The 55,924-nt window shown below is 58.6% G+C and carries 51 protein-coding genes and 1 pseudogene; 17 read left to right on the top strand and 35 right to left on the bottom strand.

All coding sequences use genetic code 11. The features are described 5' to 3' along the window. Together L9059_RS25175 and L9059_RS25170 are read left to right on the top strand one after the other, a co-directional pair. The coding region (locus tag L9059_RS25175; RefSeq protein ID WP_247293550.1) for a transposase at positions 1-448 on the top strand (448 nt) is incomplete at its 5' end. A gap of 146 nt (positions 449-594) precedes the next feature. Next, positions 595-1,626 (top strand): RHS repeat-associated core domain-containing protein, encoded by a 1,032-nt coding sequence (locus L9059_RS25170; protein ID WP_247293549.1) that lies wholly within the window; start codon positions 595-597, stop codon positions 1,624-1,626. Between the two features lie 119 nt (positions 1,627-1,745). On the opposite strand, the gene L9059_RS25165 is transcribed toward L9059_RS25170, so the two are convergent. Further along, a complete protein-coding gene (locus L9059_RS25165; protein WP_247293548.1) occupies positions 1,746-2,687 on the bottom strand; it encodes a LysR family transcriptional regulator in 942 nt (313 codons plus the stop codon). Positions 2,688-2,862: 175 nt separating this feature from the next. Between L9059_RS25165 and amaB the strand changes: the two genes are divergently transcribed. The 8 genes from amaB (at position 2,863) to L9059_RS25125 (ending at position 12,869) form a co-directional block, all read left to right on the top strand. Continuing rightward, positions 2,863-4,353, top strand: a complete 1,491-nt coding sequence (gene amaB / locus L9059_RS25160; protein WP_247293547.1) for an L-piperidine-6-carboxylate dehydrogenase — start codon at positions 2,863-2,865, stop codon at positions 4,351-4,353. Positions 4,354-4,448: 95 nt separating this feature from the next. Further along, complete coding sequence (gene amaA / locus L9059_RS25155) at positions 4,449-5,732, top strand: L-pipecolate oxidase (protein WP_247293546.1); 1,284 nt, start codon at positions 4,449-4,451, stop codon at positions 5,730-5,732. Positions 5,733-6,096: 364 nt separating this feature from the next. Continuing rightward, complete coding sequence (locus L9059_RS25150; RefSeq protein ID WP_247293545.1) at positions 6,097-7,230, top strand: branched-chain amino acid ABC transporter substrate-binding protein; 1,134 nt, start codon at positions 6,097-6,099, stop codon at positions 7,228-7,230. 243 nt (positions 7,231-7,473) lie between these two features. After that, the gene (locus L9059_RS25145; RefSeq protein ID WP_150771737.1) at positions 7,474-8,388 is read left to right on the top strand and encodes an ABC transporter permease subunit; all 915 of its coding nucleotides are present in this window, start codon (positions 7,474-7,476) and stop codon (positions 8,386-8,388) included. Between the two features lie 3 nt (positions 8,389-8,391). Continuing rightward, complete coding sequence (gene livM, locus L9059_RS25140) at positions 8,392-9,675, top strand: high-affinity branched-chain amino acid ABC transporter permease LivM (RefSeq protein ID WP_247293544.1); 1,284 nt, start codon at positions 8,392-8,394, stop codon at positions 9,673-9,675. Then, the gene (locus L9059_RS25135; protein WP_247293543.1) at positions 9,672-10,544 is read left to right on the top strand and encodes an ATP-binding cassette domain-containing protein; all 873 of its coding nucleotides are present in this window, start codon (positions 9,672-9,674) and stop codon (positions 10,542-10,544) included. Before livM ends, L9059_RS25135 begins: the two co-directional genes overlap by 4 nt. Next, on the top strand, positions 10,541-11,257 hold the full coding sequence (locus tag L9059_RS25130; RefSeq protein WP_247293542.1) for an ABC transporter ATP-binding protein: 717 nt from the start codon (positions 10,541-10,543) through the stop codon (positions 11,255-11,257). The genes L9059_RS25135 and L9059_RS25130 overlap by 4 nt, the downstream gene beginning before the upstream one ends. A gap of 841 nt (positions 11,258-12,098) precedes the next feature. Continuing rightward, on the top strand, positions 12,099-12,869 hold the full coding sequence (locus L9059_RS25125) for an SDR family oxidoreductase (protein ID WP_247293540.1): 771 nt from the start codon (positions 12,099-12,101) through the stop codon (positions 12,867-12,869). Between the two features lie 126 nt (positions 12,870-12,995). Here the strand turns inward: L9059_RS25125 and L9059_RS25120 are convergent, their stop codons facing one another. From L9059_RS25120 to L9059_RS25090, 7 genes are all read right to left on the bottom strand, one after another. Beyond that, a complete protein-coding gene (locus L9059_RS25120; protein WP_247293538.1) occupies positions 12,996-14,123 on the bottom strand; it encodes an AGE family epimerase/isomerase in 1,128 nt (375 codons plus the stop codon). A 192-nt stretch (positions 14,124-14,315) separates the two neighbouring features. After that, positions 14,316-14,888 (bottom strand): HupE/UreJ family protein, encoded by a 573-nt coding sequence (locus L9059_RS25115; RefSeq protein ID WP_247293536.1) that lies wholly within the window; start codon positions 14,886-14,888, stop codon positions 14,316-14,318. A gap of 31 nt (positions 14,889-14,919) precedes the next feature. Then, positions 14,920-15,534 carry an urease accessory protein UreG gene (ureG, locus tag L9059_RS25110; RefSeq protein WP_247293535.1) on the bottom strand — a complete coding sequence of 205 codons (615 nt, stop codon included), beginning with the start codon at positions 15,532-15,534 and terminating at the stop codon, positions 14,920-14,922. Positions 15,535-15,543: 9 nt separating this feature from the next. Further along, entirely contained in the window at positions 15,544-16,218 is a 675-nt protein-coding gene (locus L9059_RS25105; RefSeq protein ID WP_247293534.1) for an urease accessory protein UreF, read from the bottom strand. Continuing rightward, positions 16,215-16,715 carry an urease accessory protein UreE gene (gene ureE / locus L9059_RS25100; RefSeq protein WP_247293532.1) on the bottom strand — a complete coding sequence of 167 codons (501 nt, stop codon included), beginning with the start codon at positions 16,713-16,715 and terminating at the stop codon, positions 16,215-16,217. Before ureE ends, L9059_RS25105 begins: the two co-directional genes overlap by 4 nt. A 179-nt stretch (positions 16,716-16,894) precedes the next feature. Further along, entirely contained in the window at positions 16,895-17,527 is a 633-nt protein-coding gene (locus tag L9059_RS25095; protein WP_247293530.1) for a TetR family transcriptional regulator, read from the bottom strand. A 158-nt stretch (positions 17,528-17,685) separates the two neighbouring features. Then, the gene (locus L9059_RS25090) at positions 17,686-18,240 is read right to left on the bottom strand and encodes a hypothetical protein (RefSeq protein ID WP_247293528.1); all 555 of its coding nucleotides are present in this window, start codon (positions 18,238-18,240) and stop codon (positions 17,686-17,688) included. 389 nt (positions 18,241-18,629) lie between these two features. Between L9059_RS25090 and L9059_RS25085 the strand changes: the two genes are divergently transcribed. Continuing rightward, on the top strand, positions 18,630-20,699 hold the full coding sequence (locus tag L9059_RS25085; protein WP_247293526.1) for an AsmA family protein: 2,070 nt from the start codon (positions 18,630-18,632) through the stop codon (positions 20,697-20,699). A gap of 74 nt (positions 20,700-20,773) precedes the next feature. Here L9059_RS25085 and L9059_RS25080 read toward each other — a convergent pair whose 3' ends face one another. The 3 genes from L9059_RS25080 to L9059_RS25070 all read right to left on the bottom strand — a co-directional run bounded on the left by L9059_RS25080 (position 20,774) and on the right by L9059_RS25070 (position 23,022). Next, positions 20,774-21,463, bottom strand: a complete 690-nt coding sequence (locus L9059_RS25080) for a hypothetical protein (protein WP_247293525.1) — start codon at positions 21,461-21,463, stop codon at positions 20,774-20,776. A gap of 87 nt (positions 21,464-21,550) precedes the next feature. Beyond that, entirely contained in the window at positions 21,551-22,330 is a 780-nt protein-coding gene (locus tag L9059_RS25075; protein ID WP_247293523.1) for a hypothetical protein, read from the bottom strand. A 161-nt stretch (positions 22,331-22,491) separates the two neighbouring features. Next, positions 22,492-23,022 carry a ferritin-like domain-containing protein gene (locus L9059_RS25070; RefSeq protein ID WP_247293521.1) on the bottom strand — a complete coding sequence of 177 codons (531 nt, stop codon included), beginning with the start codon at positions 23,020-23,022 and terminating at the stop codon, positions 22,492-22,494. A gap of 387 nt (positions 23,023-23,409) precedes the next feature. Between L9059_RS25070 and L9059_RS25065 the strand changes: the two genes are divergently transcribed. Continuing rightward, positions 23,410-24,300 (top strand): esterase/lipase family protein, encoded by an 891-nt coding sequence (locus L9059_RS25065; protein WP_247293519.1) that lies wholly within the window; start codon positions 23,410-23,412, stop codon positions 24,298-24,300. Positions 24,301-24,362: 62 nt separating this feature from the next. Here the strand turns inward: L9059_RS25065 and L9059_RS25060 are convergent, their stop codons facing one another. Further along, positions 24,363-25,250: a DMT family transporter gene (locus tag L9059_RS25060; protein WP_247293518.1), complete on the bottom strand. Its 888-nt coding sequence runs from the start codon at positions 25,248-25,250 to the stop codon at positions 24,363-24,365. Between the two features lie 180 nt (positions 25,251-25,430). Between L9059_RS25060 and L9059_RS25055 the strand changes: the two genes are divergently transcribed. Together L9059_RS25055 and L9059_RS25050 are read left to right on the top strand one after the other, a co-directional pair. After that, entirely contained in the window at positions 25,431-25,739 is a 309-nt protein-coding gene (locus tag L9059_RS25055; protein ID WP_247293517.1) for a PsiF family protein, read from the top strand. 196 nt (positions 25,740-25,935) lie between these two features. After that, positions 25,936-26,949 carry an AI-2E family transporter gene (locus L9059_RS25050; RefSeq protein WP_247293516.1) on the top strand — a complete coding sequence of 338 codons (1,014 nt, stop codon included), beginning with the start codon at positions 25,936-25,938 and terminating at the stop codon, positions 26,947-26,949. Positions 26,950-27,083: 134 nt separating this feature from the next. Here the strand turns inward: L9059_RS25050 and L9059_RS25045 are convergent, their stop codons facing one another. Next, positions 27,084-28,358, bottom strand: a complete 1,275-nt coding sequence (locus tag L9059_RS25045; RefSeq protein ID WP_247293515.1) for an Hsp70 family protein — start codon at positions 28,356-28,358, stop codon at positions 27,084-27,086. 195 nt (positions 28,359-28,553) lie between these two features. Here L9059_RS25045 and L9059_RS25040 point away from each other — a divergent pair, with 195 nt between their 5' ends. After that, a complete protein-coding gene (locus L9059_RS25040; protein ID WP_247293514.1) occupies positions 28,554-29,501 on the top strand; it encodes a DnaJ C-terminal domain-containing protein in 948 nt (315 codons plus the stop codon). Positions 29,502-29,524: 23 nt separating this feature from the next. Next, entirely contained in the window at positions 29,525-29,830 is a 306-nt protein-coding gene (locus L9059_RS25035; RefSeq protein ID WP_247293513.1) for a chaperone modulator CbpM, read from the top strand. 75 nt (positions 29,831-29,905) lie between these two features. Here L9059_RS25035 and L9059_RS25030 read toward each other — a convergent pair whose 3' ends face one another. Together L9059_RS25030 and L9059_RS25025 are read right to left on the bottom strand one after the other, a co-directional pair. Continuing rightward, on the bottom strand, positions 29,906-30,826 hold the full coding sequence (locus L9059_RS25030; RefSeq protein ID WP_247293512.1) for an RHS repeat-associated core domain-containing protein: 921 nt from the start codon (positions 30,824-30,826) through the stop codon (positions 29,906-29,908). Positions 30,827-30,905: 79 nt separating this feature from the next. Next, complete coding sequence (locus L9059_RS25025) at positions 30,906-32,057, bottom strand: sensor histidine kinase (protein ID WP_247293511.1); 1,152 nt, start codon at positions 32,055-32,057, stop codon at positions 30,906-30,908. 254 nt (positions 32,058-32,311) lie between these two features. Between L9059_RS25025 and L9059_RS25020 the strand changes: the two genes are divergently transcribed. Further along, the gene (locus L9059_RS25020; protein ID WP_247293510.1) at positions 32,312-37,513 is read left to right on the top strand and encodes an NEL-type E3 ubiquitin ligase domain-containing protein; all 5,202 of its coding nucleotides are present in this window, start codon (positions 32,312-32,314) and stop codon (positions 37,511-37,513) included. A gap of 62 nt (positions 37,514-37,575) precedes the next feature. On the opposite strand, the gene ureC is transcribed toward L9059_RS25020, so the two are convergent. The 20 genes and pseudogenes from ureC to cbiT all read right to left on the bottom strand — a co-directional run. Next, the gene (gene ureC / locus L9059_RS25015) at positions 37,576-39,276 is read right to left on the bottom strand and encodes an urease subunit alpha (RefSeq protein ID WP_247293509.1); all 1,701 of its coding nucleotides are present in this window, start codon (positions 39,274-39,276) and stop codon (positions 37,576-37,578) included. Between the two features lie 185 nt (positions 39,277-39,461). Next, the gene (locus L9059_RS25010; protein WP_247293508.1) at positions 39,462-39,770 is read right to left on the bottom strand and encodes an urease subunit beta; all 309 of its coding nucleotides are present in this window, start codon (positions 39,768-39,770) and stop codon (positions 39,462-39,464) included. Further along, on the bottom strand, positions 39,770-40,303 hold the full coding sequence (locus L9059_RS25005) for a GNAT family N-acetyltransferase (RefSeq protein WP_247293507.1): 534 nt from the start codon (positions 40,301-40,303) through the stop codon (positions 39,770-39,772). The genes L9059_RS25010 and L9059_RS25005 overlap by 1 nt, the downstream gene beginning before the upstream one ends. Positions 40,304-40,310: 7 nt before the next feature. Continuing rightward, complete coding sequence (locus L9059_RS25000) at positions 40,311-40,844, bottom strand: GNAT family N-acetyltransferase (protein WP_247293506.1); 534 nt, start codon at positions 40,842-40,844, stop codon at positions 40,311-40,313. Positions 40,845-40,853: 9 nt separating this feature from the next. Next, on the bottom strand, positions 40,854-41,156 hold the full coding sequence (locus L9059_RS24995; RefSeq protein WP_045060358.1) for an urease subunit gamma: 303 nt from the start codon (positions 41,154-41,156) through the stop codon (positions 40,854-40,856). Positions 41,157-41,307: 151 nt separating this feature from the next. Then, complete coding sequence (locus L9059_RS24990; protein ID WP_247293505.1) at positions 41,308-42,147, bottom strand: urease accessory protein UreD; 840 nt, start codon at positions 42,145-42,147, stop codon at positions 41,308-41,310. 30 nt (positions 42,148-42,177) lie between these two features. Continuing rightward, positions 42,178-42,876, bottom strand: a complete 699-nt coding sequence (gene urtE / locus L9059_RS24985) for an urea ABC transporter ATP-binding subunit UrtE (RefSeq protein WP_247293504.1) — start codon at positions 42,874-42,876, stop codon at positions 42,178-42,180. Between the two features lie 131 nt (positions 42,877-43,007). Next, entirely contained in the window at positions 43,008-43,877 is an 870-nt protein-coding gene (urtD, locus tag L9059_RS24980; RefSeq protein ID WP_247293503.1) for an urea ABC transporter ATP-binding protein UrtD, read from the bottom strand. After that, a complete protein-coding gene (gene urtC / locus L9059_RS24975; protein ID WP_247293502.1) occupies positions 43,874-44,953 on the bottom strand; it encodes an urea ABC transporter permease subunit UrtC in 1,080 nt (359 codons plus the stop codon). Before urtC ends, urtD begins: the two co-directional genes overlap by 4 nt. Beyond that, the gene (urtB, locus tag L9059_RS24970; RefSeq protein WP_247293501.1) at positions 44,953-46,452 is read right to left on the bottom strand and encodes an urea ABC transporter permease subunit UrtB; all 1,500 of its coding nucleotides are present in this window, start codon (positions 46,450-46,452) and stop codon (positions 44,953-44,955) included. Before urtB ends, urtC begins: the two co-directional genes overlap by 1 nt. 127 nt (positions 46,453-46,579) lie before the next feature. Next, on the bottom strand, positions 46,580-47,845 hold the full coding sequence (gene urtA / locus L9059_RS24965; RefSeq protein ID WP_247293500.1) for an urea ABC transporter substrate-binding protein: 1,266 nt from the start codon (positions 47,843-47,845) through the stop codon (positions 46,580-46,582). A gap of 308 nt (positions 47,846-48,153) precedes the next feature. Further along, on the bottom strand, positions 48,154-49,530 hold the full coding sequence (locus L9059_RS24960; RefSeq protein WP_247293499.1) for a PepSY-associated TM helix domain-containing protein: 1,377 nt from the start codon (positions 49,528-49,530) through the stop codon (positions 48,154-48,156). 129 nt (positions 49,531-49,659) lie between these two features. Then, positions 49,660-51,777, bottom strand: a complete 2,118-nt coding sequence (locus L9059_RS24955) for a TonB-dependent copper receptor (RefSeq protein ID WP_247293498.1) — start codon at positions 51,775-51,777, stop codon at positions 49,660-49,662. Between the two features lie 191 nt (positions 51,778-51,968). Further along, positions 51,969-52,406: a DUF2946 domain-containing protein gene (locus L9059_RS24950; protein ID WP_247293497.1), complete on the bottom strand. Its 438-nt coding sequence runs from the start codon at positions 52,404-52,406 to the stop codon at positions 51,969-51,971. 21 nt (positions 52,407-52,427) lie between these two features. After that, positions 52,428-52,907, bottom strand: a complete 480-nt coding sequence (locus tag L9059_RS24945; RefSeq protein WP_247293496.1) for a copper chaperone PCu(A)C — start codon at positions 52,905-52,907, stop codon at positions 52,428-52,430. Between the two features lie 48 nt (positions 52,908-52,955). Beyond that, positions 52,956-53,354, bottom strand: a complete 399-nt coding sequence (locus L9059_RS24940; RefSeq protein WP_247293495.1) for a DUF2946 domain-containing protein — start codon at positions 53,352-53,354, stop codon at positions 52,956-52,958. Positions 53,355-53,448: 94 nt separating this feature from the next. After that, a pseudogene (locus L9059_RS24935) lies at positions 53,449-53,541 on the bottom strand (helix-turn-helix domain-containing transcriptional regulator); the annotation flags it as partial. A 117-nt stretch (positions 53,542-53,658) separates the two neighbouring features. Then, the gene (locus tag L9059_RS24930) at positions 53,659-54,375 is read right to left on the bottom strand and encodes a cobalt-precorrin-6A reductase (RefSeq protein WP_247293494.1); all 717 of its coding nucleotides are present in this window, start codon (positions 54,373-54,375) and stop codon (positions 53,659-53,661) included. Continuing rightward, positions 54,372-55,469: a cobalt-precorrin-5B (C(1))-methyltransferase gene (locus L9059_RS24925; protein ID WP_247293493.1), complete on the bottom strand. Its 1,098-nt coding sequence runs from the start codon at positions 55,467-55,469 to the stop codon at positions 54,372-54,374. The genes L9059_RS24930 and L9059_RS24925 overlap by 4 nt, the downstream gene beginning before the upstream one ends. Then, the coding region (cbiT, locus tag L9059_RS24920) for a precorrin-6Y C5,15-methyltransferase (decarboxylating) subunit CbiT (RefSeq protein ID WP_247293492.1) at positions 55,462-55,924 on the bottom strand (463 nt) is incomplete at its 5' end. The genes cbiT and L9059_RS24925, both read right to left, overlap by 8 nt.

Below are 55,924 nucleotides of genomic sequence, written 5' to 3'. Positions count from 1 at the left end.
CGATGCTGAATCCGGTCTGGTGCATAGCGTAGTGGGTACGGCAGCGAATGTGGCGGACGTGACTCAGGTCGATCAGTTGCTGCATGGCGAGGAAACTTACGTCTCTGGCGATGCCGGTTACACCGGCATGGAGAAGCGTGCGGAGCATCAAAATCGCCAGATGATCTGGTCGATCGCAGCGCGACCCAGCAGCTATAAGAAGCATGCAAAAAAGAGCCTGATCGGTCGCATGCGCCGCAAAATCGAATACGCGAAAGCTCAAGTCCGGGCCAAGGTTGAGCATCCCTTCCGGGTGATCAAGCGCCAGTTTGGTTATACGAAAGTCCGCTTCCGAGGCTTGGTGAAAAACACCGCGCAGCAGACCACACTGTTTGCCTTATCGAACCTTTGGATGATACGAAAACGACTATTGAATGCAGGCGAGGTGCGCCTGAGATGTGGACAATGAGCCCTGAAAAAGTGCTCTTCCGCAAAAATAGTGAACTGACAGGAGGAAAGGTCTGATTTTCGATTAAGTCGGTGTTTTTTGAACCTCAGACAGCGAGGCCGTTAAAAACGGCTGCTTACTTCAGACCTTCCCTAAGGACAATTACCATGAAAAATCGAACCATTTTATGTAGGTACTCTTACGATGCGTTAGATCGTTTGGTAGCAAGTACAGCATGGAGCGACAAAGCCCCGCGAAACTGTTTCTACCTGAAAAATCGTTTAACCTCGGTCATTCAGGACGCGGTTCAGTATTCAGTCATGCAGCATCAAGATTACCTGTTAGCACAAAAGGAACATCTGACCGGCGCCTTTAAAACCCATCTGCTGTTCACTGATCGTCAACGGTCCGTGTTGACCTTGTGCGGAATGACGCCCGCTAGATCATGTACCTATACACCTTATGGGTATCGTGAACCGAGTGACAGTGAGCTTGGTGGGCTGCAGTTTAATGGCGAGAGCAGGGATCCAGTGACTGGGTGTTATATGTTGGGCAATGGATACCGAGTGTTCAATCCGGTACTGATGCGTTTTACAACCCCAGACAGCTGGAGTCCACTCGGAACAGGGGGGCGGAATGCATATCAGTATTGCCTCGGAGATCCGGTGAATAATATTGATCCTTCAGGGCATGCCGCATTAAGTCTCTCGCAATTTATCTCCAGGCTATTAAAAAATAATCCCAGGCCGCGGATTAGGCAGGTTTCAAGTGCACTACCTCTAAATAGTGGTGCCGGGCCGCTCCCCAAACTGGATCCGTTGACGACTCTGGGTCCAAAAAACAATGTGCCGGAGATGACACTGAAAAGACTAGCTGCAGACAGGGTGCATTATGATGACTTTTTAAAGGTGGGGAAAACTTCGCGTGCTGTAAATAAGCTTGATGCTCATAATATTAAGGCAGTTGGTATGTACTCCGATGACCCCTTGAAAGTTAACATTCCAGATCCCAAGAGTTGGGTTCCGCTTGAGGCGCAGCAGCAAAGAATAGTCGAAGGTTATCAATTATTCAGGTCGAATATAAACAACGTCGTAAATCAGATGGATGAAGTTTTTAAGGCTTATCCGTCAGGCGATCGAATACTTCCAAGCGCTGTAAGATCAGCAGCCGAGTATGCACAGAGATTAAGGCAGGGGTAGTTTTACTATCAGTGATGAAATACTCGATTCAGGATAACTGGCGAGTTCAGTTCGAACGCTACATAGATTAGTCGGCTCAATCCAATAGCGACGTCAGGTTCGGCTGTCCTCTCTGCGAGTCAGCCGATCGTGATCAATACGCTTCGCGCAATAGTTAAGCGTTCCGCTGAATTATCTACCTGCTCCAGCATCCACTTCACAAAATCGCGCACCTTCGGCACATCCGCCGAATGTTCGGGGTAGGCCAGGTAATACGCGTCAGAGCTGGGCATCGCATGTTGCCAGGGTATGACCAGTTTGCCGTCAGCCAATTCCTCTTCCACCAGAAATCTGGGCAGCAACGCCACGCCACAACCGACCTGGGCGGCGCGGATGCACATGTAGAACGTTTCGAAGCGCGGCCCGTGGTAGCTGTGTTCGGTGTGGAAGCCCTGGCTGTCGAACCAGTCGTGCCAGGCCTGGGGGCGGGAAGCGTTTTGCAGCAGGACCAGGTCGGCGAGCTGGGTTGGGTCGGTGAAAGGCGTGGCCGGAAGGCTGCCCGGGGCACAGACCGGAACCAGCTCCTCGCTGAACAGCTTCAGGCATTCGGTGCCTGGGCGTGACCCTTGGCCAAAGTAGAACGCCAGGTCGCTGCGGCCTTGCAGCAAATCATCGGCTTCCTGTTCGCTGCACAGGTCCAGATGGATCGAGGGGTGCCGCAGGCGCCAGCCTTTCAGGCGCGGCACCAACCAGCGCGCGCCAAAGGTCGGCGGCGTCGAGACCCGCAGGACTTCGGTTTCTCCACCGTAGGAACGCAGGTAATGGGTCGACATCTCGACCTGGGTGAGGATTTTTCGTACTTCCACCAGGTACAGATCGCCTGCCGGCGTCATCTGCAGGCGGCGGCGCACCCGGCGAAACAGCAGGTGCTGCAGCAATTCTTCAAGCTGCGCCACCTGTTTGCTGACGGCGCTTTGGGTCAGATTCAGCTCTTCGGCGGCCCGGGTGAAGCTCAAATGCCGGGTGACGGCCTCGAAACACTGCAAGGCGGTGATCGACGGCAGGTAGCGTTTGTTCAGCATGGGCGATCCTTTCTTCTTGTCTCTTTATTGCCAGCAATGCACAGCATGAATAAACGGAATGATATCTCTCTTAAAGGTCGTTTGTTGAGTAACCTCCGGAAAGCTAAAACTACAGGCCTTATCAGCCGTGATCGTGCGGCTGCACGCGTTCTGTCTTTTGCTTGAGGAGTGACCCATGGTTGCCGCATTGCTTGATCGTCTAGGTGTAAACCCGGCCCTGTACCAGAACGGCAAAGTGCCGGTGCATTCACCGATCGATGGCAGCCAGATCGCTGCCGTCACCTGGGAAGGGGCTGCCGAAGTCGAGCAGCACATCAGTCGTGCAGATCATGCGTTCGAATTGTGGCGCAAGGTGCCGGCGCCGCGCCGTGGCGAACTGGTGCGTCAACTGGGGGATATCCTTCGCGAATACAAGGCCGACCTCGGCGAGCTGGTGTCGTGGGAAGCGGGCAAGATCACCCAGGAAGGCCTGGGTGAAGTCCAGGAAATGATTGATATCTGCGACTTCGCCGTCGGTTTGTCCCGCCAGCTGTACGGCCTCACCATCGCTTCCGAGCGCCCAGGCCACCACATGCGTGAAACCTGGCACCCGCTGGGCGTGGTCGGTGTGATCAGCGCCTTCAACTTCCCGGTTGCCGTCTGGGCCTGGAATACCACCCTGGCGCTGGTATGCGGTAACCCGGTGATCTGGAAGCCGTCGGAGAAAACCCCGTTGACCGCCCTGGCATGCCAGGCACTGTTTGATCGGGTGCTGAAAAACTTCAGCGACGCACCGCCGCATTTGAGTCAGGTCATCATTGGTGGCCGCGATGCCGGTGAAGCTTTGGTGGATGACCCGCGCGTGGCTTTGGTCAGCGCTACCGGCAGCACCCGTATGGGCCGTGAAGTGGCGCCGAAAATCGCTGCTCGCTTTGCCCGCAGCATTCTTGAACTGGGCGGCAACAATGCGATGATCCTCGGCCCTAGTGCCGACCTGGACATGGCTGTGCGCGCGATCCTCTTCAGTGCTGTTGGCACCGCCGGGCAGCGTTGCACCACGCTGCGTCGTCTTATTGCCCATGAGTCGGTGAAAGAAGAGATCGTGACCCGCCTGAAAGCTGCTTACTCAAAAGTGCGTATCGGCAATCCGCTAGAAGGCAACCTCATTGGTCCGCTGATCGACAAGCACAGCTTCGAAAACATGCAGGACGCGCTTGAGCAGGCCTTGAGCGAAGGTGGTCGGGTGTTCGGCGGCAAGCGCCAGCTGGAAGACCAATACCCGAACGCCTACTACGTTCAGCCTGCGATTGTTGAGATGCCGGAGCAAAGCGATGTGGTGTGCAGCGAAACCTTCGCACCGATTCTCTACGTGGTCGGCTACAAGGATTTCGATGAGGCCTTGCGCCTGAATAATGCCGTGCCCCAGGGCCTGTCTTCGTGCATCTTCACCACTGACGTGCGCGAAGCCGAGCAGTTCATGTCGGCGGTGGGCAGCGATTGTGGTATCGCCAACGTCAACATCGGCCCGAGCGGCGCGGAAATCGGTGGCGCGTTTGGTGGTGAGAAAGAGACCGGTGGCGGACGCGAGTCGGGTTCAGATGCGTGGCGCGGTTACATGCGCCGCCAGACCAATACTGTGAACTATTCGCTGGAGTTGCCTTTGGCTCAGGGCATTACCTTCGACTGAACCTTGGTCATGCTTTGATCCCTTGTGGGAGCGAGCCTGCTCGCTCCCACAATTGAATATTGGTGTGTTGGTTAGGTTTCTGTTGGAGTCTGGCAATGCCGCTACGCGAAGAATGTCTGTGGGAAAAACTGACGCCGCAACGGCCCGATAATGCATCGCTCAAAGGCGAGGTCAAGGTCGATGTCTGTGTCATCGGCGCGGGCTTCACCGGCCTGTCGGCGGCGGTGCATTTGCTGGAACAGGGCAAGACGGTCTGTGTGCTGGAAGCGCACCGGGCCGGGCATGGCGGTTCCGGGCGTAACGTTGGCCTGGTCAACGCCGGCATGTGGATCCCTCCTGACGAGATCGAAGCCGGTTTTGGCGAGGCGGTTGGCAGTCAGCTCAATCGCATGCTCGGTGCCGCACCGTCCCTGGTATTCAGCCTGGTTGACAAGTACCACATCGATTGCCAATTGCGCCGCGAAGGCACGCTGCACATGGCGCATAACGCCCGTGGCGAAGCGGATCTGCGCAGTCGTGAAGAACAATGGAAGCGTCGTGGCGCGCCGGTCGAGCTGTTGACCGGCCAGGCCTGCGAGCAAGCCACGGGCACCAAAAAAATTGCTGCGGCGCTGCTGGACCGGCGTGCGGGCACCCTCAACCCGATGGCCTACACCAGCGGCCTGGCCAAGGCGGCCCTTGGCCTGGGCGGTCAGCTGTTCGATCACTCTGCGGTCACTCGGCTGGAACGTCAGGGCCAGAAGTGGTCGGTGCAAACTGCGCAGGGTTCGGTGTTGGCCGAGCAGGTGGTTATCGCCTCCAACGCCTACACCGAGGGCGACTGGACCGAACTGCGGCGTAATTTTTTCCCCGGTTATTACTACCAGGTGGCGTCAGTCCCACTGACTGAAGAAGCCGCGCAACAAATCCTGCCCGGTGGCCAGGGGTCCTGGGATACTCGCCAGGTACTCAGCAGCATTCGTCGGGACAAAGACGGGCGCCTGTTGCTCGGCAGTCTCGGCAACGGCAATCAAAAGCCGGTGTGGTTTCTCAAGGCATGGGCCGATCGGGTTCAGCAGCACTATTTTCCCTACCTCAAACCGGTGGAGTGGGAGTGCACCTGGACCGGCTGTATCGCCTTCACCCCTGATCATCTGATGCGCCTGTTCGAACCGGCGCCCGGAATAGTGGCAGTCACCGGTTACAACGGGCGTGGCGTTACGACCGGAACAGTGGTCGGCAAAGCGTTTGCAGATTATCTATGTAGCGGAAATCCTCTGGCTCTGCCGATTCCTTTCGCACCCATGCAACCCTTGGCGGGTGTGGGGTTGCGCAGTTGTCTGTATGAGGCAGGCTTCTCGCTGTATCACGCAGGCCAGTGCCTGCGCATCGTCATTTGATTGTTGAAAGATGTTACTGAAAAGCGACGCTTTTTCGAGCAGCGACTAGCCTGTAATGGTGCGGGTTGTAGCAGTCTCGCACCAGCGGTGTGCACTTCGGTGACGCACGATGTTACAGGCGGGTTGCACTTCGTTTGGTGTGGCGGTTGCAATGATGGCGCGTGCGGGTTGCGCCTTCAGGAATATATGGTTCTACCTATCGCGGTTTAGACGGTTGCACGCCCAATGAAAACGGGATCAAAACAGTCGGAATAACAATAACTCAGCGACTTTTTCAAGAATAAAAAACCGATGGCACGGCCCTTGCTCTGAGCATTCAGTGAAGTCGCAGTGCTAACTAAAAAAAACCTTGGAGCACCACCTCATGTCCCAGACGTTTTACAAGAAAGGCTTTCTGGCCCTCGCAGTGGCAGCTGCGTTGGGTGTTTCTACGTTTGCACAGGCTGATGTGAAAATCGGTGTGGCGGGTCCGATGACTGGCGCTAACGCTGCATTTGGTGAGCAGTACATGAAGGGTGCACAGGCTGCAGCCGATGCGGTCAACGCAGCGGGCGGCGTCAACGGGGAAAAAATCGTACTGGTGAAGGGCGATGACGCCTGCGAACCGAAACAGGCTGTGACGGTCGCCAAGGACCTGACCAACCAGAAAGTGGCCGGCGTGGTTGGTCACTTCTGCTCTTCCTCGACTATCCCAGCCTCCGAGATCTACGACGAAGCGGGCATCATCGCAATCACCCCGGGTTCCACCAATCCACAAGTGACCGAGCGCGGCCTGAGCGCCATGTTCCGTATGTGCGGGCGTGACGACCAGCAGGGCATCGTCGCTGGCGATTACATCGTCGACGTGCTCAAGGGCAAGAAGGTTGTCGTGCTGCACGACAAGGACACCTACGGCCAAGGCCTGGCTGACGCCACCAAGGCTCAGTTGGTCAAGCGCGGCGTGACGCCTGTGCTGTATGAAGGCCTGACCCGTGGCGAAAAAGACTTCAGCACCATCGTAACCAAAATCCGCGGCGCTGGCGCCGATGTCGTTTACTTCGGTGGTCTCCACCCTGAAGCCGGCCCTCTGGTACGTCAACTGCGTGAGCAAGGCCTGAAAGATGTCAAGTTCATGTCCGATGACGGCATCGTTACTGACGAGTTGGTGACCACCGCTGGCGGTCCGCAATTCGTTGATGGCGTACTGATGACTTTCGGTGCTGACCCGCGTCTGCTGCCAGACAGCAAGGCAGTCGTGGATGCCTTCCGCAAGGCCGGCACCGAGCCTGAAGGCTACACCCTGTACGCCTACGCTTCGGTTCAGGCCCTGGCGGCAGCCTTCAACGGCGCCAAGTCCAACAGTGGTGAAAAAGCCGCTGAATGGCTGAAGAAGAACCCGGTCAAGACTGTCATGGGTGAGAAGACCTGGGACAGCAAGGGCGACCTGAAAGTCTCCGACTACGTGGTTTACCAGTGGGACAAGGATGGCAAATACCACCAGCTGGAAAAACAGAAGTAAGGGCTGACTCGATCGGCTGAATCCACAGCTCCCCTGTAGGAGCGAGCTTGCTCGCGATGACGGACTGACAGGCAACACAGTCGTTGAATGTTAAACCGCCATCGCGAGCAAGCTCGCTCCTACAGGGGGGGCTGTGTTTGTTCTGCCTGATCCTGACTGACATTGCTCCGACGTATATCTGTATTTTCCTTAGAAGAGCCGCGCACCGCCGGTGTGCAGGTTCTCACTGCGTGAGATTGCGTTATGGATGGTATTTTCCTGCAGCAACTGGTCAATGGCCTGACCCTCGGGTCGGTCTATGGCCTGATCGCCATCGGCTACACAATGGTCTATGGCATCATTGGCATGATCAACTTCGCCCACGGCGAGGTTTACATGATTTCCGCTTACCTCGCGGCGATCAGTCTGGCTCTGCTGGCATACTTCGGTATTGAATCCTTCCCGCTGCTGATGCTCGGCACGCTGATCTTCACCATCATCGTCACGGCGGTGTATGGCTGGGTCATCGAGCGCGTCGCCTATAAACCCCTGCGAAACTCCACCCGGCTGGCACCGCTGATCAGCGCCATCGGTATTTCGCTGATCCTGCAAAACTATGCACAGATCGCTCAAGGCGCGAAGCAGCAAGGGGTTCCTACTCTGCTGACCGGAGCCTGGCGCGTCGACATCGGTACAGGTTTCGTGCAACTGACCTACACCAAGGTCTTCATTCTGGTGGCAGCATTTGCGGGCATGGCGTTACTGACCTACATCATCAAGTACACCAAGCTTGGCCGGATGTGCCGTGCGACCCAGCAAGATCGCAAAATGGCGTCGATCCTTGGGATCAACACCGATCGGGTGATTTCCTACGTGTTCATCATCGGTGCGGCCATGGCGGCTCTCGCCGGCGTGCTGATCACCATGAATTACGGCACCTTCGATTTCTACGCCGGCTTCATCATCGGCATCAAGGCGTTCACCGCAGCGGTACTCGGCGGCATTGGCTCGTTACCAGGAGCGATGCTCGGCGGGATCATTCTCGGGATCTCCGAGTCGCTGTTCTCGGGCCTGGTCAACTCGGACTACAAAGACGTCTTCAGCTTCTCGCTGCTCGTTCTCGTTCTGGTCTTTCGGCCCCAAGGCCTGCTCGGCCGTCCTCTTGTGTCGAAGGTGTAAGCGATGTCCTCAACCACTAAAAAAACCATTGATCTCAAAAGAAGCCTGGTTGACGCGATTCTTGCCGGTCTTGTTGCCCTGATTGTGTTCGGTCCGATTGTCGGCGTGGTCCTCGACGGGTACGACTTCAATCTGGAAACGACACGCGTGGCATGGATCATCGGGATCGTCATGGCGGGGCGCTTTGCCCTGAGCCTGTTCCTGCAGACCCCAAAAGGCCTGAAAATCCTCGAGGGTTTTGAAAGTACCAGTTCCGGCGTGCATGTGCTGCCACCGGATTACAAGTCACGGTTGCGTTGGATTATCCCGCTGTTGATTGTCATCGCCGTGGTCTTCCCTTTCTTCTCCAACTCTTATCTGCTGGGTGTGGTCATCCTTGGCCTGATCTACGTGCTGCTCGGCCTTGGATTGAATATTGTGGTCGGCCTGGCCGGCCTGCTCGACTTGGGCTACGTGGCGTTCTACGCCATTGGCGCCTACGGCCTGGCACTCGGTTACCAATACCTCGGCCTGGGTTTCTGGACGGTGCTGCCGCTCGCGGCGATCATGGCGGGACTGGCCGGTTGCATCCTCGGCTTCCCGGTACTGCGTCTGCATGGCGATTACCTGGCGATCGTGACCCTGGGTTTTGGTGAAATCATCCGGTTGGTCCTCAACAACTGGCTGTCGTTGACCGGCGGACCGAACGGCATGGCGGCACCTCTGCCGACGTTTTTCGGCCTGGAATTCGGCAAGCGCGCAAAAGATGGTGGGGTGCCTTTCCACGAGTTCTTCGGGATTGCCTACAACCCGGACGTGAAGTACTACTTCATCTATGCGGTGTTGTTTTTGGTGGTTTTGGCCGTGTTGTACGTCAAGCATCGTCTGGTCAAAATGCCAGTCGGCCGTGCCTGGGAAGCCTTGCGCGAAGATGAAATCGCCTGTCGCTCCATGGGCTTGAATCACGTACTGGTCAAGCTTTCGGCGTTCACCATTGGCGCGTCTACCGCAGGTCTGGCCGGGGTGTTCTTTGCCACCTATCAAGGCTTCGTCAACCCGACCTCGTTCACCTTCTTCGAATCGGCGCTGATTCTCGCCATTGTGGTCCTGGGTGGCATGGGGTCGACCATCGGCGTGGTGATTGCAGCCTTCGTGCTGACTGTCGCGCCGGAGTTGCTGCGTGGTTTCGCAGAGTACCGGGTGCTGCTGTTCGGCATCCTGATGGTGTTGATGATGATCTGGCGACCGCGCGGCCTGATCCGGATCAGCCGTACCGGTGTGACCCCCCGCAAAGGAGTAGCGCCATGAGTGAAGTCGTCCTCTCGGTCGAAAAACTGATGATGCACTTTGGCGGCATCAAGGCGTTGAGCGATGTCAGCCTAAAAGTGCACCGCAACTCGATCTTCGCCCTGATCGGCCCCAACGGCGCGGGCAAGACTACGGTGTTCAACTGCCTTACCGGCTTCTACAAAGCGTCTGGCGGTAAAATCGAGCTCAACGTGCGTGGCGAGCACACCAACGTCATCCAGTTGCTTGGGGAGTCCTTCAAGCCCACCGATTTCGTTTCGCCGAAATCTTTCTTCAGCCGTATGTACTACAAGATGTTCGGCGGCACCCACTTGGTAAACCGTGCTGGCCTGGCGCGCACTTTCCAGAACATTCGCCTGTTCAAGGAAATGTCGGTGCTGGAAAATCTACTGGTGGCCCAGCACATGTGGGTGAACCGCAACATGCTGGCAGGCATCCTTAATACCAAGGGTTATCGCAAGGCTGAAAGTGATGCCCTGGATCATGCTTTCTATTGGTTGGAGGTTGTGGACCTGGTGGACTGCGCCAACCGACTGGCCGGCGAGTTGTCCTATGGTCAGCAACGCCGTCTGGAAATTGCCCGGGCCATGTGCACGCGGCCGCAGATCATCTGCCTTGACGAACCGGCCGCCGGCCTCAACCCTCAGGAAACCGAAGCGCTGAGCGCGATGATCCGGCTGCTGCGCGACGAGCATGATCTGACCGTGGTGCTGATCGAACACGACATGGGCATGGTTATGAGCATTTCCGACCACATTGTGGTGCTGGACCACGGCATCGTCATCGCCGAAGGCGGGCCGGATGCGATCCGCAACGATCCGAAAGTGATTGCGGCCTACCTGGGCGCTGATGAAGAGGAGTTGGTATGAGTCAACCGATCCTCGAATTGAAGGAGCTGGACGTGTTCTACGGGCCGATCCAGGCCCTGAAAAAAGTCTCGCTGCATATTAACGAAGGTGAAACCGTCAGCCTTATCGGCTCCAACGGCGCCGGAAAATCGACGCTACTGATGTCAATCTTCGGCCAGCCCCGTGCGGCTGACGGGCAGATCATCTATCAGGGAGTCGACATCACCCATAAGTCGTCCCATTACATTGCGTCCCATGGCATTGCGCAGTCGCCGGAAGGTCGGCGGGTGTTCCCCGACATGACGGTCGAGGAAAACCTGCTGATGGGGACTATCCCCATCGGTGACAAGTACGCCACCGAAGACATGCAGCGCATGTTCGAGCTGTTTCCACGGCTCAAGGAGCGTCGCACCCAGCGGGCCATGACCATGTCTGGTGGTGAACAGCAGATGTTGGCCATTGCCCGTGCGCTGATGAGCCGGCCAAAACTCCTGCTGCTCGATGAACCGAGCCTGGGGCTGGCGCCGATCGTGGTGAAGCAGATCTTCTCGACCTTGCGAGAGCTGGCAAGTACTGGCATGACGATTTTCCTGGTCGAGCAGAACGCCAATCATGCATTGAAACTGTCGGATCGGGCGTATGTGATGGTCAACGGCGAGATCCGCCTCACGGGCACTGGTAAGGAACTGCTGGTGAATGAGGAGGTGCGTAACGCTTATCTGGGCGGACATTGATTCCCAGCCATGATATCGACAGCCCCGACGAGCGATCGCCGGGGCTTTTTTACATCTCCACCGCACCCTCGACCCTGTGGGAGCGAGCTTGCTCGCGATAGGGGCAATGTCAGTCAAAAAATGTCCCTGAGCACGACCGCTATCGCGAGCAGGCTCGCTCCCACAGGTGCAAGGTCTCGCGCTTTTTCGAAATTGTGGAAAACAATATTAGCGAGCTCTGAAACCGCGACATAAAGCCGCTGCAAATAGTTGTTTTGTCACGGTTTTGACTTGTCCCCGTTTGCTGTGGAACTGGCTGTGAATAACGTGGGAGTAGCTGGCTGAAAGCCCCTGTATTCAAGGCCTCCGGGAGTGTGGTTGTTTTTTGATCAGGCATTTTCTACGGTTGGCCGGGCGGCTTTGTCAACCACTTTATTGGGCATTAAATAGGCTGTTAGCTCACCTTGACAGCCTGTGGATAAGTCTGTGGTTAAACTCTGGAAAGACTCGGCTGAAGGCCGTAGTTACTGGCTTGGAGCCATCGTGTATTGCAGGGTGCAATCGTGCAAAATGCCATGAGCTACAACGCCAGCTGGCAAGGGTCAAGCAAAAAACTTTCAAGCCTGCCCGCAAAGCCTTGTACACAGCGGCTTGCAGCTTTTTTACTTGCCCCCGGAAACTGTGGGCCCACCTGTGGATAACCTGCGCGTACATGGCTGCGGCCCACAGCCCGTATGCCTTTGCAAAGGTTGATCGTTTTTTGCACAATTTGTGGCAGTTGCCGCTGTGAGCCAAGCGGGGCATGCTGCCTGCTGATTTTTTATTCCAATGGCTGCTCATCAGCTGAAGCAAGGAGAACACGATGTCCAACACCCTGTTTATTACCGGCGCTACGTCCGGTTTTGGCGAAGCCTGTGCCCGTCGTTTTGCCGAGGCTGGCTGGAAGCTGGTGCTGACAGGTCGTCGTGAAGAGCGCCTCAATGCCCTGTGCGCCGAGCTGTCCAAGCAAACTGAAGTGCATGGCCTGGTACTGGATGTGCGAGACCGCAAAGCCATGGAGGAGGCAATCGCCAATCTGCCCCCGGCGTTCGCCAAGCTGCGCGGCCTGATCAACAACGCCGGCCTGGCCCTGGGCGTCGATCCTGCGCCCAAGTGTGATCTTGATGACTGGGACACCATGGTCGACACCAATATCAAGGGCCTGATGTACAGCACTCGGCTGCTGCTGCCGCGCCTGATTGCCCATGGTCGAGGCGCCGGGATCATCAACGTCGGTTCCGTTGCCGGTAGCTACCCTTATCCGGGCAGCCACGTGTATGGCGCGACCAAGGCCTTCGTTAAACAGTTCTCCCTGAACCTGCGATGCGACCTGCAGGGCACCGGGGTGCGCGTGAGCAACATCGAGCCGGGAATGTGCGAAAGCGAATTCTCGCTGGTGCGATTCTCAGGTGATCAGGCGCGCTACGACGCGACCTATGCCGGAGCCGAGGCGATTCAACCGCAGGACATTGCTGAAACCATTTTCTGGGTGCTGAATGCGCCGGCGCATATCAACATCAATACCCTGGAGTTGATGCCGGTGAGCCAGACCTGGGCAGGGTTTGCGATTCATCGCGAGGGTGGCAAGGCTTAAGACCGGGTAATGGCCATCGCGAGCAAGCTTTGCTCCCACAGTATTTTGGGTATGGGAGCAGAGCTTGCTAGCAGTGAAGGTTGCCGGCTGTGGGAGCAAAGCTTGCTCGCGATGGCGGCTGCAGGGTCAGCGCAAGTATTCTGCCAACCCGTGATAACAGGTCGCCAGATGGTAGGGCGTGGTCGAAGGCATGTCCTTGCGGCTCACCTCGCCCTGTTCATCACGACACTCATGCCATCCTGCGGCATGCAGAAAGTTCTGCTGCAACGCCAGGAGTTGCCGCTGCACCGAGGCCTCGGCGTTCGGTCGCAAGGTCAACGCGCGCAGGTATTCCGCCTGGGCCCAGATGCGCTGGGTGGCGTCCCTGTCCTGGCCATCCAGGTCGAGCATGGCTTTCACTGCACGGGAAGATTGCTCAACCCCCGATTGCTCGGTGAAGGCAAATGCCTGTTCTATGGAGGCGTGCAGTTCAGATCCGCGTAGCAGTGGCGACGACTCCAGCAGGAAATACCACTCGAACTGATGCCCTGGTTCATACCAGTTATCCACAGCACCCAGCGGTTTCTCCATCAGCATGCCGTGCTGCGGATCGATGAAGTGCTGCTGCATGGCTGTGCATAACTTGACGAGCTGATCCTGGACGCGAGGGGCCGCGCGAAACGACAGGGTGGCGAGGAACGCTTCGGCGAGATGCATCAGCGGGTTCTGCAAGGCCCCGCTGTCCAGCGATGACCAGTCGCGGCCGAGGCTGGCTTCGTACAGGCCGTCGCCTGTGGCGAAGCGCTGGGTGATCACCTCCAATACAGAGTTGAGCACTGATTCCACTGACGTTTGACGGACCTTTTCCCAGTAGTGCGCGCAGGCGAACAGGATGAAGGCGTGGGTATAGAGGTCCTTGCGCTGGTCCAGAGGCGCGCCTTGCGGGTCGATGCTATAGAACCAGCCGCCATGTTCGGCGTCGTGGAAGTGCCGCTGCAGGGAGTTGAACAGCTGCGCGCTGCGCTCTTCGGCGCCCTGTACATGGCCCATCAGGCTCGAGAAGAGATACAACTGCCGTGCACATGCCATGGCCCGGTAACGTTGGGGCGGCAGCGGCGCGTGTGCGCCATCCAGGGCCTCGTAGGGCAGTGCCAGTTCGGCGTTCCAGCCTGGGCCTTGCCACATTGGCACGATCACTTCCTGGAAATGCTGTTGCACCGAGGCGAACAGGGTGGTCAATTCTGGCTGGGAGGCGGAACGGGATACAGGCTGCATTGGCTGGCGTCGTCACGGCAGGGGCGATTGCGCGACATGTTAGCAGGCCTGAGGGATGCGGTGTCTGCCGGGCCGCCATCGCGGGCAAGCCCGGCGCCCACAGGATCCGGCCTGGAACCCGATTATGGGTGTCACAAATCCCTGTGGGAGCCGGGCTTGCTCGCGATGAGGCCCGGCCAGGCAATACTGAACTCAGCCCGCCAACAACCAGACCCCGGTCGCCGCCGAAGCCGCACCTGCCAGCCTGACCAGCGGCGCCGCTGCCCGGGGCAGGGCGCGAACCACCGCATAACCCGCTGCATGCAATGCCGCCGTCGCCAGGACAAAACCGGCCGCGTAGGTCCATGGGCTGGACATGTCGGGCAATTCCAGACCATGCGCCACACCATGGAGCAGTGCAAACAATGCCGTTGCCCCGACCGCCAGGCTCAAAGGCGGACGTACCGCCAAGGCCACTGCCAGACCCAAGGCCAGCACCGACGCCGCGATCCCGCTTTCCAGCGCTGGCACATTCATTCCTTCAAACCCCAGCACCCCGCCAAGCAACAGGGTGCCGACAAAGGTGCAAGGCAGCGCCCAGCGCGCGGCACCTTTTTGCTGCGCGGCCCACAAACCCACCGCAATCATCGCCAGCAAGTGATCGAGACCACCAATCGGGTGACTGATGCCAGCGATCCATCCATTGTCGCCATGTCCCGGATGGGCAAAGGCGACAGCCGGTGTCAGCAGCAGCGCGATGGCGCCGAGAATGCGTTTAAGTGTCATGAAGAGCTTCCTTGTTGAAAATTTGAGGTGATCAGGACGCAGTCAGCAGGCCCTGGCGCTCGATGAACGCGATGATCTCTTCCAGGCCCTGGCCGGTTTTCTGGTTGCTGAAGACGAACGGCTTGCCGTTGCGCATTTGTGTGGTATCGCTGTCCATCAACGTCAACGACGCCCCCACCAGTGGCGCGAGATCGATTTTGTTGATCACCAGCAAGTCGGATTTGCAGATGCCAGGACCGCCCTTGCGTGGCAGCTTGTCGCCAGCTGATACGTCGATCACATAGATAGTCAGGTCGGAAAGCTCTGGGCTGAACGTCGCCGAAAGGTTGTCGCCACCGGATTCCACCAGGATCAGATCCAGCCCAGGGAAGCGCCGGTTCAACTGCTCCACGGCTTCGAGGTTGATCGATGCGTCCTCGCGGATTGCAGTGTGTGGGCAGCCGCCGGTCTCCACGCCGATGATGCGCTCCGGTGCCAGTGCTTCGTTACGCACCAGGAAGTCGGCGTCTTCGCGGGTGTAGATATCGTTGGTCACAACCGCGAGGTTGTAGCGATCGCGCAAGGCCAGGCACAGCGCCAGGGTCAGGGCCGTTTTGCCGGAGCCGACCGGGCCGCCGATACCGACGCGCAGGGGTTGTGCATTCATGTGAGTCTCCTAGGAACGGAATAGACGGCTGTACTGGCGCTCGTGGGCCATGCACGCCAGGGACAGCCCGAAAGCGGCGCTGCCGTAGTGTTCAGGGGTAATGCGTGTAGCGTTTTGCTGGGCCCGCTGCAGCAGCGGCAGCAATTGGCTGGTGAGGCGCTGGGCGGCCTGCTGGCCAAGGGGCAGGGTTTTCATCAGCACCGCCAATTGGTTTTCCAGCCAGCTCCAGAGCCAGGCGGCCAAGGCGTCCTGCGGGGTGATTTGCCAGGCGCGTGCCGCCAGGGCCCAGCCAAGGGCCAGATGGGGTTCCGGGCGCTGCGCAAGAAAAGCGCGTGCAGGGGGATCAAGCTCAGGCAGGCCATTGAGCAACTGTTGCAGGGAATATCCCATCTGCCGACTTTCCTGATGCAGCTCGCGGGTTTCCCGGCTGGCGCGGTGTTCTTCGCAGCGTTGCAGCAGTTCGCCCCAGTTCTCTGTTGCTGCCGCCTCGCAGTGGGCCAATAACAGCGGCGCTTCGAAACGCGCGAGGTTGAGCAGCAATTGGTCGCTGATCCATTCTCGGGCGCTGTCCGGATCATTGACCCGACCATTATCAACCGCCATTTCCAGGCCTTGTGAATAGCTGTAGCCGCCAATCGGCAACTGCGGACTGGCCAGGCGCAGCAGCGCCCAGGCCGGGTTCATAAACGCACGCCGAACTGGTGCAGTTTCGGTGGGTAGTTGAAATCCTCGTCGCCATGTCGCGAGTGGTGGTGGCCTCCACCGTAGGCCCCGTGCTCCGGCTGGAAGGGTGCTTCGATGGCCTCGACCGTGGCTTCGAGCTGTTCGAGCATGGCTTTGAGCACGTAGTCGTCAAGCAGGCGCAACCAGCCGTCGCCTATTTGCAGGGCCACGTGCCGATTGCCCAGGTGATAGGCCGCGCGGGTCAATTCGAAGGCGTTGGCGCACGTGACATGCAGCAGCTGTTCGGGGCGGGCGCACACTCGAACGATGCGCCCGTCCTCGGCTTGCAGGTATTCGCCGTCATGCAGCGGCGGCTGGCCGCGTTCCAGGAACAGCCCGACATCTTCTCCTGCGGCACTAAAACAGCGCAGGCGGCTTTTACTCCGGGCCTCGAAGTTCAGATGCAATTCGGCGGCCCAGAGGGGTTGAGTGTCGATTCTGCGATGAATCACCAGCATCGAAAAGCTTCCAGCAATGAACGATAGTCATGCTAGAGCAAGGGGCTTGCCAGATCGGCGTTGTGTAGGAAATAGCTGTTGGAGGTGTAGGAAAATTCCTAGAGGCTCGACTGTTTTGATTGGTATTGGTGCACTGCATTTTAGTGTTGCACCATTTTGTAGCGTATTGCAGGGCCGCCTTACTCGGTGCTGCCAAGCCCTTGCCAGTGCTTGAGCCCGATAAAGATGAAACGTAGTTGCTGGGTGATCTTTGCCTGCGGCGTCAGGTGATCGGGCAGAGCGTGGGCCGGCGGATCGATGATGTCCGGCAAAGTGGCAAACACGCTTTTGACGATCAGGTCGGCCATGACGTTGAGGCCGGCGAGGTCCAGATGCTGCAGTTTCGGCATCAGCGACAAATCCGACGCCAGGTCGGAGCTGATGTCTTCACGCAAGCGCGCAATGGCCAGGCGCACTGGCAGCGAACCGCCGTACTGCTCGCGAGCGAGAAACAGGAATTGCGAGCGATTGGCTGACACTACGTCGAGAAATATCCGTACCGACGCATCGATAATGCCGCCCATGACAAACTCATTGTGGCGCACCAGGCGAATGGTTTCGCGGAAGGTCTGCCCGACTTCGCTGACGAGTACCAGGCCCAGTTCATCCATATCGGCAAAATGCCGATAGAAGCCGGTTGGCACAATGCCGGCGGTCTTCGCCACTTCGCGCAGGCTCAGGCTGCCGAATCCGCGGCCGCATTCCATCAGGTGGCGGGCTGCGTCCATCAGGGCATTACGGGTCTGTTGTTTCTGTTCGGCGCGGGGCAGCATCGGCAGGGGTTATTTCTGGACAAGGACAGCGACGCACTCTAGCAAATCGGCTTTGCCTGCGTCGAACGACTATCGAGGGATGATGCGGGGATTTGCTGCGTTCAAAAAGTCAAAAGCCCAATCCGCGGACTGGGCTTTTTTTCAGGACCGCCATGGGCTTAGCTCAGGGCACTGTTGCGTTCGATTACACGGTCACCACCACCTTCGGCAAGAGTCTGGCCTTGTGGGGTACGGTCGGAACCGTCAGCGGCCAGGGTTTGACCTTGTGGGGTGCGATCGGAGCCGTCAGCGGCCAGGGTTTGACCTTGTGGGGTGCGATCGGAACCGTCAGCGGCCAGGGTTTGACCTTGTGGGGTGCGATCGGAGCCGTCAGCGGCCAGGGTTTGACCTTGTGGGGTGCGATCGGAGCCGTCAGCGGCCAGGGTTTGACCTTGTGGGGTGCGATCGGAGCCGTCAGCCGCCAGGATTTGACCTTGTGGGGTACGATCCGAGCCGTCTTGAGTGATCAGACCTTTCTCTTTCAGGCGATCGTTACCGCCTTCAGCCAGGGTCTGGCCCTGTGGAGTACGGTCGGAACCGTCGGCAGCGATGGTTTGGCTGAACACCGAGCGGCTGTCTTTGACTTGCGGAGTCGCCTGGTCAGCAGCTGGCAGCGCGAAAGCGGTGCTGGCCAGCATGGAAAGGGTAAGGCTAAGCAGTAATTGGCGTTTCATGATGGGTTGCTCCTTGGGAGGGCGATAAAGTGGGTACGAGGTCAATGCTACTCTCGATAAGTCGATATAAAAGTTCATAAACGCAATGGTAATAATCAACGGAATTGATTGTTCTGCGGAATGGCTCTAAACCGGGCGTTTCCGGCAGGTGTTTTTGCACCGAGGTGGGTATTTTCGACTCACATGTGCCACCTAAAAGTGCGGTGTCGGTAACGCCTTATCGAGGGGGCAGTCTGTTCCGGGCCGATTATTTGAGGATTAATTGCCTTTTCGGTTAAACCTGCGGGCCATTTTTCAGTCGTAGATCTCATGACAGTCCGGTTCTGGCCTGCATTTTCCAAACGTGCGTCGCGGTCGGGGCGCTCAGTCGTATCAAGGAGCCCTGTGCAATGACGCGCACTCGAAAAGTAGTTGCCTGGACCCTCGCCAGCTTGTCAGTCCTGCTGGCGGTACTGGTTCTGATCATCGCGTTCTTCGATTGGAACCGGATCAAGTCCCCACTCAATGCCAAGGTCTCCGAGGAGCTACACCGGCCGTTCGCCATTAACGGCAACCTGGCGGTGGTCTGGCAGCGCGAACCTGAGGAGGGGGGCTGGCGCGCCTGGGTACCATGGCCGCATGTGGTGGCCGAGGACCTGAGCCTGGGCAACCCCGAGTGGTCGAAACAGCCACAGATGGTCACGCTCAAGCGCGTCGAGTTGCGCATTTCGCCCCTTCCACTGCTGGCGCAGCGTGTGGTCATCCCGCGAATTGACCTGACCGAACCCAACGCCGAGCTGCAACGCCTGGCCGATGGTCGGGCGAACTGGACGTTCAAGTTTGATCCCAAGGATCCAGACGCCGAACCGTCCAGTTGGGTGGTGGACATTGGGGCAATCGGTTTCGACAAGGGCCACGTCACCCTCGACGACCAGAGCCTGAAAACTCGACTCGATGTACTGATCGACCCACTGGGCAAGCCGATCCCGTTCAGCGATATCGTTGGCGACAAGGCAGCGAAGACGGCGCAGGATAAGGGCGCCGCGCCTCAGGATTACGCGTTCGGCATCAAGGTCAAAGGTCAATACCACCAGCAGAAGCTCGACGGCGAAGGCAAGATCGGCGGCTTGCTGGCGTTGCAGGATGCCAACCGGCCGTTTCCTGTGCAGGCCAAAGTCAGTATCGCCGACACCCGGGTGGAACTCGCCGGCACCCTCACCGATCCGCTGAACCTTGGTGCGCTGGATTTGCGCCTGAAGCTGGCGGGCGCCAGCCTTGGTAACCTGTATCCACTGACGGGAGTCACGCTGCCGGACACCCCGCCTTATGCCACCGATGGTCATCTGGTCGCCAAGCTGCACGAGCCGGGCGGCGCGGTGTTCCGTTATGAAGAGTTCAACGGCAAGATTGGCCAAAGTGATATTCACGGCAGCCTGGCCTATGTCGCCGGTGAACCCCGGCCCAAGCTCAGTGGCGCACTGCTCTCCAACCAGTTGCTGTTTGCCGACCTCGCGCCGCTGATCGGTGCGGATTCCAACGCCAAACAGAAAGCACGCGGCGGCGAAAGCAAGCAGCCGACCGACAAGGTGCTGCCGGTCGAGGAGTTCAAGACCGAACGCTGGCGCGACATGGACGCCGATGTCGAATTCACCGGTAAGCGCATCGTCCACAGCGAACAACTGCCATTCAACGACCTGTATACCCATCTGGTTCTGACCAATGGGGTGCTCAGCCTGGAGCCCCTACGTTTCGGTGTGGCGGGTGGCAAGCTGGACGCGCAGATTCGCCTGAATGGTCGTACCGAGCCGCTGGAGGGCCAGGCCAGGCTGAGCGCGCGCGGCTTCAAGCTCAAGCAGCTGTTCCCGACCTTCGAACCGATGAAAACCAGTTTCGGCGAGCTTAATGGTGATGCTGACATCACCGGGCGGGGCAATTCGATCGCCAAGCTGCTCGCGACCTCCAACGGCAATCTGAAGATGCTGATCAACGACGGCGCGATCAGTCGCGAGCTGATGGAACTGGCCGGGCTGAATGTCGGTAACTATGTAGTAGGCAAGATCTTTGGCGACAAGGAAGTGAAGATCAACTGCGCCGCAGCCGACTTCGACATCAAGACCGGGCTGGCGACCACGCGCCTGTTTGTATTTGATACCGAGAACGCAATCATCTATGTCGATGGCACGGCGAACATGGCAACCGAGCAACTGGACCTGACGATCACCCCGGAATCCAAGGGCTGGCGTTTGATCTCCTTGCGCTCCCCCTTGTATGTGCGGGGCAAGTTCATCAAGCCGGATGCAGGGGTGAAGGCAGTGCCGTTGTTGCTGCGTGGTGCCGGGATGGTTGCCCTGGGGGTGATAGCCGCTCCGGCTGCAGGCTTGCTGGCGCTGATTGCGCCTAGCGGAGGGGAGCCGAATCAGTGTGCGCCGTTGCTGGAGCAGATGAAGGCGGGGAAGGCGCCTAAGACTGTTAAGGGCTGAGCAGGCCCTGAGAAGCGATAACCGCTCTCGAAAACTTTTCGAGAACGGTTATTTGAGGGCTATTTTCGAGTGTTTCAATTTTCGCTGGCAGAATCTTGGATATGAACTAGTTCTGTCTTCAATTTGCTACCCAGCTTCTTGATGATTTCTTGTCTGCTTTCATCATATTTGTTGCCGGAGAAATAGCAGGTCAGATAGCGAAAGTTGTTATTCTTTTCGTTAGTTGCGCTGATGAGCGTTGAGCAAAAAATATCAGGGTCGATGTTTGCAATGCTCTCAAAAATGATTTGCAGCGTTAGCATCAGGTTGTCTTGGCGAAGTATAGATAACTCAATTGTCGTCGCTTCGGTGGTCCGTGATCCAGTACTGACTCGGCGTGTGTTTTGGTTCAGCCTATTGATGGCGGCAGCCAATCCAGGAGCATCAGCGGGTAATTGCTGCAACTGATGGAAAGCCTCCCTGACCGCTTGTTGCTCTGGGCCGGATAGGAAGTTTTCATCAAGCGTGTCGATAAGGTGCGGCAACGTGGTTTTAATAAATTGCTGTCGCGAGGTGCTTCGCTCGGTGAAAGTCCAGCTCAGATTACCTAAAAGATTGACATGATTTAACCATCTTGATTCGTCGTCATGTTTCAGTTTCTGAGACAGCAATGTGCTGTACAACGTCGAGTTGAGGACGTCTTTTTCCATTTGATCGGGGCGTCGACCTAGCAGGATTGTAATGTTTCCGCCCAGCGCATATATTTTGGATAAAATAGTATCCATAGAGACTCCGTAAAGTTGCATGGATTTTTCATGGCTGGAATCGAAGCTGATTCAGCAACGACTCCAGGGGGTAGGTGGGCTTACATATTAATCAAAGCTTAAGTCAGGCAGTTGGCTGATGTATTGTTTAGCTGCGACGTTGTACTTATTTTGAAGTTCTTTTCGGATAGGCGAAAAATTATTAAGGCTCAAATAAGTGCGCACAGCACCGGTCTTCACAACGGTGGACTGCTTCGTAGATCTCCAGAAAAGAATGCCCTGTTTGCTTTCTCGCGCGTCCAGGGATATACAATTAAGGATCATGTTAGGCGCACCTGCGCTATCGAGCCAAATTGGGGCGATGTCAAATTTGGCCTTTTTGCCGAGGTCGCTTCCGCTGTTGAAAATTTTAATGTTTTTAGGGTCGTCTTTCAACATGTCAAGTGCTTTCCCGCCTATAAGTGAAAGCGCCAGCGCGGCATCTTTTCCGATCAGGCTTTGTGCTATCTCCAAAGCTACTGCGTCCATCGTAAGACCGATTCGCTTAATGGTCCTTTCTTGGATGTCCCTACTTTGGAACGCCCAGCCTAGATTGGATAGACCATTCACATAGTGTAGGTACCATTCAAATATGCGATCGTCTTCCGGAAACATTTTGTTTGCGGAATTTTGCATCACCAGTTTGCACAGGTCGACATCGTCAATAACTGATTGCGGGACGCCAGGCAAGTAAGCATCTATGGTGCCAGGTAATATGGTAGCGGTGGGCTTGCTGGGGTCGTGAATCGGTGGGGTCGTCAAATTGGCTTCCGCGAATGATCGTGGTTGCGGAACAATGGGAAGTTCTGGCAGCGAGTCAATGAACTCTAATCTTTCTTCTAATAGCATGGGGGAATTCCTTTTCGAGTTTTGATTAAACAACCGAAGGGTTGTGCGCTCGAGAATAAATTCATGCGGAAATTAATCAATCTTTATTCTGTGACTGCAAATTTTCATTGAGTCAGTCAGGAGGCCTTGTCATCTTTTTCACGACAAGGCCTTAGCATGAGTTACAAATCTTTCAATATGTCCGCCATGTCATCCGCATGCTCTTCTTCCTGAGCTAGGATGTCTTCGAAAATACGCCGGGTAGTTGGGTCTTTCTCCCCAAGGTATTGAATGATTTCCCGATAACTATCTATTGCAATCCGCTCGGCTACCAGGTCTTCATAGACCATCTCTTTCAAAGAGTTACCGGCCACATACTGCGCATGGGAGTTTTTCGACAGCAAGTCAGGATTAAATTCCGGTTCGCCCCCCAATTGCACAATCCGCTCGGCCAGCCGGTCGGCGTGCTGGCCTTCCTGTTTGGCATGTTCGAGAAACTCCTCGGCCGCCACGTGCGCTTTCAAACCGTTGGCCATGAAGTAGTGACGCTTGTAGCGCAGCACGCAGACCAGTTCAGTGGCCAGCGACTCGTTAAGCAGGCGCAGTACTTCGTCGAGGTCGGCGCTGTAGCTTTCGGTCACTGCTCCATTTTCGACGTTCTGCCGGGCGCGGGCGCGCAGGGTGGTTACATCAGACAAATGCATGTCGCTCATCTCGTTCTCCTGGAGGCTAATCCGGTTGGCGTCACGGCTCTGGGGGGCGTGATCGCTACTTAAGGTGTGAGTAATGAGCGCGCTGAAAAGTTTTATGCGATTTTCGGCTGTCCGTCAGATGCGCGTTAGCGTGGCAGCAGGCCAGACATTTGCGTCCGAGCGCACCTTCCAGGTCTCGGTCGCCGAGGCCGAGCAGCCCCTGCTGACGCTGGCCAGGAGTTCTAGGTGGCCTGGTGGTCTCTGTCGGGTTGATCGTGGCAGGCGTCGCGGGGTTGAAGTAGGGTGAATGAGCTGGACGGGTCTTCGATTTGTCATCTGTATTGGTGATGCTTGGCTGATGTCTTGCATTGCGCTTGCCCTACCCGTCCTTCACAAGGAAGTCCGTCAATGCTGCAAGGTACAGCCCCGCGCTACCCATTGGTGCTGGTCCCGGGAATGCTCGGTTTTGTCCGGTTGCTGCTCTATCCTTACTGGTACGGAATCATTTCGGCGTTGCGCCGGGGTGGTGCAACCGTGTTCGCGGTACAGGTTTCGCCCCTCAACTCCAGCGAAGTTCGCGGCGAGCAACTGCTGGCGCGGATCGACGAGATCCTGCGGGAAACCGGGGCCGAGAAGGTCAACCTGATCGGCCACAGCCAAGGCTCACTGACCGCACGCTATGCCGCTGCCATGCGTCCTGACCGGGTGGCGTCCGTGACTTCGGTGGCGGGGCCCAATCATGGTTCTGAACTGGCGGACTATCTGGAAAAGCACTATCCGGCGCACAGCGCCAAAGGCCGAGTGCTCAGCGTGTTGCTGCGCTTGGTCGGCGCAGTGATGAGCCTGCTCGAAACCGGTTATCGCGGGCCGAAGTTGCCGGTGGATATCCCGGCGTCCCACCAGTCACTGACGACGGCGGGCGTGGCGCTGTTCAATCAACGCTATCCCCAGGGCTTGCCGCTGACCTGGGGTGGACAGGGGCCGGAACGGGTGAATGGGGTGCGGTACTACTCGTGGTCGGGCACCTTGCAACCGGGCAAGACCGATCGCGGGCGCAATCTGTTTGACGGGACGAACCGCAGTTGCCGGTTGTTCGCCAGAACTTTCGTGCGGGAAGCCGGGCATTGCGACGGAATGGTCGGACGCTACAGCTCGCACCTGGGCATGGTGATTGGCGACGCATATCCGCTGGATCACTTCGACATCGTCAATCAGTCGCTGGGGCTGGTGGGGAAGGGCGCTGAACCGATCCGCCTGTTCGTCGAACATGCGGCGCGGTTGCAGGCTGCCGGGGTCTAGCACGCCACAGTCTGTGGGAGTGCTGTCATTGTGTGGCAAGGCTTGCCCGCGATGGCGTTGGATCAGGCAATACCTTTGCTGCAGCCAAGCACCAATGTCCAGCGCTCAGACAGTATTACCCCACCCAGGGTCAACACCCCGCCCACCAGGTGATAAAGCGCCAATTGCTCATGCAACACCACGGCGGCAATTAGCGCGGTGATCAGCGGCAGCAAGTTGAAAAACAACGTGGTCCGGCTCGGTCCCAGGCGTACCACGGCTTGCATCCACGCCAGTGGCGCCAGCATTGAAGCCAGAAGGCAGGCGTACAGCACCAGCGGGATATTTTGCAGGGTCGGGCCGATTTTCGGCGAGGCAACGAACAGCGGAAACAGCACCACTATCGCGACCAGCACCTGCAAATACAGCAACACCAGCGGTGGCAAGCGCAGTTGCCACTTCTTCAGCAGCGTGCTGTAGATGGCGTAAGCCAGGGTGGCAACCAGCATCATCGCATCACCCAGGTTCACCCCGTGCTCCAGCAATACCCCGAGACTGCCGGAAGACACCACCACCAGCACGCCGGCAAACGACAGCACGGCACCGGCCAGTGCTCCCGCCGTCAGGCGCTGGCCGAGGCTGACGATCGCCATGGCCAGCGACATCAACGGCATCAACGACAGGATGATGCCCATGTTGGTCGCCGACGTCAGGGTGGCGGCAAAGTACGCCAGGCTCTGATAAACCGCCATGCCCAGCACGCCGAGCACAAAAATTCGCCCCAGATTTGGACGAATCAACGGCCAGTGAGCGATGACCGGTTTAAGCATGAATGGAGTGAACAGAACACCGGCCAACAGCCAGCGGTAAAAGCCGATCTCGGCCGGAAATATCGCCCCTACGGCGAGCTTGTTGATCACGGTGTTGCCCGCCCAGATAAAGATTGCGAGCAGGGGGTAAGCGTATTGCATCAGGAACAACCAAAACATTAATGAGGGGCGATTATCCCCGCCTGCGCAGCGCAGATCCACGTCAGCGAGCGTATGGCGGTAAACCGACGCTACATCGTGAAAGCAGGAAGGTGTAACAGGTGTTGTCTACACTTCAGCACAAGGCCGCGTTCCTCCGTGCGGCGACCAGGAGAAAACTCTATGAAGATGTTGCGTGCCCCCTTGTTGATGATTGGCTTGCTGCTCTGCTCCCAGGGTTTCGCGGCCACGGCCCAACAAAACAAAATGACCACCTGTAACGCCGACGCTACGGCCAAGAGCTTGAAAGGGGATGAGCGCAAGGCTTTCATGAGCACCTGCCTGAAGGCGGCGCCGGCAGCCAACGATGACGGCAAGGCGTTGACCCCACAGCAGGCAAAAATGAAAACCTGCAACGCCACTGCGGCCACCCAGGCGCTCAAAGGTGATGCGCGCAAAGCGTTCATGAGCGAGTGTCTGAAGAAAAAATAATCCGCTGTGGGTGATGGCCCTGTCGCGGGCAAGCCTTGCTTCCACAAGATCCGGCGGTGCGACGATTCGACTAGCCTGCGGTTGGGACCGCAGGTCCCACGCAGCCCCGACAAAAGTCGACCTACACATTACCTAGTGCTGAGTCCGGAACGCTGGCAGACTGCCAATCCTTTTACGCCGTTCGTTTTGAGGCTGTATGCCGACGTTTTCTCAACGCCAAGTCTTGCTGGTCATCAGTTGGATCATCATCTTTGGTGGTTTGTTGTTGGTGCTTCCCCTGCGGCTGCTGCCAAGCCTGCTAGCCGGGTTGTTGGTGTTCGAACTGGTCAACATGCTGACCCCACAGTTGCAGCGCTTGATCGAAGGTCGGCGCGCGCGCTGGCTGGCGGTGGCGTTGCTGGGCACGCTGGTGGTCAGTGTGCTGGCATTGATTTTTGCTGGGGCGATCAGCTTCCTGTTGCACGAGGCGGAAAACCCCGGCGCCTCTCTCGACAAGTTCATGGTCGTGGTCGATCGAGCCCGCGGGCAATTGCCGCCGTTCATCGATGCCTATCTGCCTGCCAGTGCCGCCGAATTCCGGGTAGCCATCGGCGAGTGGATGAGCAAGCACCTGAGCGATTTGCAACTGGTCGGCAAAGATGCGGCGCACATGTTCGTGACGTTGCTGATCGGTATGGTGTTGGGGGCAATCATCGCCCTGCAACGGATTCCGGACCTGACCAAACGCAAGCCGCTGGCAGCCGCGCTATTTGATCGCCTTCACCTGCTGGTGCAGGCATTCCGCAATATCGTCTTCGCGCAGATCAAGATTTCGCTGCTCAATACCTTCTTTACCGGGATCTTCCTGGCAGTGGTGCTGCCGATGTTCGGCATCCATCTGCCGTTGACCAAGACCCTGATCGTTCTGACCTTCCTGCTGGGCTTGTTGCCGGTGATTGGCAACCTGATGTCTAACACCCTGATCACCATCGTCGGTTTGTCGCTGTCCATCTGGGTGGCAGTGGCTGCGTTGGGGTATCTGATTGTTATCCACAAGCTCGAGTACTTCCTGAACGCCCGCATCGTCGGCGGGCAGATCAGCGCCAAGTCGTGGGAGTTGCTCTTGGCAATGCTGGTGTTCGAGGCCGCATTCGGCCTGCCGGGGGTGGTGGCGGGGCCGATTTATTATGCTTACCTGAAAAGTGAATTGAAGCAGCTGGGGATGGTTTGATCAAATGTTGATCGATTCCGTGGCGAGGGAGCTTGCTCCCGCTGGACTGTGTAGCAGTCCTCTGCTTTTTCAGGGATAAGACGGGGCCGCTTCGCGGCCCAGCGGGAGCAGGCTCCCTCGCCACAGGGCTACGGTCAGTCCATCGTGCCGTAACGCTTGCTAGCCTCAATCGCCAGCCCGCTACCAATGCTGCCAAAGATGTTGCCTTCCACGTGCCGGGCATTGGGCAGCATGTCCGATACGCTATTGCGCAGCGCTGGAATACCGCTCGAACCACCGGTGAAGAACACCGTGTCCACCTGGTCAACCTGCACGTTGGCGTCGTTGAGCATCTGGGTCACGCTGTTGCGCACGCGTTCGAGCAGTGCCTCGATGGCTGATTCGAACAGCGCGCGGGTCAGTTCCACGCTGAGACCCGGCTCAATGCGGTCCAGGGGCACATGGCGGTGATCGGCATGGGTCAGCTGGATCTTGGTTTCTTCCACTTCCATGGCCAGCCAGTGCCCGGCGCGTTGGTCGATCAGCTTGAACAGCCGATCAATGCCGCCGGTGTCCTCGATGTCGTAGCGCATGCTGCCTAGGGCCAGGGTCGATTTTTGCGAGTACACCGAGTTGATGGTGTGCCAGGTAGCCAGGTTCATGTGGTGGCTGGTGGGCATGTATGCGCCGCTCTTCATCCGGCTGCCATAACCGAACAGTGGCATTAGGCCCTGCAAGCTGAGCTGCTTGTCGAAATCGGTCCCGCCAATGTGCACGCCGCCGGTCGCGAGAATGTCATCGTGACGGTTGTCGTTGTGCCGACGGTCGGGCGAGAGGCGTACCAGCGAAAAATCCGAGGTACCACCGCCGATGTCGACGATCAGCACCAACTCTTCTTTCTCGATGGTCGACTCATAGTCGAACGCGGCGGCAATCGGCTCGTACTGGAACGACACATCCTTGAAGCCGATGGCCCGGGCCACGTCCACCAAGGTGTTTTCAGCTTCCTGGTCGGCCATTTCATCGTCATCGACGAAAAACACCGGGCGGCCCAGCACCACTTCTTCAAATTCCCTGCCAGCGGCTGTTTCGGCACGCTGTTTCAGCTGACCGATAAACAGCCCGAGCAGGTCCTTGAACGGCATCGCGGTGCCGAGAACGCTGGTGTCGTGCTTGATCAGCTTGGAGCCCAGCAGGCTCTTGAGCGAGCGCATCAGCCGGCCTTCGTAGCCTTCCAGGTACTCGTGCAGCGCCAGGCGGCCGTACACCGGGCGGCGTTCTTCCATATTGAAGAAGACCACCGACGGCAGGGTGATCTTGTCGTCCTCCAGCGCGATCAGCGTTTCCATGCCAGGCCGTATCCAGCCGACGGTGGAGTTGGACGTGCCGAAGTCGATACCACAGGCACGAGCTGGAGATGCGTTTTTCATGTCTTTCGAGTTCCGGTTAAAAAACGGCCGCGCAGTGTATGCCACTGCGGCACAGATTCGAAGGCCGACTATCCGCTAAATCGAAGCGAATAGCGCCTTGAAAGACTATCCTTTGCCCCAAACTTGTCTGCATCGAGCCTGGCGGCGCATGCTGTGGGTGGCAGAACGATTTTGATAACGGATGGTGATCCTTAGATGGACTTCAAAGACTATTACAAGATTCTCGGTGTGGAGCCGACAGCGGACGACAAGGCCATCAAGGCGGCCTATCGCAAGCTGGCGCGCAAATACCACCCTGATGTCAGTAAGGAAAAGGACGCCGAGGCCAAATTCAAGGACGCCTCGGAAGCTTATGAAGCGCTGAAAAGCGCCGACAAACGCGCCGAATACGACGACTTGCGCAAATACGGCCAGCATGGCCAGCCGTTTCAGGGCCCGCCAGGTTGGCAGGGTCGTGGCGGCGGTGGCTTTGGTGGTGGTCAGGACACGGGCGATTTTTCGGACTTCTTCAGTTCGATCTTCGGCAATCGTGGTCCAGGTTTTGGTGGTGCACAGCCGGGTCGTAGCGCCGGGCGTCGAGGGCAAGACGTGGAAATGGAATTACCGGTTTTTCTGGAAGAAACCCTCTCGAACGAATCGAAGAAGGTCAGCTTCCAGGTGCCGCAGTACAACGCTGCCGGCCAGCACGTCAGCAACACCAGCAAGAGCCTGAACGTGAAGATCCCCGCTGGCGTGACCGACGGCGAGCGCATCCGGCTAAAGGGCCAGGGTGCACCGGGTGTGGGTGGCGGCGCCAATGGTGACCTGTACCTGATCATCCGTTTTGCCCCGCACCCGAAGTACGACGTCGAGGGCGAAAACCTGATCATCACGCTGCCCCTGGCACCTTGGGAGTTGGCGTTGGGAACCGAAGTCGCGGTGCCGACCCTGACCGGCAAGATCAACCTGAAGGTTCCGGCAGGCAGCCAGAACGGTCAGCGTATGCGCGCCAAAGGCCATGGCCTGTTGAACAAGGCCGGCGAGCGTGGCTACCTGTTCATCCAGCTCAAGGCCGTCATGCCCAAAGCCTCCAGCGATGAGGTCAAGGCGTTGTGGCAGGAACTGGCAGAGAAAGCTGCGTTCAACCCAAGAGAGAACTTCTGATTCAACAGACGGAGTAGCCCATCATGAGCAACCCCCTGATCGTTCATCTGGACCTGGCCGAATTCTGCGAAGCGACCGACTTGTCGGACCTCTACGTGATCGAAATCGTCGAGCACGGCATCCTCGAACCTCAGGGCTCGGCACCCAAGGATTGGCGATTCAACGACTACGAACTGGCCCTGGCCAAACGCGCCGCCAAGCTGCGGCGCGATCTGGAGCTGGAGTGGGAGGGTGTTGCGCTGGCGTTGGAGTTGCTGGAGGAAGTCCAGCAGTTGCGGGCGGAGAATCGGATGTTGAGGCAGCGGTTGGGGCGGTTGGTAGTGGAGTAGTTGGTAGCACGCTACCGTTGGCGCCCCATGGGCGCCTTCACCATAACCAATTAGGAGAGCACCGGTGAACTCCATCTATTTACCACGTCGAACTTCAAGTAACCTGCGCTGTGTTTCATTCAAGTCCACTAGATCAAGAGTACTTTGAGTTTTGGTGCCATCTTCATGCCATCGGACACGGAGGTCGAGAATAGTTCCGTCTTCCTGCTGCGCTCTGTAGGTCGTAGGAACTACAGCCGTTGAACTTTGAGCTTGAATTGTCGGACGGCTTCCGGATGACCCTGGTGATGAAAAGGTCTGCGCTGGGGCAGGCGTTGAGCTTCGTCCATCGACGCCGTAGGCGTTGCTCGCGAGGCCTTGAAAAAAACCGGGCTGAGCAGGTTTTTTCAAGTCGCGCCTTGGCGGTGGAGGCGAGGAGTGATCCCCATAACCGTCCGGTAGCCCTCTGTCTCTATTTTTTCGCACCCGAGGGGAGACAGGGGCAGAGTTAGTATTGGCTGGCACCGTACCGTTTACCCTATCTGATACCTGTTGGAACGTGGCATTTAAAGGATTAGGAGGAGATGCTTCTACTCTTCGATAATTGCGCGCCTTAAAGGCTCTTTTAATATTCCGCGGCCATTTCATAGGATTAAAATGCCCCGTGGGGTCAGATCCCATCACGGGCTCCCCGTTACAATACATATACGCATTCAATCCCCCCGCCTCAAACGGACTCCAACCATCCGGGCTGTGAAAGCGCATCAAGAGCGGATTGTAAGCGCGATAACCCTTGCCCAGTAAATACCATTCGATGCGCTTTTCACGCAGTTCACCGTTGAAACCCAATTGCGTGGCTGGTTTCTGCAGCGCGGTCTGGTGTCCATAGGCGCAGTAAGCGATGGAGTTGGTTCGGCCGCCTGCAAGTTCGGCCACGATTGAGCTCTTGCTGTCTGTTGCCAGCAGCAGGGTGCGCACCAGATCTGAAGCAGGATGATTATCTACTGAGCTGGGCATGGGTGGCCGTCTGTGACGAAGGGTTCATTTTTTCAGTGTGAAGATTTTTCTCCGTATCGGGAACTAGCAGAACTGATAGTCAGGACGACGTTTTGGCGAGCCCTCTAATGATCCGGGGCAACACTACAGTGAACAGTGTGCCGTCGATTTCGCTGGAGCTGACTTCGATCGTTCCTGCGTGGGCGTCCACCACTTCCTTGACAATAAAAAGCCCCAGGCCCAGGCTGGTGGACGGTTGGCCCAGCTCTTCGTCGGCGCTGCGCACCAGTGGGTCGAAGAGGGTGCCGATGGCGTCATCCGGGATGGGTTTGCCGAAGTTGTGCACCGTCAGGCGTACGACATCGGGTTCGCCGGTCAGGGTAATGGTCACATCGCGCTTGTTCAAACCGTGTTGCAAGGCGTTGCCGATTAGATTCTGCAACAACTGAGCAACCCGTCCAGCATCCCACTCACCCCGGGTGTTGCCCAGTATGACCAGTTTCGGGTCGCACTCCGGATTGCCAGCGCAGGCCTCGCCAATGGCAGCTTGTGCGGCATCGGCCAGGTCCATCGGCGCAGATTCGATCGGCAGGCTCTTGCCCAGGCGGCTGCGCACCAGTTCCAGCAAATCGCTGACCATCACGGCCATGTGCCGGGCGCCACGCTTGATGTTGTTGGCACAGGCCAGGGCATCGCCCTCAAGCTTGGCTTTGCGCAGTAACAACTCAGTGGACATGCTCACCGCTTGCAAGGGCGCCCGCAGATCGTGGCCAAGTATTGCCAGGAAGATGTCCCGGGAGCGATTGACCTGTTCGGCATAGGCGGCCGTGGACTCCGCGAGGGCTTCGTCGATGGCTTCGTTAAAGCGGATCATGTCCTGGAAGTAGGCCAGGTCTGGTGAGTCCAGGCTCTCGACCCAAAGACGGATCACGCAGGCGCGCAGGTGACGGAACTCGCTGGTCATCTGCACCAGGTCAAAACCCACCGTATGCCGCAGCTCACCGTGGCTGGCGCCGGCCTCATACAGGCTCGGGGTTTTCTCGGGCCCCTCACCTTTGGACTTGGCCATTTGTTCGCTGGCACTTTGGGCGGTGCTCATGTCCCGCGCTGCGGCGAGCAGGATGACACGGGCGTGGTCGCGCAACGCGACGCCGTCCATGTGCTCAGCTGCGGGGGTGATGGTGCTGGCGAACTGCTCCCATTCATCGACGATACGGTCTACGTGTTGCCTGATGAATTCGGGTAGGCGCATGGCCGATAACCTTGTTGGGCAGGAAATTCATTGAATTGTGGCGCATTCGGGCGCCGTTGTCGTTCTTCAACGCCTCAATGGTTCAAGGTTCTCGTCTCGCTGCAAAAAAAGGTGGTGCATGATTGTTATTTACTGCAGTTAATTTAATAAATAAATAAGCATTCATTGCGCAATTGAGCAGATTTTTACTGTGTTTTGTTGCCCGGCAGAAGATTAGATTGATATTCATATGAACTGCATATGGATCGTGCAAAATGTCTGAACACATGAAAGTAGATGTTACACCTGATGTGCCCGAAAAAAACGACAAGGGTATTCACTTCGACTTTATAAAAAACAGCATTCCTGCGTGTCTGGTGGGTGCTCCACCCGCTCGGCGCAAGGCGCTAAAAGACACCAGGCCGGATTTACCCCAATGGTATGAAAAATGCTCGACCGAGGAACAGGCCGAATTAAAGAACCTGGTAGAGGCCGACTGTCATGCCCAGAGCCAGTGGGACAAGGTCCTCAAAGATGTGCAGGACATCACCACGTACGCCAAACCCCTGCTAATCGCGGCGTTGGCCGAAGCGGGTGTTGAACTGGACGTGGAGAAAACCTGGCTGCGACTTTATTACCCGCTGGAGTACAAGTTTTTTGGCATTCCGGTGGGTGTCAATACGGACGGAGTTCGCAGTAGAACCTTCTCCTTGTTGCAGGCGGCGTTGCATAACTTCGAAGGCTTCGAGGCCGAGGAGGGCTATTTTGACAGGGAGTCCAGCTTCATTACCGAGCCCGACTCCCTGGGGCACTTCGATGTTATTCGGCCCACCCTGAAAATCCAGCAGTTCGTGACGATTTGTCGAAAGCTGGATATCGGTGGGCAGTATGAAAAACATGTAAAAGACTTTTTTTTCGTGGAGGGCGCCAGGCTCCAGGAAATCCGTCAACCGTTCATCAATAGTAAAAAAGCAGCCATAAAGGTCGCCGCCTATGCGGCCTTGCTGAAAGCTGATGTCGAGCTCAAACATTACAAGTTGTTAGTTGAATTGGTCAATGACAAGGAAATCATCACGGATGATGATATCCGGCGGCGAATCAGCTATAGCCCGCTGCGTTTGATGGGGTATGAAATCGCCGAATGTGCGCTGTTCTTTGCGACTCACGAAAATAGATACGACGGCGGCTATGTTATTGCCTACATCCCGGACGATCCCCAGCACCCGATTAAAAAGTATGCGTCGTTTGCCGAGTTTGAAGAGGAACTCACCCATCAGCTGATGTACCGACCGCAGGGCAGCAGGATCGACAGTGGCCGGGATGTACTCACCGAGTATCAGCGGTTTTTCAGCCGTTTTATTTCGGAGAAGGATCGGGGCCGCTTCTTTCTGCGTTTCACCCAGAAAGTTCTGGATTCGCCATCCAATGCTTACTGGATGCAGCAAGTGCGCAATCATCTCAAGTTTCTTGAGCCGGCTTCACGCCTGGTCGGTCCCATCGTCGACCGGCACTGGCGGCGCGATCCACTGGAAAATATTGATTTGCATGTGCAGATTTCGATCAATAGCCAGTGGCTGGGCATGTCCGGTATCTGGCTTGAAATGTTCCTGCAGAACCGCCGGCATACGCTCGAGAACGCCCAGGTGCTGGCCGTGTCCACGGCTGCCGAGGATGACCTCACCCGTGAACGCCGACTGGCCAATTACCTGAATGTCGGCATGTTTATCGTAGGCATTGCTGCGTTTTTTGTGCCACCGGCAGGTGCCGCGATGATGTTGATCACCGCCAACCAACTGTTGTCCGAGACGATCGAGGGCGTTCGCGAGTTAAGTCAGGGTGACAAGGAGGCGGGTTGGGCGCATATCACCGATGTCGTGGAGAACCTGGCCACCATGGCGGAGTTGGCACCCCTTTTCCACTACGCGGTTTCACCGTTTATCGAGGGGCTCAAAGCCGTCACCCTTCCCAGTGGCAAGACGCGTTTGTGGAAGCCAGACCTCAAACCCTATCAGTTGGACATCAAGTTGCCGGAAGGCTCTCGGCCCAATCAGCGGGGCCTGCATCGCTACGATGGCCAGGATATTCTGCCGCTGGAGGGCAATCACTACTCAGTGCAGCAGGAGGCGGCTACGGGTAAATACCGGGTCCAGCATCCGGCCCGGCCGGATGCGTATGCCCCTGAGTTGCACACCAACGGCTCCGGTGCCTGGCGTCATGAGCTGGAGCAGCCTCGGACCTGGCAGGGGCCTGAGTTGATGAAACGCCTGGGGCATCTGGTCAGTGAGTTCAGCGATAGCGAGCTGGAACAGATTCGCCGTGTGAGCGACACGCCTGAAGACGTCTTGCGCCGGATGCATGTCGACAGCGAGCCGATGCCAGTGATGTTGGCCGATACGATCAGTCGATTTGACGCGTACAAGGAGATCGAGGCATTTATCGCGGACATGCAGAGTGACAGCGCATCTGCCAAGGATCATTCGATTAATCAACTGTATGTCATGACGCGTTATGGCAAGTGGCCGGGTACCGTCTCGATCCGGGTGATCGACCCTCAGGCCCAGACGGTCTGGCGATACGTCAGCGGGAGCGCGCAGGGTGAGATACGTACCGTGCAAATACAGGATACGCAGCTGCGCAATGGGGAATTATTGCCAACGCTCCTTGAAGCCCTGGATGAAAACGAAACCAATACGATACTGGAGCAAACGCCTGGAACCCTGCGGGGTTTTCTGAACGAACGAGTCGCGAAACTGCGTGCAAACATCGCCAAGGTTGCCGAAAGCCGCAAAGCTCAGATGCTCAATGATCTGTACAAGGTCAAGGTCAATACTCGCAACCCTCGGGCTAATTTAATTACAGCGCGTTTCCCCGGTGTGCCCATGACCGTAATCGAAGACCTCCTGGCCGATGCCAGTAGCGCTGAACGGCAACAAATGGCCAAGTGGGACTTCGCCGACAGGCTGCAAACCAAGCCCATACCGCTAGGGCTGGCGGAGGCCTTGCGTTTGGCCCAGCGCGAAACGCGCTTGGCGCGTGCCTACGAAGGGCTCTATCTGGACGCGCTGATCAACCCGGATACAGAGAGGCTCGCGCTTAATACGCTGAAGAAGCTACCCGGTTGGCCAAGTGAATGGCGTATTGAAGTCCGAGACGGTTCGTTCAATGGCAAGCTACGGGCCAGTGCCGGCGTCGAAGGGGCTGAAAGACGCAAGGTGCTCGTGCGCAACACTGATGGCCGGTATGAAGCTCGTGACCATAATGATCTTGAATTGCACGAAGCTGACGATTTCTTCCGCGCCCTTCAACATGGCTTGCCCGACGCCCATCGCACTGCGTTAGGCCTACCTGACGTGGGACAGGGGCTAGAACTGAAAACGTTGATCGAACAGCATCTGCTCTCTCGGGAGGAGCTGCGTTCGGTGTTAAAGATGCAGCCGATCAAACCCGGTTTCAAGGCACCCTGGCGCTGGACCAATGGCCGCCTGGGTTATCCGTTGAGTGGCCGTGGGGCCGGCGAGAGCCCGCTGCTGGCAGCGGACAAACGTAGGGTATTGAAGCTTTTTCCCGATTATACCGATGCACAAATCGACAAGTTTCTGGAGCAGGTGGGCGACCAGCGTGAGACCTATCTGCTCAATTTTGAGGCGGAACTTAGAGGCTTGCGCAACCAGTTGCGGGAATGGTCGTCAACACATTCGACGCGCGTTCTGCCGGATGGACGCGAAGTCGCTGTCGAGCAGTATGAGAAGCAAGTCGTCGCGAGTTTGCTCGAGCGGTGCTGGCAGAAGCGCAACGGGACAATGCGATACGAGGAGGGCGGTCATGCAATGGGATATGAACTCAACCTGCAAGGTCGCACAGTCGGGGAGCTTCCTGCGCTAACCGGTTACTTTTCTCACGTGCGCTTTCTGGACCTGAGCAACTTGGGGCTTACAGAGGCACCCACTGCTTTCCTTGATTCATTTCCGTCTATTGAGCAGTTGGAAATGCAGTACAACGGGTTGAATGAATTCCCGACATCGGTCACTGAGAAACCTTCACTGATTTATCTGGATGTTTCCAACAACAACATTACGCTGACGGAACAAACCGCCGGCGCCTTGGCCAGGTGGGATCATCTCGAATATGTGCAACTGAGCCATAATCCGCTCGGGCGTCTCCCTGACTTCAGTCAGATGACGAAATTGGTCGACCTGCGATTGCAGGCCACCGGCCTGACCGAATGGCCTGTCGGGCTCCGTGATCAGCCGGAATTGGCCATGGTCGATTTGCGGGATAATCAGCTTGCCTCGTTTCCTGAATGGGCCGTGAACCCATCCGCGGAACACGCGGCTAACATCAACAAGGTGTTGGAGGTCACCGAGCTCAACGGCAACCCCCTTTCAGATCAAGGCATGCAGCAGTATGCGGACATTCTGACGCGTATCTACCTGGATGACGATCAAGCCGGATTGATGCCTGTTCCCCCGGATGTTCCCACTGAGCGTGGCGCGCTAGGTGGCACTTTAGCGCCCTCGGCGCAGCGGGTTGAACATTGGTTGAAAGACCTCCCGGCAACCGAGCAGGCCTCCAGAAAAGCCCAGTGGGCACTGCTGGACGCTGAAGCTCTGGAACGAGAAGCACCAGGAGCGGAGGCTGGCAGAACGGTCAGTAAGAGTGAAGAGTTTTTCAGATTGCTGGAAAAACTGAGAGAAACCGCCGAGTACAAAAAGGCCTACCCGGATCTCAAGGCGCGGGTTTGGGCAGTACTGGATGCGGCTGAAGAAAATGCAGTACTGCGTCGCGAGTTGTTCAAGGCGGCGGGCGAGCCAGAGACTTGCAGTGACCGCGCCGCATTGGTGTTCAGTGAGCTGGAGATCAAGGTACAGATTCATAAGGCCTTGGCGCAGGTCGGGGCCGAGGGTGCAGGTGTTAAATTGCTCGAGTTGGCCAAAGGTCTCTTCCGTCTGGACGAGGTTGAAGCCTTTGCGTTGAATGACATAAAAGAGCGCATTCAGGTGGTTCTCCGGTCCAACACATCGGTACGTGAAAAGGGCAACCAGCTGTTGCTGATGGATCAAATCGAAGTGCGGCTGTCTTATCGGGTGAACCTGCGGGACAGGCTCGACTTGCCCGGGCAGCCAACGCTGGCTGAATATACCGGCCACCAATACGTGCCACGATCAAAACTGCGGGCAGCCGAGCAGCATGTAAACAGTCTGCGGGATTCGAAGTCAGAGATTGAGTCGATCGCTCGCCGTGACTTCTGGGGCGAGTACCTGAAAGAAAAGTATCGCTCCAGATTCGATCTGGCTGACGAGCCAATCTACGAACGCATGGAGCAGCTGGATATAACCAAGGGAGCATTGACCAGTGCACAATACAACGACAAGTTTGCGGCGCTGGCCGCAGAAAAAAGGCTGGCGGAGCGAAAGCTCATTGATCTACTGACTCCGCAGGAAATACTCAATCTGGAAGACGTCGACAGCACTGCCTGACAAACTGTGGTGGATGAATCGAACCCCGAATGCCGTCGAGGGCATTCGGGGTTTTCAACGGGTCAGAACAGAAAGTACCGCTGCGCCATCGGCAGCACATCTGCCGGTTCACACCACAGCAACACACCGTCGGCCTTGACTTGATAGGTCTGAGGATCGACATCGATGGTCGGCAGATAATCATTGTGGATCAGGTCGGTTTTCTGCACGCCACGGCAACCTTTGACCACGGCGATTTTCTTCTTCAAACCCAAAGCTTCAGGCAACCCCGCGTCCTGCGCTGCCTGACTGATAAAGGTCAGGCTGGTGGCGTGCAGCGAACCGCCGTAGCTGGCGAACATCGGTCGGTAGTGCACTGGTTGCGGCGTCGGGATCGATGCGTTGGCGTCGCCCATGAGGCTTGCTGCAATCGCGCCCCCTTTCAGGATCAGCGTCGGCTTGACCCCGAAAAAGGCCGGCCGCCAGAGCACCAGGTCTGCCCACTTGCCCACCTCGACCGAGCCCACTTCATGGCTGACGCCATGGGTGATCGCCGGGTTGATGGTGTACTTGGCGATGTAGCGTTTGGCGCGGAAGTTATCGTTGCCGGGACCATCCCCGGGCAGTGGACCGCGCTGCTTTTTCATCTTGTCGGCGGTCTGCCAGGTCCGGGTGATCACTTCACCGACGCGACCCATGGCCTGGCTGTCGGAGCTGATCATCGAGAACGCCCCGAGGTCGTGGAGGATGTCTTCGGCGGCAATGGTTTCGCGGCGGATGCGGCTTTCGGCAAAGGCCACGTCTTCGGCGATGCTCGGGTCCAAGTGGTGGCAGACCATCAGCATATCCAGGTGTTCGTCGATGGTGTTGCGGGTGAACGGCCGGGTCGGGTTGGTCGAACTCGGCAACACGTTGGCAAAACCGCAGGCCTTAATGATGTCCGGCGCATGGCCGCCACCCGCACCTTCGGTGTGATAAGTGTGGATGGTGCGACCCTTGAACGCGGCGAGTGTAGTTTCGACGAAGCCCGATTCATTGAGCGTGTCGGTATGGATCGCCACTTGCACATCGAATTGGTCGGCGACGTTGAGGCAGTTGTCGATGCTCGCCGGCGTGGTGCCCCAGTCTTCGTGCAACTTGAGGCCGATGGCCCCAGCCTTGACCTGTTCAATCAGCGGTTCCGGCAGGCTCGCGTTACCCTTGCCAGTGAGACCGATGTTCATCGGGAAGGCGTCTGCGGCCTGAAGCATCCGCGCCAGGTGCCACGGCCCGGAGGTGCAGGTGGTGGCATTGGTTCCTGTGGCCGGGCCAGTGCCACCGCCAATCATGGTGGTGACGCCACTCATCAATGCCTCTTCGATCTGTTGCGGGCAGATGAAGTGGATGTGCGTGTCGATGCCGCCAGCGGTGAGGATCATGCCTTCGCCGGCGATAATTTCGGTACTGGCGCCGATGGCGATGGTCACGCCTGGTTGCACGTCCGGGTTGCCCGCTTTGCCGATGCCGGCGATGCGTCCATCCTTGAGGCCGACATCGGCTTTGGCGATGCCCCAATGGTCGATGATCAGCGCATTGGTGATCACGGTATCCGCGACTTGAGCGGCCAATAGCTGGCTCTGGCCTTGCCCGTCGCGAATGACTTTACCGCCGCCGAACTTTACTTCTTCGCCGTAGGTGGTGAAGTCTTTTTCGACTTCAATCCACAGCTCGGTGTCGGCAAGGCGCACCTTGTCACCGACGGTGGGGCCGAACATGTCGGCGTAGGCTTGTCTTGAGATTTTCATGGGCATGCCTTGAAATTAAGTTGCGGCAATCCGCATTCCATTGTGGCGAGGGAGCTTGCTCCCGCTCGAGTGCGAAGCGCTCGCAAGAAAAGCTGAAGCAATTTATCTGAAACACCGCAGTGGCAGAATTTACGACTGCTACGCAGCCGAGCGGGAGCGAGCTCCCTCGCCACCGGGGGCCGGTTTTAGTCGAGGTCACCCATGACTCGCCCGGCAAACCCGAACACCCGACGGTTTCCGGCCAGGTCCACCAGCTCGACTTCCCGACTCTGGCCCGGCTCGAAGCGCACGGCAGTGCCGGCAGGAATGTTCAGGCGCATGCCGCGACTCGCCGCACGGTCGAAGGTGAGAGCGTCGTTGGTTTCAAAAAAGTGGTAGTGCGAGCCAACCTGGATCGGCCGGTCGCCGCTGTTGGCCACCTTCAGGCTAATCGTGCGGCGGCCTGCGTTGAGTTCGATGTCGCCGGGCTGTATCTGGTATTCACCGGGAATCATCAATGAGCTCCTTGAAGAATCTTGTAGTAGAGAGCGGTCGGCTTGTACTGGCCGCTCGGGTCGCAGGCGTAGTCGGGGATTTGCCCGGCACGGGTGTAGCCCAAGGCCGTGTAGAAGTCTTCGGCAGGGGAGCCTGCCTCGGTATCGAGGTACAGCATGCCGCGCTTGTGCTGGAGCGCGGCGGTTTCCAACGCTGTCATCAATTGCTGCCCCAGGCCACGGCGCCGCGCGTGCTCGCGTACCAGCAGTTTTTGCACTTCTGCGCGGTTCAGGCCATTGGCTTTCTGGCACAGGGTCAGCTGTACGCTGGCTTGCACCTGTTCATCCTTGACCACCACCCAAAGCAGCAGATCGCCCTTGTTCAGGTTCTCCTGGACTTCGTCGAAATAGGCGCGGGCCTGCACGGTATCCAGGTCCGCCATGAATCCGACACTGGCGCCATAACCCACTGCATCGAGCAGCAGGTCGATCAGACCCTGGCGATAGTGCGCAAAGCTTTCAACATTGACGCGGCGCAGTTGGGCGGCGTTCATCGGGGCGTTACTCCTTGCTGGCGGTCGGCGGTTGCACGCCAGGATTGAGCGTCAGTTGCATGAAGGTCAGATCCAGCCAGCGGCCGAATTTGGTACCCACTTGGGGCATCTGGCCGGTGATGATAAAACCGGCGCGCTCATGCAGACGAATGGAGGCGACGTTACCGCTCTCGATGGCGGCAACCATGATGTGCTTGTCACAGCCTTTGGCGCGTTCGATCAGCACGGTCATCAGTTGTGGACCGAGGCCGTTGCCACGCTGATTGCTGCGGACATACACCGAGTGTTCCACCGTGTGGCGAAAACCGTCGAATGGCCGCCAGTCACCGAATGAAGCGTAGCCCAGTACAGTGTTATCGCCGTCGACGATGACCAGAATGGGATAACCTTGTGATTGCCGGGCGCTGAACCAGGCCTGGCGGTTACCCAGGTCGACCGCCTGCTCGTTCCAGATGGCCGTGGTGTTCAGTACGGCATCGTTGTAGATGTCGCGGATCGCTGACAGGTCGGCGTGGACGGCATCGCGGATGTGGTAAGGCATGACTCGTCCTCAGGCGATGGGTTGGTGGACGGTGACCAGTTTGGTGCCGTCGGGAAAAGTTGCCTCCACCTGGATTTCCGGGATCATTTCCGGGATACCTTCCATCACTTGTTCGCGACTGAGCAGGGTGGTGCCGAAATGCATGAGCTGCGCCACGGTCTGGCCGTCACGCGCGCCTTCGAGCAGCGCTGCGGAGATGTAGGCCATGGCTTCCGGGTAATTGAGTTTCACGCCGCGCGCCAAACGTCGCTCTGCTACGAGGCCGGCGGTGAAGATCAGCAGCTTGTCTTTTTCGCGTGGGGTCAGGTCCATTGTTGAATCCATCTTGGGCAGTAAAAATTCGGATCTGTTAACACGTCACCTTGTAGGCGCTGGCTTGCCAGCGATGGCGTCGGCACATTCACCCCATCAGGCGCCTGGCCGGCCGCCATCGCAGGCAAGCCGGCTCCTGCGAGTTATGTGTTCAGGTGCTCCATATTCTCGGTGGCAGGGCTTGGCGGCCTAACAACGCCGGCCTGAGCAATCGCCATAAATCAATCATCCAGCCGCGGGCCAACAGGGCCTCGCTCGCCAGGCATCGGGCGACTAAAAGCCCCGGTAACTGGGTTAAATTCCCGCGGACGTCGTTAGCCAGCGAGCGGCATTTCTCCAGCAACTCATTATCGATCTCACCCGTCACCAGCAGCGTCGCAAACACCGGTTGTCCGTCCAACCCGATCGGTGAGTCGAGCAAGCCGTCATTCCCGAGGATGCGCTGGCGCTCGTGCCAGAGCAACTGGCCGTCGCGACGGATGTCGAGTTGCGCCTGGAAATGCCCCAGGTCAAAGCGCTCGCCACTGGCCGGCCGTCCCAATGCCACGACATCCCAGTAGAACAGCCGCGCATCGCCCTCAAGGTCGATGGAGGTGCTGAGCTCTGCCTGCGCGGCGCTGAAAATGATGGTCTCCTGGGGCAACCATTCCAGTGTCGCCCCTGCGCCCACTTTCAAGTCGAGTTGCTGATAGGCTGGCCCTGCGGCGCGATACCACTTGGCCGCACCGGGGCTGGTGATTTGCGCCCAGGCATCGCGACCCACGCTGGCGCTGATGTCCAGTCTGTCCCCGCCGGCAATGCCACCGGGCGGGTGCACGATGATGTGCTGGCAGACCTCGGGGCCTTCGGCATACAGGTGTTTTTGCACCCGCAGCGGGCCTTGATGGCGGCGCTGGACCGGGCGCGTGCTGTCGCCGAATCTGGCATAGCCCAGTTCCAGTTCGGCGTGCCAGCTCGGGGTAAACAGGGCAGGGGAGACAGGTAAATTCATATTCTCAAATTTTCGTCAGGACGCTGCAGATTAGATGGTTACCAGGCCGCGTACACCCTCGGCTTCCATGTTTTCGCCGCGCCCCTGCTGCACGATCTCGCCGCGGGACATCACCAGGTATTGATCCGCGAGTTCGGCAGCAAAATCGTAGAACTGCTCCACCAGCAAAATCGCCATGTCCCCGCGAGCGGCAAGTTTCTTGATGACAGCGCCGATTTCCTTGATCACTGACGGCTGGATACCTTCGGTGGGCTCGTCGAGAATCAGCAAGCGTGGGCGACTGGCTAATGCGCGTCCGATGGCGAGTTGCTGCTGCTGACCTCCGGACAAGTCGCCACCGCGGCGCTGCTTCATTTGCAGCAATACCGGGAACAGTTCGTAAATGAAGGCCGGGACCTCCTTCGCTTCGCTGCCAGGAAAGCGCGACAGACCCATCAGCAGGTTTTCTTCCACGGTCAGTCGGCCGAAAATTTCGCGGCCCTGGGGAACGTAGGCGATCCCGGCGTGCACTCGCTGGTGCGGCTTGAACGTGGTAATCGGCTTGCCTTCCCAGTTGACTACGCCTTCCTTGGCCGGCAGCAGGCCCATCAGGCATTTGAGCAAGGTGGTCTTGCCCACCCCGTTGCGCCCGAGCAGGCAGGTGACTTCGCCGACTTTCACGTCGAACGTCAGGCCGCGCAGGATGTGGCTACCACCGTAGTACTGATGCAGCTTGTCGACTTGCAGCATGTTCAAATTCTCCTCAAAACCCTTGTAGGAGCGAGCTTGCTCGCGATGAACCCGAGATCGACGCGTTCATTCAGGCAGCCGGCGTAATCGTTGATCTCCATCGCGAGCAAGCTCGCTCCTACGAAGTGCGATCAGCGTCCGAGATAAACCTCAATCACCCGCTCATTTTCCTGCACCTGCGCAAGCGACCCTTCGGCCAGCACGCTGCCCTGGTGCAACACCGTGACATGGTCGGCAATCGAACCGACAAAGCCCATGTCATGTTCAACCACCATCAGTGAATGTTTGCCGGCCAGGCGCTTGAACAGCTCGGCGGTGAATTCGGTCTCTGCATCGGTCATGCCCGCCACCGGCTCGTCGAGCAGCAGCAGTTGCGGGTCCTGCATCAGCAACATGCCGATCTCCAGGAACTGCTTCTGCCCGTGGGACAGCAGCCCCGCCGGACGATTGACCGAGCTGGTCAGGCGAATGGTGTCCAGCACTTCGCTGATCCGATCCTTCTGCTCGCCACTCAGGCGAGCCCGCAGACTGGCCCACACTGACTTGTCGGTTCTCTGCGCCAGCTCTAGGTTCTCAAAGACGCTCAAGGCCTCGAACACCGTCGGTTTCTGAAACTTGCGACCGATGCCCGCCTGGGCGATCTGGACCTCGCTCATCTGCGTCAGGTCGAGGGTTTCACCGAACCACGCCTTGCCATGGCTGGGGCGGGTCTTGCCCGTGATCACGTCCATCAAAGTGGTCTTGCCCGCGCCGTTGGGGCCGATGATGCAGCGCAACTCGCCGACGCCGATATACAGGTTCAGGTCGTTCAGCGCCCGGAAGCCATCGAAGCTGACGCTGATGTCCTCCAGGGTCAGGATGGTGCCGTGGCGAGTATCGAGGCCGGGCGCCACACGCTGGCCGAGGCCGATGGCGTCCCGGCTGCTGCCGGCGTCCTTGTTGGGTTCCGGTGGGAAGAAGGCGGGTTCGAGCATGAATTGCGCCGTCGGTGTAATTCTCATTGTTCGCCCCTTTTCTTCAGCAAGCCGATCACACCCTTGGGCAGGTACAGGGTCACGACGATGAACAGTGCACCGAGAAAGAACAGCCAGTACTCCGGGAACGCCACGGTGAACCAGCTCTTCATGCCATTCACCACACCGGCACCCAGTAGCGGGCCGATCAGCGTGCCCCGGCCGCCGAGTGCGACCCAGACTGCGGCTTCGATGGAGTTGGTCGGTGACATTTCACTCGGGTTGATGATGCCGACTTGCGGCACATATAGCGCACCGGCCAGGCCGCACAACACTGCACTCAAGACCCAGACAAACAACTTGAATCCCCGGGGGTCGTAACCGCAAAACATCAGGCGGTTTTCCGCATCGCGCAGCGCGGTCAGCACCCGGCCAAATTTGCTCTGCGCCAAGCGCCAGCCGATGAACAGGCTTGCGACCAGTAACAGCACCGTGGCCATAAACAGCACTGCACGGGTACCGGGTTCGGTGATGCCAAAGCCCAGAATGGTGCGGAAGTTAGTGAAGCCGTTATTGCCACCGAACCCGGTTTCATTGCGAAAGAACAGCAGCATCCCGGCGAATGTCAGCGCTTGGGTCATGATCGAGAAATACACGCCCTTGATTCGCGAGCGGAAGGCGAAGAAACCGAACACCAGTGCGAGTAATCCAGGCGCCAGCACCACCAGACACATGGCCCAGAGAAAGCTGCTAGTGCCGGTCCAGTACCACGGCAACTCAGTCCACGACAGGAACGTCATAAATGCCGGCAAGTCATCGCCCGAAGCCTGGCGCATCAGGTACATGCCCATCGCATAGCCGCCGAGGGCGAAGAACAGACCGTGGCCGAGGGACAGCAGGCCGGCGTAACCCCAAACCAGATCCAGTGCCAGGGCGACGATGGCGTAGCAAAGAATCTTGCCCACCAGGGTCAGGGTGTAAGCAGAGACGTGAAACGCGCTGTCTGGTGACAACAGTGAGAGCAACGGCAACGCCAGCAGAAGCACGAGAATCACCGCACCGACGGCGATCGTGACCTTGGGACCGGCCTTTTGTGTAGCTGTGAGCATTAGAGGCTGGTTCATCAGTCGATCACCCGTCCTTTCAGTGCAAAGAGGCCTTGCGGACGTTTCTGGATGAACAGAATGATCAACGCGAGGATCAGGATCTTGCCAAGTACGGCACCGATTTGCGGTTCGAGAATCTTGTTGGCGATGCCCAGGCCAAATGCGGCGAACACGCTCCCGGCCAGTTGACCCACTCCGCCGAGCACCACCACCAGGAACGAGTCGATGATGTAGCTCTGGCCCAGGTCAGGACCGACGTTGCCGATCTGGCTCAGCGCCACGCCTCCGAGCCCGGCGATACCGGAACCGAGCCCGAACGCGAGCATGTCGACGCGCCCCGTCGGCACGCCGCAGCAGGCGGCCATGTTGCGATTTTGCGTGACGGCGCGCACGTTCAGCCCCAGGCGCGTCCTGTTCAGCAGCAGCCAGGTCAGCACCACCACGAATAGCGCAAACGCGATGATGACGATTCGGTTGTAGGGCAGCACGAGGTTTGGCAGCACCTGAATTCCGCCGGACAACCAGGCGGGGTTGGCCACCTCGACGTTCTGCGCGCCAAACACCAGTCGCACCAACTGGATCAGCATCAGGCTGATGCCCCAGGTAGCGAGCAGGGTTTCCAGCGGGCGCCCGTAAAGGTGACGAATCACTGTTCGTTCAAGTGCCATGCCGATTGCAGCGGTGACGAAAAACGCCACCGGCAGGGCAATCAGCGGGTAGAACTCGATGGCTTGCGGGGCGTAGCGCTGGAACATCAACTGCACCACATAGGTCGAGTACGCGCCGAGCATCAGCATCTCGCCGTGGGCCATGTTGATCACGCCCAGCAGGCCGAAGGTAATCGCCAGACCGAGGGCGGCGAGCAGCAGAATCGAGCCCAGGGACATGCCGCTGAAAGCTTGGCCGAGGATCTCACCGATCAGCAGTTTACGTTTCACTTGAGCCAGGCTGGTTTCGGCGGCGGTGCGCACCCCGGCGTCGGCCTCGACCCCCGGTTCCAGCAGGCTTTCAAGGCGAGTGCGGGCCAGTGGGTCGCCGGTTTCACCGAGCAGGCGTACCGCAGCGAGGCGCACGGCAGGGTCTGTGTCGACCAACTGCAGATTGGCCAGGGCCAGGCTCAGGGCCGCGTGGACGCTTTCGTCTGATTCAGCGGCCAGTTGCTGATCGAGGAATTTCAGTTGCGCCGGTTTCGCGCTCTTCTGCAATTGTTGTGCAGCGGACAGACGCAATTTGGCATCGGCGGCGAGTAGTTGATGGCTGGCTAGTGCGGTGTCGATAAGACCCCGTAGGCGGTTGTTCAGGCGCAGGGTTTTCGGCTGGCCGTCGACCGTCAACCGGCCTTGTTGCAAGGCGTTGATCAGCTCGATACGGGCCGGGTCGGGCTGCGCGGCCCAGGCTTCCAGGAGCCTGGCTTGCTGAATCGGATTGGCGGCGACGAAGTCTTCGGCATCGCCGGCGAAAGTGGCCATCGGCAGCAACAGGAAAGTGATGGCAAGCAGCAAACGATATAGGGACATAGCTACGTCCTGAGGGGCGACGATGGGCCCTGTGGGAGCTGAGTTTGCTCGCGATGGCGGTGTTCCTGATGTACCGCCATCGCGAGCAAACTCAGCTCCCACAGGGTTAGGGGCTTGTTCCTGCTACCTAGTTGCTCTTCACCGCGTAATCCGGCTTCTTGTCGTTGCCGGAAATGAACGGGCTCCACGGCTGGGCGCGAATCGGGCCTTCGGTCTGCCATACCACGTTGAACTGACCATCCGCCTGGATCTCGCCGATCATCACCGGTTTATGCAGGTGGTGATTGGTCTTGTCCATGGTCAGGGTGTAGCCCGACGGTGCGGCAAAGGTCTGGCCGGCCAGGGCTTCGCGGACTTTGTCGACGTCGGTGGACTTGGCTTTCTCAACAGCCTGGGCCCACATGTGGATGCCCACGTAGGTCGCTTCCATCGGGTCGTTGGTCACCGCTTTGTCGGCGCCCGGCAGGTTGTGTTTCTTCGCGTAGGCTTTCCAGTCAGCGACGAATTTCTTGTTTGCCGGGTTCTCCACCGACTCGAAGTAGTTCCATGCCGCGAGGTTGCCCACCAGCGGTTTGGTGTCGATGCCGCGCAGTTCTTCTTCGCCGACCGAAAACGCTACGACCGGAACATCGGTAGCCTTCAGGCCCTGGTTGGCCAGCTCTTTGTAGAACGGCACGTTGGAGTCGCCGTTGACGGTGGAGATGACCGCCGTCTTGCCGCCCGCCGAGAACTTCTTGATGTTGGCGACGATGGTTTGGTAGTCGCTGTGGCCGAACGGGGTGTAGACCTCTTCGATGTCCTTGTCCGCCACGCCTTTGGAGTGCAGGAACGAGCGCAGGATCTTGTTGGTGGTGCGCGGGTAAACGTAGTCGGTGCCAAGCAGGAAGTATCGCTTGGCGCTGCCACCTTCTTCGCTCATCAGGTACTCCACTGCAGGAATCGCCTGCTGGTTCGGTGCGGCGCCGGTGTAGAACACGTTCGGCGACATCTCTTCACCTTCGTATTGCACCGGGTAGAACAGCAGGCCGTTGAGCTCTTCGAATACCGGCAACACCGATTTACGCGACACCGAAGTCCAGCAACCGAAGACCACGGCGACCTTGTCCTGGGTCAGCAACTGGCGGCCCTTCTCCGCGAACAGCGGCCAGTTCGACGCAGGGTCGACCACTACCGGTTCGAGCATCTTGCCGTTCACGCCGCCCTTGGCGTTGATCTCGTCAATGGTCATCAGCGCCATGTCTTTGAGCGAAGTTTCGGAGATTGCCATGGTGCCGGACAGCGAGTGCAGAATCCCGACCTTGATGGTCTCGGCGGCCTGGATAGTCCAGGTCATGCCCATTGCGGCGATGCTTGCCGTGAGTGTGAAAGCCTTGATCAAGCTGCGACGCTTCATTGTGCAATCTCCATGAACGTTAGACATTTTTCTTGGTTGGCAGATGCGGGCTACTGAAGGGTCTTTAGCAAGGGCTGTGCCTGATCGGCATAAGGCAGGAAAGTGTCGGTTTAGACAGGTTGCGCGACGGGTCGGCGCACCAGGAAGGGTCGAGGTCGGGGCGTTGGTGCGCCGGGTTGCGCCACAACAGGGCAGGAACCGTAGGAGCGAGCTCGCTCGCGATGGACGTCAACGATAACGCTGGTTTTCTATCTGACCGCGGTGTCATGACGTTTATCGCCAGCGAGCTCCTACAGGGGGAGCATGATTCAGGAAATAGAAGCCGACCCAGTCTGCCGGTTGAATCGCGAAAACAGCACACGGTCCACTACCCAGACAACTACCAGCGATGCACCCACCAACGGAAAGGCCACCGCCAAAGCGAACATGATGACCATCGCGGTTTTCCACTTCGGCAGGTCGTGGCGTAGCGGTGGCACACCGAACTTGCCTTGCGGGCGACGCTTCCACCAGATCACCACGCCGCTGACCGCGCTCAGCAGAATCATCAGGCAGATCAGCAGCACGATGATCTGATTGATCACCCCGAACATTTTGCCTTCGTGCAACATCACGCCGACTTCCGTGGCCCGGGCCACATTGCCATAGTGTTCCCAGCGCACATCGGCGAGCACCTTGCCGGTGTATTGATCGACATGCAGGGTGGCGTCGTTGCGCGGGTCGTCGGCGAACACGGCGACAGTGAATACGCCCGTGTCGGTGGTGGGCAGGGTGATGCTGTAGCCGGGTTCGACCTTGCGCTGTTCGGCGATGTTTTGCACATCTTGCAGGCTGATAATCGGTGCTGCGGGACCGGCGGCTTTATCGCCATGGTTCATGTGCTCGGCGTGATCGCCTGACATCGGCATCGGCGTGTTTTCCATGGCCCATGGCACCGTCTGGCGAGTCGCGGTGTTGAGGCTGCGCGCTTCGACGTCGGACTTTGGCATGTCATTCCACATCGCGCCCGGGAAGACGTTCCACACGCCCGCATATTGTTTACCCCAGAACCCGGTCCAGGTCATGCCGCTGAGCAACATCACCAGCAGAAAGGTCGCGCCCCAAAAACCGGTGACGGCGTGCAGGTCGCGCCACAGCACTCGACCGCGACTGCTCATGCGCGGCCACAGGATGCCGGCTGCCTGGCCCCGTGGCCACCAGAGGAAGACGCCGGACACCACCAGCACAATCCCCCAACCTGCGGCCAGTTCCACCAGGCGATCACCCAGGGTGCCGATCATCAGCTCACCATGAATCGCCCGCGCCACGGCTTGCAGATTCATCTTGGCGTCTTGCTCGCCGAGGATGTCGCCGTGATAGGGATCGATGAAAATGTTCAGCTCCAGGTCGGCTTGGGTCACCACAAACTGGGCACTGCGTTCAGCATTGACGGGCGGCAGGTATTGCGTGACCAGGCCTTGTGGATAGGCGTTTTTCACCCGCTTGAGCAGCTCGTCGGCTGGCAGGCTGTGATGGCCGGTCGGGACATTCAGCCAGCTGCCATACATCAAAGGGTCAAGCTGTGGCTTGAACAGGTAGATGACCCCTGTCAGCGCCAGCATGACCATGAATGGCGCGACGAACAGACCGGCGTAGAAATGCCAGCGCCAGGCCAGGTTGTAGAAATTCACTTTGGGCTGTTTCATGGTTTGTGCTCCGCTTGGCGAATCGTTTGTCTGTAAAAGATCGCAGCCTCGTTTCACTCGACAGCTCCTACAGGGTGTACGGATGCCATGTAGAAGCTGGCGTAGCCTGCGATCTTTTGACTTTTCTTGTTAGAAACTCATATCAATCTTGGTCCAGAGCGTGCGCCCCGGTTCCTTGATGGCTTGCGGGTCATTGGCCGGGTAGCCAAAGCCTGCGTTGCCGGCCAGGTTCAAGTGCTCGGCGTAGGCCTTGCCAAACAGGTTGTCCACACCAGAACTGACCTTCCAGTGCTTGTTGATCCGGTAGGCGCCATTGAGCGAGAACACCCCGAAACCGGCGGTCTTGTCGAAGTCCTTGCCAACCACGTTGCCCTTGTTACGGTCGATGCGGTCCTGCGCGGCAACCACCCTCCACAGTGCCCCGGCGCTCCAGTTGTCTTCGCTGTAGGTCAGGCCGAACCGTGCATCGAGCGGTGGCATTTGCGGCAGTGCGTTACCGTCGCTGCTGTTCTTGCCCCAGGCGTACGCCAGGGTCGCGTCGGCCTTCCAGTTATCCGTCAGCTTGTAGGCGGTACCGAGTTCGCCGCCCATGATTCGCGCGTCGATATTCTGGGCCTGTGAGGTCATGCCCATCATTCCCGGGGTGTAATTGAACAGGATGTAGTCGCGCATCTGGCCGACGTAACCCGAGGCCCAGGCTTCCAGTTCAGCGGTCCTGTACTGCAGGCCGAAATCGAGCTGGGTAGTTTTCTCCGGCTTGATCGAATCGAAGGCGTTGACCGATCCTGCCGGTCCCGAGTTTGGCGAAAACAGCTCCCAGTAATCCGGGAAACGCTGGGTGTGACCCAGGCCGGCATAGAGGGTGGTCGGGCTGTCGGCCAAGTCATGCTCGTAGCGGACGAAACCGCTGGGCAGGGTGTCGGCACGGGTGTCGTCGGCGGTTGGATTGGGCCGGGTCATCATCCCGGAACCGGTGGTCTGGCGAAAATCCTTGGCCGAGGCGCGGTCCAGGCGGGCGCCGCTGACGAGCCGGTCACTGTCCGTAGCGAACCAGGTCAACTCGCTGAACACGCCGTAGTTATGGAAGTCGGCGTCCTTGGTGAACGGTACGTCCTTGTAGGTATCGACGCCCATGCCGCTGCGCTGGCGGTGTTCATTGGTCTGCGCATCGAGGCCGCTGATCAATTGCACGTCGGCCCAGCGCCAGGTGCCTTTGATGCGCGCGCCGAGGGTTCGGCGGTCAACATTTGAGGCCATGGGGCCTGCCATCATCCCGGTGCCGGAGGGTGTGCGCAGGGTGTAGTTGTCCATCACGTGGTCGGCATAGTTGTAATAGATCTGTGCCTCGATCTTGTCCAACACTTCGCCGATGTTCGACTTCTCGAAGCGCAGGCCCAGGCTTTCGCGTTTGAACTGGGAGCCGTCCATGCCGCGTCCGGCGTAACGTGCTTCACCGTCACCCTTGCCGGCGGTCAGCTCCAGCAGAGTATCGGCGTCCGGCGTCCAGCCCACGGCGACGTCGCCATTCCACTTGTCGTAGCGCGAGGGCACGGTGTCATTGTTGCCGTCCCGGTAGTCGTCGGAGTGAGCCGTGTTGCCGATCACTCGTACATAGCCCAAGGGCCCGCCTGCAGCCGCATCCACCACTTTGTCGAAACGGCCGTTGGAACCGGCCAACAGGCTGGCATTCACCCGGGTGCCGAGCTCGCCGAAGTTTTCCGGCTCGCGGTCGAAGAGGATGGTCCCGGCCGATGCACCGGGCCCCCAGAGCACGGTTTGCGGGCCCTTGATGACTGTGAGCTTGTCGTAGGTTTCTGGCGAGATGTAGGAGGTGGGGGCGTCCATCCGTCCAGGGCAGGCGCCGAGCATCATGCCGCCATTGGTGAGGATGTTCAGGCGTGAACCGAACATGCCACGCAGTACCGGGTCGCCGTTGGTGCCACCGTTGCGCACCAGGGCGAAGCCGGGGATGGTCTTGAGGTAGTCACCGCCATCACTGGCCGGCACCGGTTGGCGCGGGTCCTTGGGGTTGGTGACGATGGTCAGCGGTGAACTGGGGGCAATGGCAGTGATGACCGTGGGGCTCAGCTCTTCATTGTGCCCGGCATGTTCATCGGCTAGCGCCAGGGGCGCGAGCAGGGCGCCGCAAAAGATCGCGGTGGCGTGTCTGAACCAGGCGCGGGTCGGGTTCAGGGCGAAAGAAACCTGAGCGGCGCTCAGGCGTGTGTCTGCAGAAAACCTGGACATGAAAATTTCCGTCGAACAGTCGTAAACGACACGGCCGGCAGCCGACGCATCGCATCAACTGTGGGAGCGGGCTTGCTCGCGAAGAGGGAATGTCAGCCACATCAATGTCATCTGGCACAACGCTTTCGCGAGCAAGCCCGCTCCCACAGGTTGCTTTGCTGTCCTGTAGCCGTGTGGGATTGGGCGGGTGTTTACGCGACGGCAGGCGGGGCGCGGGTGCGGGCGCCGGGGAAGAAGGTTGGCCGGGCATGGCCCAGGCGTGTGGCGGGTGTAGCGAAGGTGCTTGTCCTGGGGACGTCGAATACAGCGAAGGAGTGGCCACCCGTCAGTGCCGGGCAATTGAACAACAGGCTGCAATAGCCGCATCGTTCCCAGAGCGCATGATGATCGGTTTTCGGCGGGCAATGCTCGTCGTCGACCTGCGCGCCATGCTGCATCGTCGACATGTCCATGCTCATGTTCCTGGACATGTTCATGGACATCGAGGCGCGCTGATCCATCGGCATCGACTGGGAAATCAGCGGGCCGATAAAGATCATCAACATGGCGAACAGGCTGACCCAGCTGCCGCGAGTCAGGCGCAATGGCTGACGGCGGGTAGCGGGGGACCTGGCGCTAAGCGGGCGCATGGGCGTGCGGGGCTCGGTCGGTTACTGGGCGTGGGCGTGCATTGGCGCACCCTCCGGCGCCTGCTTCTGCACCGTGACCTGTACCGTTACTTCAGCGGATTTCTCGAAGTGCAGGGTCAGCGGAAACTGCTGGCCATCACTCAACAGAGAACGGTCTTTCAGGTCCAGCAGCATGACGTGATAGGCCATGGGGGCGAAGGTGATTGTTCCTCCGGCCGGGATTGCCACGCTGGGCACCTGCTGCATCCTCATCAGGTCGCCCTGCTTGATGTGCTCGTGCAACTGGGCAGTGCCGGCAATCGGCGAGTCGACGCTGACCAGGCGGTCGGCAGTATTGCCTTTGTTGGTGATCACGAAATACGCCGCCACGGTCGGTGCGTTGGGTGGCAGTTCCATGGACCAGGGGTGGGCAATGTCGAGTTGCCCGGCCTTGTAATCGTGGGCATGGGCAAAGCAGGCAGGCAACAGCAACGCGGCCAGGACGATGAGTTTGTTCAACATGGCAGTTCTCCGGAACGATTCAAGACGCAGGTCAATTGCGAGAAAGAATCACACCAGAGGGGAGGCGCGGGGGTTCAAGGCTGGCCATTGCTGGCGAGGCGTAGGCAGTTCAACAGAGCCGACTGGCAGGCTCCGATTGGTCTGATAATGCGCGAAATACAGCTGCGGCTCATGCCCGGGCAACGCCACCAAGGGTGCGGACCCGGAGCAGCACCAACAATGCTGCATGTTGGAATGCTGGTCGCCTTGGGGGGCTTCCTGGTCGACGTCGGCCAGGGTGATCGCCACCATCTTCGTCCCGCCGGAGGAGCAGAAACTACCCCACAACAACTGTTCGGCCGGGGATTTCGCCGACTGCGCCAGTGCACCGGACATTGGCATGGCGAGCATGTTGAACAGCACTGCGAAGCAGGCGATCCAGGCAATTGCGAGCCGATGTCGGGACATGGGGGAATCCGGTGTGTGGGCGATCAGGCGCGGCTATTTAGCCTGATCAGGGCCGATAAGTAAAAAGCCCGCCTGCGGTGTGGTGTCGCAGCAGTCAGAGCGCAGTGGCATGCAAACGCAGGCCCAAGGCTTTCATGACCTTCATGATAGTCGTGAATTGCGGATTGCCAGTGCTGCTCAATGCCTTGCTAGTCAGTGGCAGATGCTCCGAATTATAAATTTTGGCGCAGTAAGATGGATAGCCGGTTCTTTCCGAAAGTGTTGCCAGCAAAATCGCGAAAGAAGAAGTAATTGAGGACACGGCCTACAGCGACAGTGCCGCCAACACCTGCGCTACCGAATCAAACTCGCGATCCACCACCGGCAACACCGGTCTTTTCAACACCAGCACCGGCACCCCGCGCTCCCGCGCTACCTCCAGCTTCGGCTCGGTGGCGGTGCTGCCGCTGTTCTTGCTGATCAGCACGTCGATCTGCCGGCGCTCGAACAGTTGACGTTCGTTGTCAATCAGGAAGGGCCCCCGAGCGGCGATCACTTCGCAGCGGTCGTTACCCGGGTACACGTCCAGTGCGCGTAAGGTCCAGAACTGTTCGGGCGGGATTTCGTGCAGGTGCTGCAAAGGTTCGCGGCCGAGGGTGAACAGCGGGCGTTTGAACGGTTGCAAGGCGCTGGTCAGGTCTGCCCAGTCGTTGACCTCTCGCCAGTCATCACCGGCCTGGGCCTGCCAGGCCGGGCGCCTGAGGGCCCAGCAGGGTATGCCGCTCAAGCGCGCAGCAGTGGCGGCGTTCTGGCTGATTTGGGCGGCGTAGGGGTGGGTTGCGTCCAGCAGCAGGTCGATGGCTTGATCGCCGATGAACTGCGCCAGGCCTTGCGCACCGCCGTATCCACCGACGCGCACCTGGCAGGACAGATCCGTCGGCACGCGGCCGACGCCAGCCAGGCTGTAGACATGTTGCGGGCCCAGTGTTCGAGCAATGGCCAATGCTTCCGTGATGCCGCCGAGCAACAGGATGCGTTTCATTGGAAGGCTCCCGCATGGCCGACCACCACGCCTTGGCGGTCAATGGCAAACACCTCGACCTGCACCTGGGCCGGCACCACGCTGCGGGCAAAATCCAGTGCGTACTGGCAGACAAGATTGCCGAGGGCGATCCCGGCTGCGCTGGCCATGGCCAGGGCTTGCTGGCTGGTATTGGCCTGGCGGATCACCTGTTGCAGCGCCTCGTCGGCGCCGATGACGGCGGCCCAGTCAGCCAATTGCGCCAGGTCAATGCTTGAGTGCCGGCTGTGCAGGTCCATGTGCCCGGCCGCCAGCTTGCTGATCTTGCCGAATCCACCGCACAGGCTGAGTTTATCCACAGGCACCCGGCGTAGGTGCTTGAGTACTGCACCGACGAAGTCGCCCATTTCGATCAGGGCAATTTCCGGCAGATCGTAGACCCGGCGCATGGTGTCTTCGCTGGCGTTGCCGGTGCAGGCTGCAATGTGCAGGTAGCCGTTGGTCTTGGCGACGTCGATGCCCTGATGAATAGAGGCAATGTATGCAGCGCAGGAGAACGGCCGGACGATGCCGCTGGTGCCGAGAATCGACAGCCCGCCGAGAATCCCCAGCCGCGGGTTCATGGTTTTCAACGCTAATGCCTCGCCGTCCTCGACGTTGACCGTGACCTCAAATCCACCGCCGTAGCCCCATTCGGCGGCCAGCCGGGTCAGGTGATCGCTGATCATCTTGCGCGGCACCGGGTTGATGGCCGGTTCGCCCACGCCCAATACCAGCCCTGGCCGGGTGACAGTGCCGACGCCATGGCCGGCCCTGAAACGAATGCCCGGGGCTGCGTCCAGGCGCACCCGGGAATAGAGCAGGGCGCCGTGGGTGACGTCCGGATCGTCCCCGGCATCCTTGATGGTACCGGCCTCCGCGCCGTCTTCGGTCAACCGGCAGAACTCCAGGCGCATCTGCACCTGCTTGCCCTTGGGCAGCACAATATCCACAGCGTCCGCGCCCAGACCACCGAGCAACAGCCGGGCGGCCGCGAGGCTGGTGGCGGTGGCGCAACTGCCGGTGGTCAGGCCGCTGCGCAGGGGGGCGGGTTGCTCGGCAGTTTCATCACGCATAGAAGGGTTTGACCACGTCCAGCAGGGTAATCGGCAGCGCCTGGCGCCAGGTGTCAAAGTCCCCCAGTGGTTGGGCCTGGGCGATATGAATACGCGTGAGCTCGCCGCCGTGCTGCTCGCGCCAGGTCATCAAGGTCATTTCACTCTGCAGCGTGACTGCGTTGGTCACCAGTCGGCCTCCGGGTTTGAGAGCAGCCCAGCAGGTATCCAGCACGCCTTCGCGGGTGACGCCGCCGCCGATGAAAATGGCGTCTGGGCGTTCCAGTCCATTCAGTGCCTGCGGCGCGCTGCCGCGAATCAGCTGCAGGCCGGGTACGCCCAGGGCATCGCGATTATGTTCGATCAACAGTTGGCGCCCTGCATCGGCCTCGACCGCCAATGCGCGGCAACTGGGGTGCGCGCGCATCCACTCGATCCCGATCGAGCCGCTGCCCGCGCCGACATCCCACAGCAGC

The organism is Pseudomonas violetae (assembly GCF_023072615.1).
GTDB lineage: Bacteria > Pseudomonadota > Gammaproteobacteria > Pseudomonadales > Pseudomonadaceae > Aquipseudomonas > Aquipseudomonas violetae.
Note: the sequence above shows the minus strand (reverse complement) of the source record. Positions and strands in the feature narration are given on the sequence as shown.

Bases quoted from the DNA above. Each gene is read 5' to 3' on its own strand.
- L9059_RS25170 (WP_247293549.1), top strand. From the start codon at position 595: ATGAAAAATCGAACCATTTTATGTAGGTACTCTTACGATGCGTTAGAT.
- L9059_RS25165 (WP_247293548.1), bottom strand. From the start codon at position 2,687: ATGCTGAACAAACGCTACCTGCCGTCGATCACCGCCTTGCAGTGTTTC.
- amaB (WP_247293547.1), top strand. From the start codon at position 2,863: ATGGTTGCCGCATTGCTTGATCGTCTAGGTGTAAACCCGGCCCTGTAC.
- amaA (WP_247293546.1), top strand. From the start codon at position 4,449: ATGCCGCTACGCGAAGAATGTCTGTGGGAAAAACTGACGCCGCAACGG.
- L9059_RS25150 (WP_247293545.1), top strand. From the start codon at position 6,097: ATGTCCCAGACGTTTTACAAGAAAGGCTTTCTGGCCCTCGCAGTGGCA.
- L9059_RS25145 (WP_150771737.1), top strand. From the start codon at position 7,474: ATGGATGGTATTTTCCTGCAGCAACTGGTCAATGGCCTGACCCTCGGG.
- livM (WP_247293544.1), top strand. From the start codon at position 8,392: ATGTCCTCAACCACTAAAAAAACCATTGATCTCAAAAGAAGCCTGGTT.
- L9059_RS25135 (WP_247293543.1), top strand. From the start codon at position 9,672: ATGAGTGAAGTCGTCCTCTCGGTCGAAAAACTGATGATGCACTTTGGC.
- L9059_RS25130 (WP_247293542.1), top strand. From the start codon at position 10,541: ATGAGTCAACCGATCCTCGAATTGAAGGAGCTGGACGTGTTCTACGGG.
- L9059_RS25125 (WP_247293540.1), top strand. From the start codon at position 12,099: ATGTCCAACACCCTGTTTATTACCGGCGCTACGTCCGGTTTTGGCGAA.
- L9059_RS25120 (WP_247293538.1), bottom strand. From the start codon at position 14,123: ATGCAGCCTGTATCCCGTTCCGCCTCCCAGCCAGAATTGACCACCCTG.
- L9059_RS25115 (WP_247293536.1), bottom strand. From the start codon at position 14,888: ATGACACTTAAACGCATTCTCGGCGCCATCGCGCTGCTGCTGACACCG.
- ureG (WP_247293535.1), bottom strand. From the start codon at position 15,534: ATGAATGCACAACCCCTGCGCGTCGGTATCGGCGGCCCGGTCGGCTCC.
- L9059_RS25105 (WP_247293534.1), bottom strand. From the start codon at position 16,218: ATGAACCCGGCCTGGGCGCTGCTGCGCCTGGCCAGTCCGCAGTTGCCG.
- ureE (WP_247293532.1), bottom strand. From the start codon at position 16,715: ATGCTGGTGATTCATCGCAGAATCGACACTCAACCCCTCTGGGCCGCC.
- L9059_RS25095 (WP_247293530.1), bottom strand. From the start codon at position 17,527: ATGCTGCCCCGCGCCGAACAGAAACAACAGACCCGTAATGCCCTGATG.
- L9059_RS25090 (WP_247293528.1), bottom strand. From the start codon at position 18,240: ATGAAACGCCAATTACTGCTTAGCCTTACCCTTTCCATGCTGGCCAGC.
- L9059_RS25085 (WP_247293526.1), top strand. From the start codon at position 18,630: ATGACGCGCACTCGAAAAGTAGTTGCCTGGACCCTCGCCAGCTTGTCA.
- L9059_RS25080 (WP_247293525.1), bottom strand. From the start codon at position 21,463: ATGGATACTATTTTATCCAAAATATATGCGCTGGGCGGAAACATTACA.
- L9059_RS25075 (WP_247293523.1), bottom strand. From the start codon at position 22,330: ATGCTATTAGAAGAAAGATTAGAGTTCATTGACTCGCTGCCAGAACTT.
- L9059_RS25070 (WP_247293521.1), bottom strand. From the start codon at position 23,022: ATGAGCGACATGCATTTGTCTGATGTAACCACCCTGCGCGCCCGCGCC.
- L9059_RS25065 (WP_247293519.1), top strand. From the start codon at position 23,410: ATGCTGCAAGGTACAGCCCCGCGCTACCCATTGGTGCTGGTCCCGGGA.
- L9059_RS25060 (WP_247293518.1), bottom strand. From the start codon at position 25,250: ATGCAATACGCTTACCCCCTGCTCGCAATCTTTATCTGGGCGGGCAAC.
- L9059_RS25055 (WP_247293517.1), top strand. From the start codon at position 25,431: ATGAAGATGTTGCGTGCCCCCTTGTTGATGATTGGCTTGCTGCTCTGC.
- L9059_RS25050 (WP_247293516.1), top strand. From the start codon at position 25,936: ATGCCGACGTTTTCTCAACGCCAAGTCTTGCTGGTCATCAGTTGGATC.
- L9059_RS25045 (WP_247293515.1), bottom strand. From the start codon at position 28,358: ATGAAAAACGCATCTCCAGCTCGTGCCTGTGGTATCGACTTCGGCACG.
- L9059_RS25040 (WP_247293514.1), top strand. From the start codon at position 28,554: ATGGACTTCAAAGACTATTACAAGATTCTCGGTGTGGAGCCGACAGCG.
- L9059_RS25035 (WP_247293513.1), top strand. From the start codon at position 29,525: ATGAGCAACCCCCTGATCGTTCATCTGGACCTGGCCGAATTCTGCGAA.
- L9059_RS25030 (WP_247293512.1), bottom strand. From the start codon at position 30,826: ATGCCCAGCTCAGTAGATAATCATCCTGCTTCAGATCTGGTGCGCACC.
- L9059_RS25025 (WP_247293511.1), bottom strand. From the start codon at position 32,057: ATGCGCCTACCCGAATTCATCAGGCAACACGTAGACCGTATCGTCGAT.
- L9059_RS25020 (WP_247293510.1), top strand. From the start codon at position 32,312: ATGTCTGAACACATGAAAGTAGATGTTACACCTGATGTGCCCGAAAAA.
- ureC (WP_247293509.1), bottom strand. From the start codon at position 39,276: ATGAAAATCTCAAGACAAGCCTACGCCGACATGTTCGGCCCCACCGTC.
- L9059_RS25010 (WP_247293508.1), bottom strand. From the start codon at position 39,770: ATGATTCCCGGTGAATACCAGATACAGCCCGGCGACATCGAACTCAAC.
- L9059_RS25005 (WP_247293507.1), bottom strand. From the start codon at position 40,303: ATGAACGCCGCCCAACTGCGCCGCGTCAATGTTGAAAGCTTTGCGCAC.
- L9059_RS25000 (WP_247293506.1), bottom strand. From the start codon at position 40,844: ATGCCTTACCACATCCGCGATGCCGTCCACGCCGACCTGTCAGCGATC.
- L9059_RS24995 (WP_045060358.1), bottom strand. From the start codon at position 41,156: ATGGACCTGACCCCACGCGAAAAAGACAAGCTGCTGATCTTCACCGCC.
- L9059_RS24990 (WP_247293505.1), bottom strand. From the start codon at position 42,147: ATGAATTTACCTGTCTCCCCTGCCCTGTTTACCCCGAGCTGGCACGCC.
- urtE (WP_247293504.1), bottom strand. From the start codon at position 42,876: ATGCTGCAAGTCGACAAGCTGCATCAGTACTACGGTGGTAGCCACATC.
- urtD (WP_247293503.1), bottom strand. From the start codon at position 43,877: ATGAGAATTACACCGACGGCGCAATTCATGCTCGAACCCGCCTTCTTC.
- urtC (WP_247293502.1), bottom strand. From the start codon at position 44,953: ATGAACCAGCCTCTAATGCTCACAGCTACACAAAAGGCCGGTCCCAAG.
- urtB (WP_247293501.1), bottom strand. From the start codon at position 46,452: ATGTCCCTATATCGTTTGCTGCTTGCCATCACTTTCCTGTTGCTGCCG.
- urtA (WP_247293500.1), bottom strand. From the start codon at position 47,845: ATGAAGCGTCGCAGCTTGATCAAGGCTTTCACACTCACGGCAAGCATC.
- L9059_RS24960 (WP_247293499.1), bottom strand. From the start codon at position 49,530: ATGAAACAGCCCAAAGTGAATTTCTACAACCTGGCCTGGCGCTGGCAT.
- L9059_RS24955 (WP_247293498.1), bottom strand. From the start codon at position 51,777: ATGTCCAGGTTTTCTGCAGACACACGCCTGAGCGCCGCTCAGGTTTCT.
- L9059_RS24950 (WP_247293497.1), bottom strand. From the start codon at position 52,406: ATGCGCCCGCTTAGCGCCAGGTCCCCCGCTACCCGCCGTCAGCCATTG.
- L9059_RS24945 (WP_247293496.1), bottom strand. From the start codon at position 52,907: ATGTTGAACAAACTCATCGTCCTGGCCGCGTTGCTGTTGCCTGCCTGC.
- L9059_RS24940 (WP_247293495.1), bottom strand. From the start codon at position 53,354: ATGTCCCGACATCGGCTCGCAATTGCCTGGATCGCCTGCTTCGCAGTG.
- L9059_RS24930 (WP_247293494.1), bottom strand. From the start codon at position 54,375: ATGAAACGCATCCTGTTGCTCGGCGGCATCACGGAAGCATTGGCCATT.
- L9059_RS24925 (WP_247293493.1), bottom strand. From the start codon at position 55,469: ATGCGTGATGAAACTGCCGAGCAACCCGCCCCCCTGCGCAGCGGCCTG.